The organism is uncultured Rhodococcus sp., assembly GCF_963525155.1.
In the GTDB taxonomy this organism is placed as follows: domain Bacteria; phylum Actinomycetota; class Actinomycetes; order Mycobacteriales; family Mycobacteriaceae; genus Rhodococcus_F; species Rhodococcus_F qingshengii.
On sequence record NZ_CAURKP010000030.1, the window covers coordinates 1 to 42,862 of the forward strand.

Genomic DNA, 42,862 nt, shown 5'->3' on the forward strand with positions numbered 1-42,862 from the left:
CCCCCCCCCCCCCCCCCCCCTCTGCAGCCCCCCCGGGGGGGGGGCGCGGCCGCGCCCACCCCCCCCCCCCCCCACCACCGGCGGAACCACCTAGGACTTGCCATGTCGCGCCTTGCATCTCTCACTCCCACCACCGCTGTCGGTGCATCGAAAGACCTTCTCGCCGAACTCGTGAACCGTCACGGACAGGTCGGTGACATGGTCGCGGCGATGGCTCATTCGCCCGCTGTGCTGGGCGGCTATCTGCAACTCAGCCGGGCAATGAAGCGAGCGAAACTCAGCCGCAAGATCACCGAGCGAATCTCTATTGCTGTGCAGGTCCAGCAAGGTTGCGCTGTTTGCCTCGAAGCCCACGTCGCCGCCGCGCACGCCAACGGCGTCGAGGCGGACGAGATCGAGCGTGCCCGCGCGGGCACATCGGCCGATCCCGCGATCGCGGCAATAATCGACCTCGGACTTCGCGTCTATCGGGAGCCTGCCTCGATTTCAGACGAACACATCACGGGCCTTCGAGCGCACGGCTACGGTGATCGCGAGATCGCCGACGTAGTCGGAATCGTCGCCCTCAATGTCCTGACCGGAGCTTTCAATCTTGTCGCGGGAGTGAAACCTAATGAACCGGATCGCTAAGTCCGCAACGGAACGGAACAGCTTGCGTCTGTTCTTGATTCGCGACTATCGCCTGCTCTTCAGCGCCCAGATCATCGCGCTGTTCGGCACCGGGTTGGCGACGGTTGCGCTAGGTCTACTCGCCTACGAACTCGCCGGACCGAGCGCCGGAGCCGTGCTGGCCACCGCGCTGACGATCAAGATGTCCCTGTACGTCGTGATCGCTCCACTCGCGGCGGCGTACGTAGACCGGTTGCCGAGACGGGCTTTCCTCGTTGCCCTCGACGCCATTCGCGCAGCGGTCGTGATCGCATTGCCCTTCGTCAGCGAGATCTGGCACATCTACGTGCTGGTGGGCGTTCTCCAAGCTGCGTCGGCAGCGTTCACTCCCACGTTCCAAGCGGTCATCCCTGACATCGTGACCGACGAGGCCGATTTCACCCGCGCACTGTCGGCATCGCAGGTCGCTTACACGATGGAAAGCCTGCTCAGCCCTGTTCTTGCCGCAGTCGCACTGTCCTTCATGACATTCAACCTGTTGTTCGTCGCCACCTCCGTGGGCTTTGCGGTCTCGGCACTGCTCGTGCTGGCCACCCGAATCCCCAACGCTCGCCGAAGTACTCACCGCAAGGCGTGGGATCGGATCGCGTCGGGGGTGCGGATCTTCGTGACCACGCCGCGACTGCGCGGCATCATGGCACTCAATCTCGTGGTGGCAGCAGCCGGATCGATCGTGGTGGTCAACACCGTCAACTACGTCCGCGACGAGCTCGGTGGAACCCAATCCGACGTGGCGTGGATGCTTGCCGCGTCAGGCACCGGCACGTTGGTGACCGCGCTTCTTCTTCCACGCGTTCTCGACAGAACCGCTGAACGTACTGTGATGACAGCAGGTTCCGTTGTCCTGGTCGTCAGCGCCGGCGCGGCAGCAGCCCTCGCCGTGGCCGGTGTATTCACGTGGATGCTCACTGCCGCAGTGTGGGCGCTCGTCGGCGCCGGGATGGCCATGATCGTCACTCCGACCGGAAAAGTACTTCGGCGCTCCGTCGACCCCGCAGGTATACCGGAGGTATTCGCAGCCCAGTTCTCCCTGTCACACCTCGCCTGGCTTGTCACCTATCCGATCGCCGGATGGGTTGGTTCGAGCGCGGGATTTGCGGTCACCTGGAGCATCCTTGCAGCGCTTGCCGCAGTGGGAACCGTTGCAGGATTTGTACTTTGGCCTCGGGAGACGGGTGCTGAATTGCCCGTACAAGCGACGTACGAAACCACGCGAGGCGAATGCACCTTGACGGCTGCCCAGTGCGCGTGCGCTCGCGCCGTCTGATGTCGACGGTCCGACTGCCCCCGACAGGGCTACAACGAAAGTGGTGGTGCAGCCATCGCCTGCACCACCACTTTTCACTCAGCTCACATCGGCATACTTCCTGGGATTTGCGTCGAACCGAGGACCACATCCCTTGCAGCAGAACCAGTACCGATTACCTTCGAAGTCACGAAACAGGCCTTCCGCTTCGGCACGCACCTTCTCGATCACGCTGCCGGGCATGACCCGACATTCGACGAGTTCACTACTGCCAGCGGTGAGTAGGTCTTTCCCACCGGTCGGCATCGCCGAACCGACAGCGCCGACATCGCCTTTGGCGTCAGACTTCGGGGTGTTGCCACAGCCACAACTGCTCATTGGGATTCCTGTTCTTTTGCGGGACGGATACGGCCCGCAAAGCGAGCCCGATACAACCGCCAATATACCCCCTATAGGTATATTCTACTGAGCCTGAGGGTGCGTTCAGTTGACACATCGCCGTATAAACCATTGCAGGAGAGGGAATATACCGTCGCGGGATGCCCGCTCGCCTGCAGCATCATGACACAGCCAACCCTAGACCTACTGGGGGTATAGGGTAGGTCTGGTATCGACCATCCATGTCCGCGAGGTCGTCGACGAAGAGGCACAATGAAGAACTGGAAAGCAATCGGCAGCAGCCGATTCGCCGTAGTTGGAGCTTTGCTGTTGGTCGGCATGCTCTGGGGAAGCTCGTTCCCCCTGGTTGCTGTGGCAGCACCAACTCTCGGCGCCGTCGGCACGACGCACGGCCGCTTCATTGTTGCAGCGTTGGTTCTCGCGCTGATAACTGCTTCCAGCAGATCGACCTGGCGCGCGGTCGGTCATCGGTTTCCTGCATTCCTACTGCTGGCTGCCCTCAACGTCGCTGGGCCCCTGACGCTTGTCGCAACTGCGATCGTCGGCCTCAACTCGTCGACGGCGTCGATCCTGAATGCCACGACTCCGATGTTCACCGTATTCGTCGCCGCTTTCTGGCTTCGACAAAAGATCACCTGGCGAAAACTCTCGGGGGTCGCGATCGGCATCGTCGGCGTCTCGGTGCTTGTCGGCGGAATTCCTTCAGCGATCGACAGTCACGCAATGCTGACCATTGGCGCATCTTTGACCGCGGCGCTGCTGTACGCAGTCGGAGGTGTCTACGCACGAAAGTCGTTCCAGGACACTCCGCCCCTGACTCTGGCCCTCGGCCAGCAACTTGCCGCGGTCGCCCTCTTGGTGCCGGTGTCCGCCGTCGCTCCCCCACCGGGGCCCATAACCGTCGGCCCACTCATCGCCGTGGCAGCCCTGGGGCTGGGGGCTACCGCCGGTGGCTACCTGGTCTACTTCTGGATAATTCGTCAGGCGGGTCCAGTCGCGGCATCGGCCGTCACTCTTCTCGTTCCGATTTCGGCATCAGCCATCGGAGTGCTGTGGTTGAACGAGCCTGTTACCTTCGCGCTCGTTGGCGGTCTTGTCATCATTCTTGCCGGAGTCGGCTTGCTCCTGGATCTTCCGCCGACGCGAGATCCATTGCGCAGGGTTGCCCCGGACCGGGCGGCTAGCGCGGACAAACGGCCGGTCAGCGGCTGATCGGAGCCGTCCAAAGTCCGACCAGCGCGTCGACGAGATCGGTCGTGAAGTCCTCCCATGACGTGACCGCGTCCGGTCCCTCTTCGGCAAGCGTGCGCTCGCGTTCGGCGAACATGTGCACGATCGCATTACGCCCGATGTCCGCGCGGGCGCGTCGAACACTCATCGGCATGTCAGTCAGACAGGCTGAAAGTCCGCGGAGCGTCTCCTGCAGAGTAGGCGAGGCCAGCACCTCGTCGTAAACGATTTTCCGCAGGACCGGGTCGGTGAGAATCTGCGCGCTGAACCGCGCATACCAGGTCGGGCCACCCATTTCGGCGTAGTGATCGGTCGACGCCCGAACCAGACACGAAATCCAGTCACGAACGTTTGTGGACCCTTCGATCTCACGCAGCAGTTCGCCACGGTTCTTCTCGACCTGCTGGGAATGCTTGTGCACGATCGCGCGGACCAGATCGGTCTTGGTCCCGAAGTGATATCCGACGGCAGCATTGTTGCCCTGACCTGCCGCCTCGCTCACCTGACGGTTCGAAACCGCGAAGACTCCATGTTCTGCGAACAGCTGCTCGGCGACGGCGAGAATGCGGTCTCGGGTTGCAGCGGAGCGCGCGGAATTTGCGGCACCGCCGACGTCGGCCGACGCGTCCTCAGTCCTCGTAGTCATGGACACCATCATCCTCGACCATCCGAAGCTGCTCGGCACCGGAGATATTCGTCACGATCGGAGACACAACCTTCCGTTAAGTCAGTCACTTGATTTAACTTTAGTTCAAGCAACTGACTTAAACCATTATTCGTTCTTCCTTCCGATGGAGTTACCGCAATGTCGTCAACCACTTCACCACCACCGACAACGCCGCCACAGACAACGAAGTCGCCAGCCACCACCGCAGTGGTGGCTGTTCTGGCGTTTTCCGGCATCGTCGTCTCGCTCATGCAGACGCTGGTGATCCCGATCATCCCGCATCTGCCCGAGTACCTGAACGCGCCGGCGTCCGATACCGCGTGGGCTGTGACCGCCACGCTGCTCGCAGCTGCCGTCGCCGTCCCGACCATGGGCCGCTTGGGCGACATGTTCGGCAAACGGCGTCTACTCCTGATCAGCATGGCGCTGCTGGTAACCGGTTCGGTGGTCGGAGCACTCAGTTCGAGCGTTATCCCCCTCGTTGCCGGCCGAATCCTGCAAGGCCTTGCTGCCGGCGTCATTCCGCTGGGTATCAGTGTGATGCGCGATGTACTTCCGCCCAAGAAGCTCGCCGGCGCTGTTGCGATGATGAGCGCTTCGCTGGGAGTCGGTGGCGCTCTGGGGCTTCCGATCGCGGCTTTGATCGCCGAGTACGCCGACTGGCACGTCCTGTTCTGGGCGTCAGCCGTGCTCGGCGCTCTTGCGGCCGTTCTTGTTGTCGTCCTGGTCCCCGAATCGACGGTTCGCACAGGTGGCACGTTCGACTTCGGCGGGGCAATCTCGCTCTCAGCCGCCCTCATCGCTCTACTACTGGCCATTTCCAAGGGTGGCGACTGGGGTTGGACGAGCACGCTCACGCTTTCCTTGTTCGGCGCCGCGATCCTGATATTCGGATTCTGGGCTTGGTGGGAACTACGCACCCCCAAGCCGCTGGTGGATCTACGCGTATCCATCCGCCGCCAGGTGCTCTTCACCAACCTCGCATCGATCGTGTTCGGATTCGCGATGTTCGCCGCCAGCATGGTCTTTCCCCAGGTAGTCCAGTTGCCTGAAGTCACTGGTTACGGCCTAGGCGGTTCGATGCTCACCGCAGGTCTGGTCATGGCTCCCTCCGGCATCATCATGATGCTGATCTCTCCGCTGTCCTCACGCATCACCAATTCGCACGGCCCCAAGGTGACGCTCATGCTCGGCGCCGTTGTCGTCGCAATCGGTTACTGCATCGGCATTTTCGCCATGCACTCGATTTGGGAACTGATCGTGATCGCAGTGATCATCGGCGCCGGTACCGGTATGGCTTACGGCGCGATGCCCGCTCTCATCATGGGGGCTGTTCCTCCGTCCGAGACCGGTGCAGCCAACAGCTTCAACACCCTGATGCGCTCCCTCGGTACATCATTCGCCAGCGCCATCGCGGGTGTCGTCATCGCCCAGATGACCATGTCCATCGGTGGGGCAACGCTGCCGTCGGAGAACGCTTTCCGCGTCGTCATGGCCCTCGCTGCGGGATCCGCCGTCGTCGCACTCGTCCTGGCCGGTTTCCTCCCTCGGTTCAACAGCTCCAACTCCCGCAAGGAGATTGGTAGCCAGCACACCGATACGTCCCCGAAGGAATCCGTTCCGACACACTGAGCCAGCGCGCAATACACACTGCGCTGTACACAGCCCGGCCCCGGCGGAGTCCAACTCCGTCGGGGCCGACGCGTTTCACACATTTTGCTGTTGATACACCTGCGGACGACAGTTTCGTGACATGCTCCGTTGAGATGGGTGCTCGTTCGATACTCGGGGAAAGGATGCCGCGATCGCCGCTCCTCGTGCTGACGTAGCCCTTGCTGTCGCCGCCGCTGCCGTCCTGGGCATAGGCGTCGGTGTCCTTCTTGCCGATGTCGTCGCCGGCCTGGCTGCAGGTGCGGGTGCTGCAGTGGTATTTCGGTTTGCTCTTCGGATGATCAATACCCGAAAGTGAGCGTTTGCCGAGGGTCCTACTTCAGGACACGGATCGCCGAGCCCGGAAGGATTCCGCTCGATGGCGGATAGATCGACGTTGCCCCGTTGAAGAACATGTGAGCGGGAGTCGTGGATACCGGCAGCAGGTCGACGTCCTTGAACAATGCCCGCTCACTTTCCTCCCAGACCTTGCAGGACTCGTCACCGGGAAGAAGCGAAGCCTGAGTAGATAATTCGATGTACTTCTTGTTGTCGAGGGAAGCGAAGTTCACTCCTTCAGGCTTCGGTGGGCCGGTGAAGTACTTCGCAAAGATACTCGGCGTATCGCTCCCCAGCGTCAAACCGATGGAAACGTCCCACGACGACAGGTCGGTGGTGCTGAATGTGTTGGCGATGACAAAACTGTAGTCGCCGCCGGTCAGTTTCACCTTCGCGCCCAGTCCTTCCCACTGTGTTGCCACGTATTCCGCGGCGGCAGAGTTCGTATCGCGTGAGTTGTTGAAAATCACGTTGAGGGCAAGCGGTCGACCGTCCTTCGTCAGGACGCCGTCGGCCCCCGCCTTCCAACCTGCGTCGGACAGCGTTTTCTTTGCTGCATCGACGTCGAAATCGGGGATCGTCCCTTCGACACTGTTGTAGTCGCAGGCAAGGGGTTCCGAAACCGCGAGGGCGCGTGCGCGGGTTCCTTTACCGCCGGTGGTGATCTCGGTGTAGTCGTCCAGGTCTACTGCCTGCACGAGGGCCTGCCGCACAGCACGGTCTGCCGTGGGTAGGGCCGCGAAATGATTGAAGATGAACTCGCCGGACAACGTGGTGTAGGTCTTCGAATCCAGACCCGCGGCCAAGACTCGTTCCTCGTCCGAACCGGTGACCGCTGCGGCATTCACTCCGCCGGTGAGAACAAGATTCGCCGTCGTACTGGGATCGGTGACAATCTTGATCGTCACTGTCTTCGGCACTCCGAGAGTGTCGGAAGTGGTCTCGCCGTTCGGACTCCAGGTGTAACCGTCGCGGCGTTCCATCGTGATGTGATCGTTCGGAACAACTTCGGTGACCTTGAACAGACCCGTTCCGTTGCTACTCGAACGGATGCTGGCCGGGTCTTCGAGCGTCGCAGCGCACGGAAGCCTCAACGCGCCGATTCGAGAGAGCAGGAAGGGCGCTGGCTCGGCGGTAGTCACCGTCAGTTCGTCACCGTCCGCTGAGGCCGAAGTCGACATCGGCACAGTGGATCCGCGTAGCGGTGAAGCGTTTTCAGGATCCATGACCCAGTTGATGTCATCGGCCGCGGTCTGTGCGGTGAAGGAAGTGCCGTCGGCACAAGTGATGCCCTTCTTGAGCACGAACTTCAGCGTGTTCCCTTCTTCACTCCAACTCTCCGCCAGATAGGGACGCACAGTGCGTGTTTGCGCGTCGATGTCGATCAACGAATCGTACGAGTACGCGTTCACGATCTGAGTCGACGTGAGGTTGGTGATCAGAGGGTGCAGATTTCCGGGATCGGCGTTGATCACAGTCGTGAAACTGCCGTCCTTTGCATACTCACCGACTGAACCTTCGGGACTGGATGCGCCGCCACACCCGGCCAGGGTGAAAACGCCAACGCTGATAACTGCTGTCGCGGAGACAGAACGGGCTTTCATACGAGCCGCCATCTACTAGGAGTTGCCATGGCGACAATCGTGCGGGACTGACGTGGTCTGTATCTCGTTGAAGTTCCCCATACAGTCGGCCGTACTCTGTTCGATTGTCACTATCGACCGGGCAAGCGCAGACGCTAAGTACGACGCTGCCGTTGACGGTGATTCGCGACGTTGATTCGGTTGCCGCACAACGCCGGCATGCAGTAGCGGCGTCGCCCTCCCCGGCTTGTATCGACGAACACCCCGTTGCACGTCGGCGAGGCGCATGGGCGGAATCGTTCGTACCCCAATGTGCGCAGAGTCCCCAGCAACGAGTAGCCGATCAACAGCGCAAGTTCGCCGGTGAGATTGATTCTGCTGTCCGGTACCGCATTCCATCGATAGTCGGACCGGGCATCAGGCACGAGTCGGACGTGATGCGGGACGGTCTGCAGGAGTCGATGAGTGCGATCAACGAGCTCATCAGAAGTCGGAGCATCGAGAATCGAACGAATCCCCTCTCTGAGTTCCTTGACCTCAGCAAGTTCACCGCTGGTAAGCCGACGTCCGTTGGTGAGCGCATCCGGCGAGAGTCCATGTTCGTCCAGTAGATCGTGAAGCGCCTGAGGGGCAGCCAACGCGTCACCTGCCTCCACCCACACGCGGGGCGAGGTATTGACCAAGTCGGTCGCAAACGACGCACCGGCGACGTAATCGTCTAAAACTACTTGCATCCCTTACCGCCCTGCCCTACCGTAATTGAATAACCTAACTTTACACCTTACGGAGGCGGCGGGATGGAACATTGCGCAGACCACAGGCTGCCCGAGATACTCCGAGACACTCACCACCGATTGCGCCGCGCCGGCACCGTGGCATCGCAGACACCCGTCGTCGCTGCCGATCTCTACTGGTCGATCGGCGCGCTCGCCCAGTGCCTGACCGCGATGGACGAGGTCATTTCACAACTTGGAATCAATGCCCGAAAGCAGTTGCGCGCTGGAAAGTTCGACGTCCAGAGCGGACCGTTCGAAGGAGAGCCCGACGCCGCCCTACTCACCGCAGTTCTTGCGCTCGCCAGAGCATCGAGTAGTTGCGAACCGGTTCAGGCGGCAATCGGCAACGCTCAGATCGCGGTGAGCGATCTCGTCGTCGCGAGGACTACCAGCGCCTGACACTCGGGCGGGCCACCCGCCCCAGTGGAGACTGTATGGTTGGTTTTCGGCATCCGCCGAGAGCGTCGAACAGCAGGGACCGGGTTTTCACTGTGAGTACAGGGACATCAACGATCTACGAGGACAGGACCGTCCGGATCGACGATCAGGGCGTCACGATCCGCCACTACTACTTTCCGTTTGTCAGCAAGTTCGTCCCGTACTCGCAGATCGAATCCGTCGACCTCGGAGTCATGTCATGGCTGAGCGGACGCCTACGAATCTGGGGAACAACAGATTTCAGCTCGTGGTACAGCCTGGATCTTTCACGCCCGTGGAAGGAGACCGCGGTGGTACTCACTCTCGCCGGCCACGGAGCGCCTTCGTTCAGCCCCAAGGACGCAGATCGCGTCGAGACCGAAATCCGCAGTCGCATCGGATCGCACGCCGCGAACTGACTAGCGGAACTCGGATTCGACGGTGACGATCTCCCTCCAATCGGTTCGATCGAACAACCGCGCCAGCGCTGTGAACAGAACTTCCGGATCGATGACACTCTCCGGTGAGTGCACACCGACCCGATCCGAAATCGTTCCGTCGGCGAGCCGGGACACCACCTGAGCAAGGCCGAGCGCCAAGGGGATTCCGGTTGCACCGGCCATGTCCGACAGCAACTCCGATACCGGCGAATCGTCGGCAATCCGTGCCACGACGCGCATCTCTCGACCTTCGAGCGCCCCTGTCGCCGAGGCGAAGAACAACGGCAAGGATCCGTGGCCGGCGCGCGTGAGCATTCGAGGCGCAGCACGGATCATCCGTCCGAGCGAAGGCTTGCCCAATTCTTCGGCGGCCGAGTCGAGATCGATTCTCCCCTTGTCGATGTCGGCGCGGAGAACGTCGAGAAACGCCACGGTTTCCGGTGTGATGACCATCAGATTTGCCGAATGCCCCGCAGGTTTGATGGTCCGATGAAACATCACCGGCTCCGGATGCCCGACCACGTAAGCGTTCCCCCGACGTCCGCCGGGCAGTTCGAGTGCGATGGAACGCAACGGTTCTTCGTTGACGATTCGCCCCGCACGAACCACCGGAACCTGGCCGCTGATCTGCTGCATCCAGTGAACGGCGGCTGCACTCAATGTGTCCACCGACTCGTCCTCGCCCTCGACATCAACCGGCCAGGCTGTATACAGATCGTCGACCACGTCCAATCGCGAGACTGCCATCGCGGCCAGGAGGTTACTCATCCCGGGACTTGCGCCCATGCCGACTACCGCACAGATTCCGGCTCCCCTCGCGGCACAGTCCAATTCCAGCATGTCGACGGCCGGCTCCCAGTCGTCGCAGATGTCGAGATAGTGAGTCCCGGTCTCGATCGCTGCCTGGAGAATGCCGACGCCGAAACGGAAGAACGGTCCGACCGTATTGACGACCACGTCTGCGCCGTCGAGCAATTCACGTAGCGTGCGACCGTCCGTGACGTCGATGCGGCGCGCCTCGACTTCCGCTGACGCCTGCGCCAGTTCAACTGAAAGACGCTTCGCAGCATCGATATCGCGATCCGCGACTACTACCTTGCCGATTCCCGGCAATGTTGCGGCCAGACGAACTGCTGCCGAGCCCATGGCGCCGGCACCGCCCAGTGCGACAACCGTGATTCCGTCAGCCATGAATTCCCTCCAAAAATGCAGTCTGATCCGCTAGATAGCCGGGAGCGAAGATCGAACGGGGAGCAAGAACGGCTACCAGAGCCGACATCAATTCCGAGTCTTCGAGGTCCTTCTCCACAATCGAGTGAGTGGCGTCGGGGTACTTCTTGACCACCAGTTGCCCTGGCGAGTCGAGTAATTCGCGGTACACCCTTTCGGTATCAGCCACGTCGACGTTGACGTCTTGTCCGCCGATGATCAAGAGCACCGGAACCTTCACGGTTTCGAGATCGGCTCGCGCATCCGAGAGGTAGTTCTTTCGGATGAAGTTCCACCGGTCTTCGGTGAGACCGTCGGCCTCGCCGGAGGCCACGAGATCGTCGAACGATGCATCACGGGCCAACTGATCCAAGTTCTTCGCACGATCGACCCGCGCTTTCTCGAACTCGTCGGCCGACGCATTTCTCTCTGAAAGCTCGGCAAGGGTATTGAATTCACCTTGTTGGAGCCAGTTGATCGCCGGACCCACGGCAATGACGAACGCTACGTCCGGGTCGAGGTTCACCACCTTGGGCATCACCCACCCTGCCTGGCTTGCACCCCACAGACCGATCCGAGACGGATCGATATCCGAACGTCCCCGCGCCCACTCGATTGCCGCTTCCGTTTCTGCCGCGCGATCGTCCATGCTCTGATCGAGCCAATTGCCCGGTGCCCCATTCACCCCCGGCTTGTCCCAGGAGAGTGACGCGTACCCCGCCTTTGCGAACGCCTCCCACACCGGTCGATAGAACGTCTCATGTGTTGCATCGACCGGGCCGTCTCCGTGGACGAAAACCACGAGCCCGAAGGGACCGTCACCGTGTTCGGGCAGTGCAAGGACTCCCTGGAGCGGCACCGGTCCCCCGGTGATCGTCACTTTTTCCTCACGGATGTCATAGGTGTTCTGGTACAGCGTCCAGCCCACCAGAGTCGCGATCAGAACAACGACCACCGCCAGGGAAGTAACCATCCACCTGCGTAAACGAGGCTTACTCTTGCCCTCGCTCATCGATTCCGCTGCCATCTTCCCGCCCTAACGTACGAATTTGAAACGATCGTATTACATTCGATAGTACAGTTGTGGGCGAAGATGTCGAGAAGCGAGGAAAGGACATGGCGATGACCGACAGGGACGTCGAGGTACCCACGAGGATCTTGATCGAGGGACTACTGCGCACGGACGGAACTGTCGACGGACGCACCCTTTATGCCACCGCCGACGCCCTCGGCAAAACTGATCAACAGGTTCGGCTGTGCATCAAGCGGTTGGTCACCGAGGGGAAGTTCACTCAGGAAGGTCGCGGGCGGCAGGCCACGCTACGAGCAACGCCGAAAGCCCTGCGCGAGATGGAACCCGACGTCGAATTCGTTCGGCTGGCCTATCGACAAGACCGCGACACTGTGACGCCGTGGGACGGGTATTGGCACCTGGCCGGATTCGCAATTCCGGAGTCGTCACGGAAAGCGCGAGATGCGCTGCGCACCAGGGTCGTTTACCTCGGTGGCGCGCTCGTCCAGGGCGGTCTGTACGTCTCGCCGCACGCCTGGGAACCGTATATTCGCGATGCGGCCGCCGAACTCGACGTCGAACAGCACCTGTCTTCTCTCACCACTCGAGATTTGAAAGTGGGCATGCTCGAAGACCCCGTGGAAATTGCCGCGCAGTTGTGGCCACTGGACCAGATCGCTGACGGATACGAACGGCTACTCGACGTAGCGACCGCACGCCTGCACAAACTGCAGAACAGTCCGGGTACCGATGCTGTCACGATGACCATCGAACTCGCGGCGGAATTCACGCGCGCCATGGAACCGGATCCGCTGTTGCCGCCGGAACTACTGCCCACCAACTGGATCGGCACGAGGGCTCGGTCGATCACTGCGCAGTGCTGGACGCTTCTGGCACAGGTGGACGGTGCCGACGAATTACCGTCGCTGTTCCACCTGTACGCAGATGCAATCGGTGACGATCAGGACGCAAGCGTGCGCTGACGGGGCGGCAGTCCGAAACGCCCGAGAACCTCGTCGACTGCGGTGGACGGTGTGACAAGTCCGCGATCCTGAAGCCACGGAATGGTGCTGTCCACCAGATGCTCGAGCGTGCGAGGCAATGCGAGAGGCAGCAATGTAACGCCGTCGGCGACCTCCGCAGCTCGGATATCGGCGATCAAACTGCCGAGACCGGAAGGCGTTCCGACGTAATGAAGCGAAACGGGAACCCGCGGCGAGGTCAACGCGCTGTCCAACTGCGCAAGCTCCTTACGAGCGGAGCGAGCCTCCGGCGCGATCAGAATCTCGAGATCGACCAGCACTGCGACGCTGTCGGGATCGCGTCCTTCTTCGGCGACGGCAGCGCGTATCCGTGCGCGTTCGAGCAGTGCCTCACGCAGATCCGCAGCGCGAATCCGAACCACATTGGTAGGGAATGAAGCCAAATCGAGAGCCTTTTCACCCTCGGTGAGGTCCACCCAGTAGTCGCCGCCGATGATGGGCAGGTTGCCGGGTGCGCCCTCAGCTGCCGGATGGTGACCGGATCCGGTCAACTCGACCGCTACGTGCAGAGAATGCGAAGCGAGTGAAGACATGTGAGACCTCCGAAAATCAGAAAAGTATGGGATGAGCGAGACGAATCGTCAGCTCGAACACATTCCTGAAGAGGTGCGGCACAGATCGACATGGCGACGGCACCACTGACCGAGAGTGATGCTCACTCGCGAAGGGGTGGCGGGAAAATCCGCTGGTGCCATGGCTGCCATGCTAGTTGTCCGTTCGAGTTTTCGGGGACCGAGCTCAGCTCAGACGCACTCGGCTGCGCCGGCATTGTCGTCTGCGGCTCCGAGGAAGGGGCGGGTCTCGGGCACAGGGTTCCACGCACCTGCCGTCTTCGCGTACTTCCAATCACGCTGATTCGAAACCAGGATGTTCACGGCGTCGACCAACCGCGTCACGTCGTCCGAGCTGCTACCGAGGCCGAGGCTGGCGCGAACTGCACCGCCGGAGAGGCCGAGGCGCGCGAGAACCGGATGTGCGCAGAAGCGACCGTCGCGAACTCCGATGCCGTGCTCGGCGGAGAGGAATGCGGCGATCTCGCCCGCTTCGAATCCGTCGACGGTGAAGGTGACGATTCCGACGGCGTCGGGAGCGTCGTTCCACAGTCGCACGAGTGAGACGCCCTCGATGGCGGACAAGCCGTCAGTGAGCTGGGCGGTGAGCGCCTTCTCATGCTCGGCGATCACGTCGAAGTCCAGGGCGTGCAGGGTTTCGCAGGCGGTCGCGATGGCAGCCGCACCGAGCACGTTGGGGGAACCTGCCTCGTGGCGTGCGGGCGCGCAAGCCCACTCGGTGGATTCGATGGTCACCTCACGCACGGCGCCGCCGCCGGCGAGGTACGGCTGAGCTTCGTCGAGCCAGTCACGGCGGCCGACGAGAACGCCGGCGCCGAAGGGCGCGTACAGCTTGTGGCCCGAGAACGCTACGTAGTCGACGCCGCATTCCTGCAGGTCGATGCGACGGTGGGGAGCCAACTGAGCAGCGTCGACGAGGATACGTGCGCCGCAACGGTGAGCGATGTCAGCCAAACGTGCAATCGGCAGGATCTCACCGGTCACGTTGGAGGCCCCGGTGATTGCGAGCAGCGCGGCAGGCTTGGTGCACAGTTCACCGATCAGACGCTCGATCGTTTCTTCGATGGTGTCTGCGGCGGTGACGATACGAGCGTCGTTCCACGGCAACAGGTTTGCGTGATGCTCGACGTCGAGGACGACGGTGCTGCCGGGAACGCACTGCGCAAGCAGGTTCAGCGAATCGGTGGTGTTCCGGGTGAAGACGACAACCTGATCGTCGGCACAGTTCACGAAACGAGCAACGGATTCACGAGCGTTCTCGTAGGTGAGCGTGGAGATCCGGGACGCATAGCCGGCACCGCGGTGGACGCTGGCGTATGTCGGCAGCAACTCGGCGATACGGTCGGTGACCTGGGCCAATGCCGGCGCACTCGCGGCGTAGTCGAAGTTGGCGTAGGAGCATTCGCCACCCTGAACCAATGGAACCTGCAGGTCGGCACCCGAAACCTTGGCAATCGCGGTGGTGCAGCAGGTGTCGGCACTCAATACAGCAGTCATCGAAGACAATCCTCACGTTCAAGGACTCGTTCGTCGGGAGATGGCCCCGGAAGAGTCCGCGCTTGCCGCATTCGTTTTCGAACGCAGCCGGGTCGTCACCCGGAGCACCCCACCGCGGAGGAGGGTTGCCGACCAGCAAGCCGGGGCTGAACACTGGTACTCGTGACCTGGCAACGAGGATGGCAGGAACCTCCCGTGCTTGTCAAGACGAAGCCGCGAAGATCTCCGTCAGGGCGCGATGGTCCGGCAAGCAAGGTGGAGCGCAAGCCTGGTTTCCGGATCGGCCAGATCGACCGAGAGAAGGCGCTGAATTCTATCGATCCGACTCGATACGGTGTTGCGGTGCAAGCTCATTCGGGTTGCGGTGTGAGCCAGAGACGATTCTTCGTCGAGGTACGTCGACAGAGTCTCGAGCAACTCTCCATTGGAATCGCGTAGCGGTGCGAGCAATGCCGCGGCCGCAGGCTGGAAGGTGTCGGTTCGCGTCCACGCCAGCAGCAACTGCGCCAGCCCGAGGCGGTCCACGTGCAGGAATCGACCTGTTTGAGATCGGGAACCGGCGAGCCGAGCGGCATCCCCGGCCTCTGACAGGGACGAACCGATTCCAGCCGGACCGTCGTGTGCGCGTCCCACACCTACCCAGGTCTCCATCGTGGGTTCCAACCTGGCCTGAGCTGCACGGATGCACTCGGCGATCCTGGTGATCGCCTCCGGTCGCGGCTCACCTGGCAGAGTCGTCCACGCCGCCCAGCCGTCAGCCTGTTCCACGACATTGGCGTCGATTCCCTCGGCGGCGAGAGCATCTGCAACCTCGCTGCGTCTTGCCACCAGGTCGACCTCACCGACCGCCAGGACTTTGATGCCGATGTGCCATCCGTCCAGCATCCAACCCGCGTCGAGTGCGCGCCGGAGCAGTCCGGGTGTGGCGTCTGCTGACGTGTCGATCAGTTCACCGAGCAACGCGCTACGCCGGCGCGCTTCACGCTCGTCGACCATGCGCGCAACGGCCAGTCGGTGCCCGGCAGCCAACGAGGCCACGTCGAGAACCACTGAGAGAGAAGCCTCTTCGACGCTTTGACGCACCGGGAGCAGCACCGCCAGCCAGGGCTCTCGGGCTGCGCCGGACATCACCGGGCACGCAATCAGGACCCCGCCGGAGTCCAATTCGACCGTGGTGGGCGCCCCGCGACCCGACAACATACCGGCGGCTGCTCGATCAGTGTCTGACAACAGGTCGGCGCCGGTCATCGGACGTCCGGACGAGTCCAGGAGAAAGAATGAACGCTGAAAGGTGTTCAGTAGCACCGACAGAAGATTCTCGACGCTTCCTCCGGCTCGTTGGCCCGCGTGTGTCGCCCGCAGTACTGCGTCGGCCATCACCGCCCGCGAATTCGAGAGAAGATCACGAAGATCCACGCTGAACTGCCACGGGTCGGATACTCCGAGCACCACCAGTCCGAGCCGATCGGCAAGCAACGAGAGATTCGCATCCTCCGCCGCAGTGCTGTGCACAGCGACCACCTGGCAGCCGGTCGCCGCTGTGCGCCGAAGGAGAGCGTCGAATCTCCACTCCCCGATGTCGATTCGATCGAGAATCACCAGAACTGATCCTGAACTCGCCGCATCCGACACGGCCTCGGCCGACTGTGCCGATTCCCCGGTGAGTGCTCCCACTGTCGTCACGACGGGATCACCCTCCCCGGCCAGTCGATACACCCCGACAAAGGCCGGGTTGTTCAGCAACGCCGAAACACTCGCGCTCATCGCGCCTCCATCAGCACTGCGTCGTGGTCGATCCCGAATGCCCGCGGGCCGACAACTTTCAATCTGCCCACTTCTTCCGCCCACCACTGTGGACCGGGAAGAACCAACACGGCCACATCGTGCCCCTGGTGCACGGATTCACACGAGACGAAGGCGCCGGTCCGCACGTCGAGCAACGTCACGATGTCCGGGCACGTTGCAATCATCTCGCCGTCCAACGCGACGGTCAGGAACTCACTCTCGAATTCGACTCGTATCACCGCAGAATCGTGTTCGAGAATCACGCTGCCCCGACGATCGCCGGTGTCCGGACGACTACGACGGACCGCACGCACCCGGCCAGTCCCCATTACCAGGGCCCCGGAGCTTTCCGCGATCTCGTGCCAACTGCCCAGTGCCCCGATGTGCTGACCCAGTTCGTATGCTCGGGAGAGAGTTCCCGGAATGCACGCCTCCTGCACCGTCCGCGCATCGATCGACGCGATCGCCAGAGCGCCCCAACCGCTGGTTCTCCCGATCAACGACCGCACTGCTACCTCGGCGCCCAGCACATCCACTCCGTCGACGACGGTGATCAGGCCGCCGGGCTGGGCGAGGGTGACCGGGCACAATTCCAACCCGGCTGCGGCGAGAGAGAAGTGATCGAGCCGCGGCATCGCTCGACCCAGCAGGTCCGCGTCGACCACGGGAATTCCCAACGCCAACGCCGCCGCAATGCCGGAGAGAGCGTTGAGTCCACCGCCTTCGAAAGTCATCACCGCGGTCGGACGCTTCCCGGTCCAGCGCGTCAAAGCTGCTGCAGTATCTGCAAACTCACGCCCGGAGGGCAATTGCTCCTCCAAAGCCAGGGCCGATCCGACGATTCCCACCGGCATCACCAATGCCTCCTCCGGCAACTGGTCCGGCGCGATGACCTCCACCGAAGTAGACGTCATCAGTGGACGCAGCATTTCCACGAACAGGCGTGGATCGCCGCCCCCGCCGCAGCCCAGGACCACCGCCCCCGCTGCGATCGCGTCGAGGTCGGCCTCCCGGACCGCGTGCAGCCTGCTCACGGCTCGCTATTCTGCCAGTACAGGTTGCTCGAGTGTCTCCACCGGCAGGAACGGGCGATCGAGTCCGAAACTTGCCGGACCGAACACCGCCAGTGCCTCCGGGGTTCTCATGATGGGTGGGGTCGCGATCCCGATGACCGCAACGCGCTGCCCGTACCGCAAGCCCTCCGTGGTGATGGGTTCGGCGGTATCGGCCTCGACGATGCAGATAAGGTCTGGCACGATCGCCACCATCACTCCGGATTGCACGGCGATCAGATTCTCGTTCTGGAACTGAACTTCCAGCTCTTCGTCTCCGACGCCGGCGATCCGCACCGAACCCCGAGCGAACCCCTCATCGGTTCGCCGGTCGACATCGATAACCTTGCCGTGAAAGAGAACTCGCCCGTATCCGTAGAGCGTGTCGGCGAGACCGTCCACCAGCGCCTGAACCGGGTCCACCCGCTGCTCACGTGAAAGTCTGATGGACCGGCCGATGGTCATGGCCAACGACAGAGTCCGTGGGATCGCCGTCCGCTTCACATCTGCACCCGTCATCGAGTACTGCGCGATGTGCGCCATCCCACCGAACCTCGACGTCACCCCGCGGGCGAGGCCCTCCAATCTGCTGTTGTCACTTCCGGTGTCGAAGATCGCTACCTCGTCGTGCTCGTTCGCCATGGCGAGCGGACTCGCCGAAATCCCGTACACCGAGAAGGTTTCCATCTCGAGCTGAGGAAAGGCTCGTCCCATCCCGTCGGCGTCGACAACCGGCAGGCCGCGCCGTGCGGCCACCAGCAACGGAATCATCGAATTGATTCCGCCGCACTCCATCGGCATCGTGGCATCTGCAGTTCGACCCGTGTGCTTCTCCAACGTGATCAGCGCCAGCTCGGGTTCGGTTCCGCGCGGCATCTTTTCGACCACGACGGTCGGGGCACCCATCTGCGCGACGGGAATCACCCACGCGTCGTCGTCAAACTCCTCCGGATCGAGAATTGTGATTTCACCGGCCTCACCGAGCGCCTGCGTGACCAACATCTTGCCGACGAACGGATCTCCCCCGCCGCCGGTGCCCAACAAGGCTGCGCCCCTGGCGAGGTCGTCGAGGTCCGCCGTTCGTAGTGTCCAACTCATCGTGAGCCCTCCTGACCGGTGGAGACCAAACCACTGTGCAGTGCCAAGTCACCGACTGCCTTCACTCGAATACGCGTTGCGTTGCCCGGCAGATACGGAATCGGGACCTCGTCGAACTCCACGATCTGCACCGACTCGGGCCGTGCGCCTGCGGCGACTGCCCGATCGATCGCCTCCTGGCGAGCATCGTCGGCAAAAACCTGCCGGTGCCCGTCCCGCACCGCTTCGACTCGATCTACCTCACCACTGACCTGCGCGATCGCAGCGCCGATCGCATTGGCAACATCGAAGCGCTCAGGACGAATCACCGTTCCCAGGCCCGGGAGTTCACGCTCCAGTAGTACCGATCCCCCGCCAACCGCCACAACGGGAAGTGGATCCGACGTGGTCCGCATCTGTTCCACGGCGTCGGCGACTCGGCGCGAGATCCGGTCGAGTGCCGTCGACACCAGGCCGCGGTCGAGGTGCGCCACCGCACTGCGATCTCCGACGTCGGCCAAGCCTGCCGCGACGGCTATGTCGGTGGCCGTCAACGTGTCACCGCCGAATACGATTGCTCGTGAACCCAATTCGTATCCCACAGATTCGGGTCCGACTGTGAGTCCGTCTGCATCCACCACCGAACCACCACCGATACCGATCGAGAAGACGTCCGGCATACGGAAATTGGTCCGTACCCCCGCGACCGTCACCTCCGTGGTGGCTTCTCTGGGGAAACCGTTGGTCAATACGCCCACGTCGGTAGTGGTGCCCCCGATGTCGATCACCGCACAGCTGGCCAGACCGGACAGAACAGCGGCGCCTAGCATGGAGTTGGTCGGCCCCGAAGCGAAAGTCGCCACCGGATAACGCCTCGCGTACTCGATGTCCATCAAGGTTCCGTCGTTCTGGCTCAGGTACAGCGGCGCGACAATGCCGTGCTCGACCAAAGATCGGGCAAGACCGTCGACGATGTGATCGGCGAGCTCGCGCAGCGCAGCATTGATGATGGTCGCGTTCTCCCGCTGGAGTAGACCCACTCGACCGATCTCGTGCGAGAGCGAAATTGCGACGTCCGGGCCGAGTTCCTCACGCACGATCTCCGCGGCGGCCGCTTCGCATTCGAGATTGACCGGAGAGAACACCGAAGATATTGCGACCGAACGAGTACCGCTGCGAGCCATATCGGCGGCATGGCGGCGAATCTCGTCGGGGTCCAGTGGCGAGATACGACGACCGTCGAACTCGTGCCCACCGTGAGCGAGGTAGTGCCTTCCTTGCACAGCGGAGACCAGGTCTCGCGGCCACCCCACCATCGGCGGAAGCGCGGCGGTCGCCGGAAGCCCCAATCGCAGAGCCGCTGTCGGTGCAAGTCCGCGTTGCTCGATGAGAGCGTTGAGAAAGTGCGTCGTGCCGATCATCACTGCTTGAACAGCGCTGGGAGAGAACGAGTACTGCTGCTGCAGCGCCGTCAGAGCTCCGCCGATTCCGCCGGTGATGTCCTTGCTGGTCGAGTGTTTGACATGCCCGATGACGGTGGTCCCGTCCATCAGGACCGCATCGGTGTTCGTACCACCGACGTCGATTCCGATTCGCATCGCGAACTCCCTTCTACAGTGTGTGCCGTGCTAGTGCGTGAGCGCAGATCTTCCCGAAGTCTCTTGCGGCGCTTCGGTTGCGGTGCGTCCGACTCCGCGAATCAGGCCGAGTCGACCCGCGACGACGTAGAGAACGAAGGCCGAGGCCACCGCGTTGATCGACGGCAGGCCGAAGGTGCTGTAATGACCGATCAGCGCCGAGACGATCCAGATCACCAGCGTGGCCGGTACCCAAGTGGGTGCCGAGTTCGGGAGGGTACCCGCAGCTCGACTCTCCTCCAGATCCTTGCGCCATGTCTTGACGATGAAGTATTCCGCCACCATGATCCCGGCGATCGGCGGGAATCCGACGCCCAACAGGATCAGGAAGTCGGTGAACGAGTTCAGGATTCCGGCAGCCGCGAGGACCGAACCGGTGATGCCGACAACTGCTGTGACAACTGCGCGATTGATCCGTCGACCGAACACGACGTCGATGAAGTTCACGACGCCGAGCCCCGAGCTGTACAGGTTCCAGTCGTTGATCTTGAAGGTGCCGAGAACGATGATCAGAACGCCGACCCAACCGACCGACGAGAGAATGATCGTGGCAATGTCGGAACTGCGAACGGCATGGGCAAGGAGAACACCGGTCAGCCCGATCACGTATTCGCCCAACGTTATTCCGACGAGCGTCTGTTTCACGACATCGCCTGCCGTGCGGTTGAAGCGCGTCATGTCGGGTGTGATCACGGCTCCGGCAATGAAACCGCCTGCGACGATGGTAGTTCCGGCGAGGAAGCTGAGCTCCGGCCCGGCCGGCGCAGATGTCATCAGATCTGACAGCGAGTGATTACGCAGTTCGGCGATGACGGCCCAACCGACCAGGATCAGGAACAGCGGAACGGTGATGTTGGCGATCAGTTGCATGGATCCGAACCCGCGAAGGACTATCGCGGTGATCAGGAGACCGAAGGCCAAAGCCCACGCCCACTGCGGCAGAAACGGCATGATTCCGTGCAAACCTGATGCAGAGACAGCAGATTGAATGCCGAACCAACCGATCAGGCTGACCCCGATCACCAAACCGATCACCGCGGAACCTGCGTGCCCGAATCCACACCAGCGTGCGACCACCGATGTGTTGAGCCCTTCACGAACCCCGATGATGCCGATGAAAATACAGACGACCTCGAGAATCACCGCCCCGACTGTCAATGCCCAGAAGGCATTCCAGAACGTCATACCGTAGCCGAGCGTCGCACCGAGCAAGAACTGTGCGAGTGCCGATACCTGACCGAATCGCTGTACTGCCACCGAGAACCACGAATATCGTGCTTCGTCGGGAACGCGGGTGAGCGCGTAGTCGTCACCGTCGGACACTTCACCGCCGGCGGCGGTCGTTGACGTGTTTTTCATGACGGACTCCTCGAATAGTTGGGAAGTGTTCTCGGAGAAGACGGTACGAATGTGGCCAGGGTCACGCCTATGGGCGAATTGGCGTTTCTTCGTGTTACGACAATGCATTTCGCACAGTCGTCATTTCACACAGTCGCCAAATGGCACGGGTCTAACGCAACGCGTATCCGCCGTCGGGGTACAGCGTGGAACCCGTTGTGTACGTGTTGGTGAAGAGATAGAACACCGCTTGTGCAATCTCGTCTTCGTTCCCGACGCGGCCGAGCACGTTGTTCTCGGCACTCCAGGTGAACGCGGCCTCCCGAACCTCCGCCGGGCGCTGAGCCCACAGATGCCCGTCGATGGTTCCGGGAGCGACAGTGTTGACGCGGATCGGCGACAGTTCGACCGCCAGCCCCCGCCCGAGCCCCTCGATTGCCGCGTTGGCTGCAACGTATGCCGCGGCAGCTGCGGGTGGCCGCACACTGGCAGCGCCGGACATGAGGACCACCGATGCGGTGGGTGTCAGCTTGTCGAGCGCAGCGTGCACGACGCGGTACTGCCCCCAGAACTTGGAGGTGAACGGCGACGCCGCTTCCTCGACGCTCTGTTCACGGAACGAGCCGACCTGGTAATCGGCAGCCGTGGTGAAGAGAGCATCGACGCTGGGGATGTTGGTGAAGAACTCTTTCACCGAGTCTTCGTCGGAGGTGTCGACGGTGAACCAGTGCGCAGCCTCACCCAGCTGCGCGGCCGCTGCTTCGAGCTTGGATGCGGTTCGGCCACCGAGAACTACCTGCGCGCCGGCGTCGACGGCAAGCTGCGCCACTCGCAGCCCGATGCCTGTTCCGCCGCCGATCAGTACGACGGTCTTTCTTGAGAGAGGAGAAGGTGTCGTTGTCATGCAGCGACTGTAGGGCTCACCGAATTGTCCCGACATGTGCAGAATGCACAGATTTCACTACGGCACAGTGCCAAGTATCGAGACTTAGCTGGTAGAGGACACCGCCCCCGGGGATCTCGCCTGACGACGTTTGCTGCGTCGAAACTGCCTTCACATGCACCCCTCCTTCGAGTTCGCTTGTAACAAAACAACTCCCACGACCGAAAATGTCGGTGAACCACAACAGCGAAGGGAAGTAACGACTATGGGATCAGCAGACGTCATGGCCTGGCTCGCCGAGGGTTACCTCGCCGGCGATCCGATTCGCTATCCGCTCTACGTCGGATCGATGTTCCTCGCGATGCCGTTCCAACTGATCGGCGTAATTCTGGGTCACCCCTTCTGAATCGTCACATCAGGCCAGGGCGGACGACGTAGAACGGCCAGAGTTGCGATCACTGCGGCCGCCAACCCGATGAACTCCCCCATCAAAGCCGCCCTGGTGTGATCGACGGCCGGTGACCACGACGGCTCACCCTCGTGGATCGAGAACACTCCCACTGGCACCGGTATCGGGTCGCGGCGCCACCGCCGGTGTAGACGCGAAACCGTGATGATCGTCGATCCGTCGCTGGTCTGGTGCGGTTCTCCGAAGATCGTCGAGGTCCCTGATTCCCCTCGAAATCGCTCCACCGCATCACGAATCTCCATGATCTCCATCGTCGCATCGAAACAGCAGCCCTGTGCGAGTATCGATCGATGGCCGAGTGGTGGGTACCGAGCAGGCGCGTCGAGCGATGGGGCCAGACGATTGGCCTCGTCCTGCTCGTCGTCGTAGTCGGTCCGAGCACCATCCATACAGTGGCCACGGAACCGACAACCGGTAATTGGGTTCGCCTGGCAATCTGGCTTTTCGCGACGGCCGGATTTGCCTACGGCACCGTCCAGGCCTGGCGAAACAGGAACAAACCTCAGTCGGTGTGGTGGGAAGGGACAACTGCCCCCACCGAAATACCCGCCGACGACGTCCGTAGCGCACTCGCGTCGACTGACGACCGTATTCCGGCAATCAAGGCACTACGCGAACTGCATCCGGGCTTGGGTCTGAAGGATGCGATGGATCTGATCGACGCTCAGCGGGGCGAACAGGGCCCGCATCACTGATAGTTGCGACCATCACAATCACAGTTAGGTATCGACACCTGACCGCCACGATCGAGCGCGCACGCCAGGAGTTAACCACCTGACAGACAGGCTGTTTCGCCGAGTTTGACAAATGTGGTCAATCGGTGAGCGTCGACTCGACCGATTCAACTCACCGCACCAATCGAATTCGCCGTTCAGCCTTCCACTCATGACCCAATGCCACTATTACCCAACGATTTACAACCGGAACTACGGCATCCAGTGAGAACTTTCGCGACAGTGCAGCATCTTTCGTCCAGTTGAGTTGACCGAAACTTGACGTTACGTTGAATTTCAAAGCAATAGCCCGGTCTTGACCTGCGATGGTGTGAGCGAAACGCCCACCTACGCGTGACATGTGGCTGCCCTGAGGGGCGCTGTGAATGCCTGAACGTTCGAGGAGTGGAATGACTGCGGTCAAAACTGCGTGGCGTGAACTACGGAAACCCGTGTTCATCCCCGCGTCGATAGTGATCTTTGCCCTGATCGCCTTTGCCGTGATCTACGCGGGAACAGCCGCGGACGCTTTCGAAACACTCAACAACGTGATCAGCGACGGCGTCGGCTGGTGGTACATCCTCTCGGCCACCGGTTTCGTCATTTTTGCGCTGTACTGCGGAATCAGCCGCATCGGCAACATCCGATTGGGACGTGACGACGAGCAGCCCGAGTTCGGGATGCTCTCGTGGTTCGCGATGCTCTTCAGCGCCGGCATGGGCATCGGGCTCGTGTTCTACGGAGTAGCCGAACCACTTTCGCACTACGTGACCCCACCCGTCGCCGGGCAGATCGCCGGATCCACGGACGCCGCAGCCAATCAAGCAATGGAACTGACGCTGTTCCACTGGGGCCTTCATGCGTGGGCGATCTACGTCGTCGTCGGCCTTGGTCTGGCGTACATGACCTACCGCAAGGGTCGTCCGCTCTCGATCCGTTGGTTGCTCGAGCCGCTCCTCGGACGGGCTCGCATCGAAGGAAAGATCGGCCACGCCATCGACGTCGTCGCCATCGTCGGCACGCTGTTCGGTGTCGCGACGTCGCTGGGCTTCGGTGTCCAGCAGATCTCGGCCGGCCTCGACTACCTCGGCTGGGTGGAGACCGACAACTGGTTGGTCATCACCATCATCGTCATCGTGACGGGCATGGCCACCTTCTCGGTCGTCTCCGGCGTCACGAAGGGCCTCAAGTGGCTCTCCAACATCAACATGATGCTTGCTGCCGCGCTGGCCCTGTTCGTCCTGATTCTAGGACCGACATTGTTCCTGATGCAGTCGTGGGTGCAGAACCTCGGCGGATACGTCCAGGCCTTGCCCGAGCTGATGCTGCGCACGTCCCCGTTCGCCGAAGACGGCTGGCAGGGTGCATGGACCATCTTCTACTGGGGTTGGTGGATGAGTTGGGCACCGTTCGTCGGCATGTTCATCGCGCGCATCTCACGCGGCCGCACCATCCGCGAATTCGTCTTCGGTGTGCTGCTGGCCCCGACGCTGGTTGGTTCGTTGTGGTTCACGATCTTCGGTAACTCCGGCATTCTGCGTCAGCGCAACGAGGGCACGATGCTCGACGCATCCGGCTCAGTGGACACCAACACGTCATTGTTCACGCTTCTCGACGGACTTCCGCTCGGAACGATTTCGAGTGTTCTCGCGATCGTCGTGATCGTCTTCTTCTTCGTCACGTCCGCGGATTCCGGCTCGATCGTCATCGACATCCTTGCGACCGGTGGCAGCTTGGAGACCTCCAAGATCACGCGTGTCTACTGGACGTTCCTCTCCGGTGCCGCGGCCGCAGTTCTCCTCATCGTGGGTGGCAGTGGATCGCTCACGGCGCTGCAAACCGTTGCCATCGCCACGGCGGTACCGTTCTCGGTCATCATGGTGCTGGCATGTCTGTCGATGCTGAAGGCGTTCCGATACGAGGTCGCTTCGGCACCGCGCTACCTGCGGGTTTCTACAAATACCTCGGCATCGACCGACGTTCCGCAACCCACCGAAAAGCGGCTCCGCGATCTGAAGATCTCGTCGACCTTCGCCGGGCTCACTCCGTCACAAAGCGGGATCATGACGGATCCCTCCGACGCCCACATGCTCGTCGCGGTCCACGAAGTCCCCGCCCATGCGGTCAACATCGACCCGGATACCGGCGCCGTCGACTTCTCCGAGGAATCGAAGGTCGTCGATCCACTGGGCGGAGAGGTGTTCGACACACCCGAGTTCGCCGACTCGGCAGAAGGCCACGCGCAAGCTGCCAGTACGGACTGACCGGCACGTTCGGCATGTTGCATTAGGCATATCTGTTCACCAACTCGCAAACTTGTCATGAGACTTTCAACTCGACAGTTCGCAGGACTCTAAGTTTCGTGAGTAGAACAGGACCAACGGGTTTGCCACTCCAGTCGCAGTCGGAGACGGAACAATCTTTCGGGATTCCGTCCGTATTCCTACGGTCGGCGCATGCACCTGCGCCGCGCACGCTCATCGACATCGTGCGGGCCTCAGCCGAGGCCAACCCGGAAGCACCTGCCATCGACGACGGCGACACCACACTGTCGTACTCGGAGTTGCTCGACGAGATCGCGCTCGGTGCGCGCTGGCTCGGTGATGCCGGCGTCGGCGCAGGTGACCGCGTCGGAATCAGGATGCCGTCAGGTTCGCGTTCGCTGTACGTGGCGATCCTGTCGATCCTCGCGGCGGGCGCCGCCTACGTTCCCGTCGACGCCGACGATCCGGAAGAGCGCGCCGATTTGGTGTTCGGCGAGGCGCAGGTAGCGGCAATCATCACCGGCGACGGAATCCAGCCGGGGACGGCGCCGAAGCGGCTCGAACATCCACCGGTTCGCGAACCCGAACCCGAGGACGACGCCTGGATCATCTTCACCTCAGGATCCACGGGCACCCCCAAGGGCGTCGCGGTCACTCACCTCAATGCCGCGGCGTTCGTCGACGCCGAGGCGCGCATGTTCCTCCAGGACGAGCCCATCGGGCCTGGTGACCGCGTCCTCGCGGGACTCTCCGTGGCATTCGACGCGTCCTGCGAGGAGATGTGGCTCGCGTGGCGCCACGGCGCCTGCCTCGTCCCGGCTCCTCGTTCGCTGGTTCGCAGCGGCATGGACCTCGGCCCGTGGCTGGTCTCGCGTGACGTCAGCATCGTCTCCACTGTGCCGACGCTTGCGTCTCTGTGGCCGGCCGAGGCCCTCGAAGCCGTTCGACTGCTGATCTTCGGCGGCGAAGCCTGCCCACCCGAACTGGCCGAACGCCTGGCCGTCGAGGGCCGCGAGGTCTGGAACACTTACGGCCCCACCGAGGCAACCGTCGTCGCCTGCGGCGCACTGATGGACGGCAAGAGCCCCGTCAGCATCGGCCTCCCCCTCGACGGCTGGGACCTTGCCGTCGTCGACGCCCAGAGCAATCCCGTCGCGGTCGGTGAGGTGGGCGAGCTGGTGATCGGCGGCGTCGGCCTCGCCCGTTACCTCGACCCCGCGAAGGACGCCGAGAAGTACGCGTCGATGCCCTCGCTCGGGTGGGAACGCGCCTACCGAAGCGGCGACCTGGTCCGGCTCGAGACCACCGGCCTGATGTTCCAGGGCCGCGCGGACGATCAGGTCAAGCTCGGCGGCAGGCGCATCGAACTCGGTGAGGTCGACAACGCCTTGCAGAACCTGCCGGGCGTGAGCGGCGCTGCCGCAGCCGTGAAGAAGACTGCAGCCGGCAATCAACTCCTCGTCGGATACATCGCCAGCACGGATCCCGACTTCGATCTCAAGGCCGCTCATGCACTGCTCAGCGAACAGCTCCCAGCAGCCCTCGTGCCGCGTCTGGCGTTGATGGACGAACTTCCGACGCGTACGTCAGGCAAGGTCGACCGCAATGCGCTGCCGTGGCCGTTGCCCGGCGCCGGCGAAGATGCGGGGGCCGCGTTGGGCCTCGACGGCACCGCTGCCTGGGTTGCCGGTCTGTGGGGTTCGATCCTGGGCGCGCAGATCACCGGACTCGACGACGACTTCTTCGAAGTGGGCGGCGGATCCCTCTCTGCGGCTCAGCTGGTAACCGCCCTGCGCGAGCGGTTCCCCGAAGTGACCGTCGCACAGCTCTACGACCACCCACGGTTGGGATCGCTCGCCGAATATCTCGACGAATTGGCACCCACCGAAACTGTGGAGCCGCGCATCGTCGCTCCGACACCCTTGAAGACTCAGCTCGCGCAGATCGCCGTCACCGTTCCGCTCACGACGCTCACCGGACTGCAGTGGGTGACGTGGCTGGCGATCGCGAACAACGTCCTCGGCTGGTTCGTCGACGTCAGCTGGGCGCCCACGGTCTCGTGGTGGTGGATCCTGTTGGCGTTCATCGTGTTCATCACGCCGATCGGCCGTATGACCATCGCCGTCGTCGGGGCGCGCCTGCTCCTACGCAAGTTGGAGCCAGGAACGTACCCGCGAGGTGGTAGTGAACACCTGCGTCTGTGGATAGCGCTCCGACTCACCGAAGCCAGTGGCGCAGCCAACCTTTCGGGCGCACCGTGGATGCTCTACTACGCCCGCGCCCTCGGCGCCGACATCGGCAGCGGCGTCGATCTCCACACACTTCCTCCCATCACCGGCATGCTCGAACTCGGTGACGGCTGCTCCGTCGAACCCGAAGTCGACCTCTCCGGCCACTGGATCGACGGCGACGTCATTCACATCGGCGAGATCAAGATCGGTGACGGCGCCTCCGTCGGTTCACGCTCGACGCTTCTGCCCGGCGCGCGTATCGGTCGCGACGCCGTCGTCGAACCCGGATCTGCGGTGTTCGGCCGAGTGAAGGCAAACCAGCAGTGGGCCGGCTCCCCCGCCACCAAGGTCGGGAAAGCGAATCATCCTTGGCCTGCCGAACATCCGAAGCGCGCGCCCGGCTGGGTGCCGGTATACGGCGTCACCTCGGCCTTCCTGGCCGGTATGCCGATCTTCGCGCTGATGGCCGGGATCGCATTGATCGGTTGGTGGATTCGCGACACCGACACGCTCGCGAGCGCAGTGCTCCAATCGCTGATCATGCTTCCCGTCGCGACCATCCTGAGTTTGCTCGTCTTCGCAGTCGTCACCCTTGTGGCCGTTCGTCTTCTCTCGATCGGGCTGACCCCCGGTTACCACCCTGTCCGCAGCCGCATCGGCTGGCAGGTGTGGGCGACCGAACGCCTGCTCGACTCGGCCAGAACCTTCCTCTTCCCGCTCTACGCGAGCTTGCTGACACCGGGATGGCTCCGCCTTCTCGGCGCCAAGATCGGCAAGAACGTCGAAGCCTCCACCGTGCTCCTCCTTCCCAAGTTCACGACGGTCGCCGACGGCGCATTCCTCGCTGACGACACCATGGTTGCGAGCTACGGCCTCGGCGGCGGCTGGATGCACATCGAACAGGCGAAGATCGGCAAGCGCGCGTTCCTCGGCAACTCCGGTATGACCGCCCCCGGTCGACGCGTCCCCAAGAACGGTCTGGTGGCGGTTCTGTCGGCTACCCCGTCCAAGGCCAAGTCCGGATCATCGTGGCTGGGTAGTCCACCGGTACGTCTGAGAAGGGCTGCCGGAGACACCGACGCCGCCCGCACGTTCAATCCGCCCATGCGCCTCAAGATCGCCCGCGGAGTGGTCGAAACCTGCCGACTGATCCCCGTCATGGTCACGTTCGGCATCGGTCTCGGTGTTCTGTTTGCACTCGAAGCACTGGTCGGCGCAGTCGGATTCTGGTTCGCGGCTCTGCTGAGCGGCGTAATTCTGCTCGTCGCCGGCGCAGTGGCGGGCGCGATCACCATCGCCGCCAAGTGGATCGTCGTCGGACGCATCGCCAAGGTCGAGCATCCGCTGTGGAGTTCGTTCGTCTGGCGAAACGAGGTAGCCGACGCCTTCGTCGAGACCGTCGCGGCGCCGTGGTTCGCTCGCGCGGCGACTGGTACGGCCGTACTGAACATCTTCTTGCGTGGACTCGGGGCCAAGATCGGTAAGGGCGTTTGGTGTGAGTCGTACTGGCTACCCGAGGCAGATCTTGTGACTTTGGGCGACGGAGCGACAGTGGAACGGGGGTGCGTCGTGCAAACTCATCTCTTCCATGATCGGATCATGTCCATGGACACCGTCACTTTGGGAGCAGGAGCAACGCTGGGACCGCACTGTGTCGCGCTACCCGCAGCCGGCATCGGCGCGGGAGCGACGGTAGGGCCTGCATCTCTGGTGATGCGAGGTGACACCGTTCCGCCCTCCACCCGCTGGCAGGGCAACCCGATTGCACCGTGGGTGGCGTCGTGAAGCCGAACCGAATGCTCGAGGAGCCGATCGATCCGTACCTGCCGCTCAACGGCAACCGCGGGTACCGCGTGTCCCGGTACGAACTGGAACTGACGTACAAGGTCTTCAGCAACCGTCTCGCCGGCAAAGCTGTCATCACCGCTGTCACCACCGAGAGCCGATCCAAGTTCAGCTTCGACCTCGCGCAGAACCTGCAGGTGTCCAAGGTGTCCGTCAACGGTGCCCGCGGCACCAAGTACGCGCACTTGAACAACAAGCTGATCCTCACGCCGTCTACCAAGATCCCCGCGGGCGGTGCCCTGTCGGTCACCATCGCGTACAGCGGCAACCCCGAGCCGATCAAGAGCCTGTGGGGCGAAGTCGGCTGGGAGGAACTCGACGAAGGAACTTTGGTCGCAAGTCAGCCCAACGGCGCGGCGTCCTGGTTCCCGTGCGACGACCATCCGATTTCCAAAGCGTCGTACCGAATCTCGATCACCACCGATTCCCCGTTCTATGCCCTCGCCAACGGCAAGCTGATCCGCAAGCAGACCCGTGCGAGTCAGACGACGTGGGTCTACGAGCAGACCGAACCGATGGCAACCTACCTGGCAACCATTCAGATCGGTCAGTACGAGCACCGACAAGTGAGCGCCGGGCCGGTACCGGTCTTCGCCGTTCACCCACCTCGGCTGCGAGCAGCGTTCGACGTCGACTTCGGGCGCCAACCCCAGATGTTGGAGGTCTTCGGAAAGCTGTTCGGACCGTATCCCTTTGCCGACTACACCGCTGTGGTCACCGACGACGAACTCGAAATCCCCATCGAAGCGCAGGGACTCTCGATCTTCGGAGCCAACCATTGCACGGGCAGGCGCGGTTCCGAACGTCTTGTCGCACACGAGCTTGCCCATCAATGGTTCGGCAACAGCCTCACTCTCGGGCAGTGGTGCGACATCTGGCTGCACGAAGGCTTTGCCTGTTACGCGGAGTGGATCTGGTCCGAGAATTCCGGTGGCCCGTCCTCGAACCAACTCGCGACAAACGCCTATCAAGGGCTCGGGCGTAAATCTCAGGACTTGATCGTCGCCAATCCCGGTCCTGCCCTGATGTTCGACGATCGAATCTACAAGCGGGGCGCATTGACTCTGCACGCCCTGCGCGGCGTTCTCGGAGACGAGAAGTTCTTCGAACTGATCCGTCAGTGGACCACGAAGCATCGGCACAGCACGGTCAGTACCGAGCAATTCACCGATCTCGCTTCACGTTTCACCGACACTCCATTGCGCCCACTGTGGGATGCATGGCTGAATCAGCGCTCTCTGCCTCGTCTCTGACGCTCTCTCACCGCGATATCACCACGCCGAAACATTCCGAATGCGCCGATTATCTTTGTCTTACCTTTACTATAGAGGTGGGCCGAGGGACGACCCCGACAACACAATTCTCAGGGCACGCTTCCTCGACAGGTAGATCGGGGGATCGATGTTCGTTGTATTCACAATATGTTTCGTGATCGGGGTCGTGGCCCTGGTCGGAGCCTTTGCCGTCGGCGAGGTTGCAGATCTGGGCGGCGGCCACGCAGACGGGCTGCCATTTCTGAGCCTGACAACCTTGGCCACAGCACTTTTCGGCTTCGGCGCCGGCGGCGTAGCTGCCACTCTCGCGGACGCTCCGACATTGGTAGCGGCGATTGCAGCACTCGCACTCGCCGCCGTTCTCGTTGTCGTCACGCGCGGCCTACTTCTCCCCTATCTCCTTGAACAACAAGATAATTCGCACATCGGACGAGCTTCGTACTCCGGGCTGTTGGGCACGGTCACTCTCACCATTGCAGCCGAAGGTTGGGGAGAAGTCTCGTTCGTCGACGCCGAAGGCAATCGCGTGCAGGCCAAGGCCGTCAGTGCACAGCCGATGGCGCTCACCACCGGCACCACCGTCTACATCGCCGATGTAGACGATCAATACCTTCACGTCGTCACGGTTGACGACGCGATCTAAGGACTCGATACATGCTGCCAATCATCATCATTGCGGTTGTAGTCGCAGTAATCATCTTCATCGTTCTCCCCGCGATCTACGTGAAGAACTACGTCAAGGTCCCGCCGAACGAAGTGGCGGTCTTCACCGGACGAGGCAAGCCGAAAGTCGTCCGCGGCGGAGCCCGGTTCAAGATTCCGGGAATCGAACGCGTCGACATCATGTCGCTCGAGCCGTTCAACGTCAGCATCAATCTCAAGAATGCGCTCTCCAACGACGGTGTTCCGGTCAACGTCGAGGCAGTCGGCCTGGTACGAATCGGTTCCGCGGACGAAGCGGTTCAGACAGCGGTGCAACGATTCCTGACCTCCGACCTGGACGAACTCCAGCAGCAGATCAACGAAATCCTCGCCGGCAGCCTGCGCGGAATCACCGCGACCATGACGGTCGAGGATCTGAACTCCAACCGCGATTCGCTCGCGCGCAGCGTGGTCGAGGAGGCAGGCGGCGACCTCGCCCGCATCGGCATGGAAGTCGATGTCATCAAGATCGCGGGAATCTCCGACTTCAACGGCTATCTCGAATCGCTCGGTCAGCGCCGCATCGCCGAGGTCAAACGTGATGCCGCGATCGGAACTGCTGAAGCAGAGCGTGATTCGCAGATCCAGTCGGCAAAGGCGCGACAGGCAGGCTCCGTCGCACAGGCCGAGGCCGACACTGCGATCGCGAGTGCAAATCAGAAGCGCGACGTCGAACTCGCTCGCCTTCGAGCACAGACCGAAGCCGAGAATGCCGAAGCCGACCAGGCCGGACCACTCGCGCAGGCAACGGCCGAGAAGGCCGTCGGAATCGCACGTGAGCAGGCCGAGGCGGCCCGCGTCGAAGCTCGCACCGAGGTCGAGCGTCGTCGCGCCCAGCAATCGGAAGCGGCATTGCAGGCAGATGTCATTGCACCGGCCGAGGCCGAACGCCAAGCCTCCATCGCACGCGCAGAGGGTGAGCGACAGGCCGCGATCCTCCGCGCCCAGGCACAGGCCGAGTCAGCAAGGCAGGCCGGCGGGGCTCAGGCCGATGCACGAAAGCTCGTCGCCGACGCTGTTCGCTCCGAGCAGCAGGCTGATGCCGACGGCCTTCGAGCACGTCTGGAAGCCGAAGCTGACGGCCGCAAGGTAGCGGCCGACGCCGTTCGCGCCGAACAGCAAGCCGAAGCGGATGGTTTGCGCGCCAAGCTCGAAGCCGAGGCTGCCGGTAAGCGTCAGATCGCCGAGGCGCTCAATTCCTACACCCCGCAGGCCGCGCAGTTGCTCACTCTGCCTGACGTTCTGGCAGCACTGGTCGACGCCACCGCAGCAGCAGCGAAGCCGGTCGGCGACATCGATCGGATCTCCATCGTCGGCGGCAGCGACGGGGCGCAGGGTTCGATCGGCTCGATCCTGGGCATCAGTCCCCAGGTGATTGCCGGTGTCATCGAAACTCTCGAAAGCTCAGGCGTCGATATCACCGGTTTGCTCAACGGCCTGAACAAGACCGCATCGGTTCCGGCTGGTTCGGTACACAATTCGGTCCACAGTTCGGAAAACGGTTCAGCAACCGTAGACGCGTGATTTCGCCCCGGTCCGCCGACTCTCGCAGGAGTCGGCGGGCCGGCTTCACGCGCTCGGAAGATGTGAACGCGACTTGAAGAGAATCAGAATCAAGCAGGCAGCGGCGGCGGCTGATCCGAACAGCAGAGTCACCGTGTAGCTCAGTGCCGGAATGCTTTCCGAGAGCATTGCCAAGAGCGCCGGCACCGCGAACCCGATGTAGGTGATCGAGTAGAACACCGCGGTCAGTCCTGCCAGATCGTCCGGCCCCGCGATTCGCTGGATCTCCAGCAACCCGGACACCAGTGCCATGCCGTACCCGCAACCGAGGATCGCTGCAGCCACGATCGCGATCGCCACGGTCAGCGTCGACGCAACCAGAGCAGCACCGGCCATACCGACCACCAGAAACACCAGAGCCACAACGGCGCCACGAGCACTGCGGTCGGTGTCGATCTTGCGCCCCAACGACTGAATCGCGAATCCGCATGTCAGCGCGACCATGCACAGCAGAGCCGAAAAGGCCACGGGCGCATCGCCACTGTGCCCGGTCATGAGCGCCGGAATAACTGCATACGCGACACTGGCGGCACCGAACACCCACGGCGCCAACGGAACGACGACGTAGAGGAATCTGCGGTGACCTGCCGAGGGGATCTTGAGGTCGTCGATCAACCTGCGACGGTCGGATTTCGCCTGTGCCGGTCGTGTTTCGGGCGCACGCCACAGTGCCATGGCGGCGAGGACGGTGATCGCGATGTGCAGCACGTACGCCAACACACTCGGCATGGGCGCCCACTGCGCCAAGATTCCCGCAGCACCCGCTCCCAAGGCGAAGCCCGCGGTCAGACTCATCGCTGCTCGCCGAGCACCTGCGCCTTCCGACGCCGTCGGGTCCCAAGGTTGCGTGGACAACTCCTTGACCCAGGAGCCGCCGACGGCCATACCGATCCCCAAGGCGATGCCACAGAGGATTCTTCCCAGGATGAGAGCAGCGGCGGAGTCCGCCCCGAAAGCGAGCAGCGTCGAACCGGCGATCGCGATGATCGGCGCGGGGAGCATGATCGGGCGTCGACCCAATCGATCGGACAGCGGGCCGCCGAGCAGCAGGGCCGGCACAATTCCGACGACGTAGGCGAAGAGGAAGAAATCGACCATCACCGGCGAATAGCCGTGGTCGAGTCGGTACATCACCAGCAGTGGGGTGAATTCGTTTCCGCCCCAGGCAGCGGCGAACATACTGGCGGCAACGGTCAGCCACAGCCACTTTCCGCCGGCGCCGCGTTCACCCTCGAGACGAGTTTCGGCCGCGGTCCCAGCGCCGATCGTTTGGGTGCTCATCACAGAGTTCCTTCGAAGCCGAGGCCGTGGACCTGGCGCATGTGTGTGAGGACGGCAGTGTTGTATCCGTCGGCATCGCCTGTGTCGACGAGGTCGGTAAGCGCGGTGTGATCGGCAAGGATGCGCGAGAGTTGGCCGGGGTCGCGTGAGATCGACCGGGCTGTCATCCGTCGTTGCCTGTCGCGCAGACTCGCGTAGAACGAGTCGAGCAAAGGGTTCCCACCGGCGGCAACGATCATCTTGTGGAAGTCGGCATCGATTGCGCTGAACGCGGCCACGTCCCCGCGATCAGCAATCTCACGTTGCTCGATCAGATTCGCGCGCAACGCTGCGACAAGCGCTTCCCGTGCGTGCGGTCGGACCGACACCACTCGAACGCTCTGAGTCTCGACGAGCTGTCTGGCACTGACTACGTGTTCCGCTTCCCCATCCGCGACCGGGACGATCAGCGCCCCCTTCTTCGGATAGAGGCGCATCCAACCTTCCGACTCGAGACGCAGAAACGCCTCACGCACCGGCGTTCGGCTCACATTGGTCCGTGCAGCGATGTCACCCTCACTGATCAGCTCCCCGCCGGCGAGCTCGCCGGAAAGGATCAGCTCCTTGACTTCGCGGAAGACGGTTTCGGAAGCGGAATACAACATAGACACAAGATGTATTTATACTCCACGCCGGCGCAACCCAGACATCCGGGTCGCCGATCCGAACATCTCGGTCCGATGCGGCATCGACCCAGTTAGCATTGCAAGGTGCCGGACAGAAGAGGAGTCAGTTCGCGATGAATGGCGCACGCTCCGGCCTTCGAAGACTGATGCACTCATGACGTCGCAGATGAAGTCGATGAGGACGCTGACCCGCGAGTGGTTGATACTTCCCGATCAATACGACCGCTTCACTCGCTATCTCCGCGACAACGGCCTCACTACTGCCACCCGGTTACTACTTGGCATCATCGTCATCGGACTCGGCGTGTGTTCACTGCTCAATCGGTTCAGCCCGTCGGGTCCGACGAGTTCGGTTGCACTGTTCTTCAACACTGTCGTCACAGTCGCATGCTTCTCGGTCGGTATCGCCTGGTGGGCACTCGGTCCGACCAAGCGGCGATCATTCGGCTTCGTCGTCTTCTGTGACGTGGCGGTCTCGATCGCCATACTCGGCGACTCGGCGCCTCTCGCACGTCTGCTCACCTGCGTCATCTACGCGCTGATCGGTATCTACATCGCCTATTTTCACAATCCGAAGTTGCAGATCGCACACCTGACCTTCTCGGTTGTGATGATCGTGGTGGCCGCGCAGCCGATACTGTTCGGTCCCGAGCGAGATCCTGCGCTCGGCGTTTCGAAAGTGCTCGTTGTCGTCACCGCGCTCGTAGTCTGCGCGTTCATCTCACAGATCGTGCTGACGATGCTCAGCATGGACGCATCCAGCTCTGACCTCGATCCCCTAACCGGTCTCCTGAACCGCCGTGGCCTCGACCGCCACGTCGAGAAGGTACTCGCGGAGTTCCAGCGTCAGGAGTCGGCGGCACTACTCGTGATTGCCATCGACATCGACCGGTTCAAGACGATCAACGACGTGCACGGCCACGACGTCGGCGACCGCATCATTCTCCGGGTATCGCAGCGGTTATCCGCCTGGGCACATGCCGATGCTGTCGTCGCGCGGGTCGGTGGCGACGAATTCATCCTCGTCCAAAGACTTCCCGTGCCAGCCATCGGACCGATGCTCAACTCGATCGGACCGGCAATGCACTCGAATACCGACGAGATACCATCGACGTCGAGCATCGGAATCGCCGTGCGTACCCACAAATTCGTCGTCGGAGAAGACCGCGCAGCAGCGTTCACGGACATGCAGAAAGTCGCCGATTCGGCGATGTACGAAAGCAAGAGACTCGGCGGCGGACGCGTTCACACGATCGTCACCACCGCCGGCAGGTAGCAGTACGCACAATTTCAGTAGTAGACCGGCCCCGGCACTCCTCCACCCGCTGCCACTGCGTCACCGGTGATCGCGATGCTTCGCGGCGATGCCAGGAAGGTCACGACGTCGGCTACTTCTTCGGCATCGATGATCCGATGTATCGAGTTCGTCGCGATACCACGCTCCACCTCTGCCTGCGAGCGGCCGGATTCTTCCGACTCGCGCGTAATCCGTGCGGTCAACCTCTCGGTCCTCGTCACGCCCGGATGGACGACGGTGACGTTGATTCCCTTGGGGCCCAGCTCGTCCGCAAGATTCTTGGTCAGTGCAGACACACTGACGTTGCGGATCGTGTGGGCGATCGAAGTGGCCTGTCTGGCACCCAAACCGCTGATGTTGATGATCCGACCCCAACCCTGATCGATCAGATACGGCGCCACAGCGCGCGCAGTTCGCAGGTACCCCAGCACTTTCACTTCGACTTCGTCTCGCACGACGTCGTCGGTGGTCGTCTCGAAATCCGTCGGCTTTCCGGCGCTGAACGGCGTCGCTGCCGAATTGACCAGAATGTCGACACCGCCGAACTCCTTTACCACTTGCCGCACCGACGCCTGAACCGCGTCGTCGTCTCGCGTATCCGTCACGACTCCGATCGCACGAATTCCGAACTCCGAAACCAAATCTCGAGCAACGCTTACGACGGTTTGCTCAGTGCGAGCGAGTATCGCGATGTCGACCCCTTCAGCGGCCAGACCTCTGGCGATTGCCAGACCGATCCCCTTGCTACCACCGGCAACGATCGCACGCTTTCCAGACAGGTGAAGATCCATACCTGCGACACTATCCAACAGGCGATCCCCGATCGCTACGAAGAAGGATCGGGGACCGTCGGGATCATTCCTGTGTCTCAGACCATCAGATCCGCGTACAGGTAGACGTTGTCGGCGTAGTTGCCCACACCGTCCTCGAATTGCAGTTCGCCGCCGCAGGTTACGACTGCCAACTTACGAGGGCCTTCCGGGCCGGCCAGCACGCTTTCCTCCACACCATCGGCCTTCGGGCGCGTCGTCACCGCAGTCACCTTCCACGACGTGCTCTTACCCGTCGCGTCGGATGTACGGATCACTTCACCCGGCTCGATCGTGCCCAGGTCGAACAGCGCGCCGTTACCCTGGCCGGTCAGATTGACGTGTCCGGCAATCAAGGTCGTGCCGGTGGCGGAATCGAGAGATGCACCGTCGAGCCAGATTCCGACGTTCTTGACGTTCTCCGGCGGAGTGAGAACTCCTTCCGGCACGGTGGCGTCCACGATCGGCGCCTGAACACCGACCGGGTCGAGAGAAAGGGTGTTGGGAGTCATCAACGCATCCGTCGGCGCTGTCGGATTCGCGGAGTGCGACATGACAACTCCCGGACTCGGCGGGATCGCAGCATCGTCATCGGAGGATCGCAGGCCGACGAAGGCCATGGAAGCACCGGCGACCAACACCGCGATGAGAGCCAGAATGAACGCGACACGACGCCCTTTGCCTGGACTCGCGGGCTGATCGTGGTTGGGATCGTCGTATGGATTGGATGGATTGGGATCCGACTCGTACATGGTCATCGAACTGTCTCCTGCGGGATGAGGCGCCCCCGGCACCTCGTGCGAATTGACGCCCCCTGCGTCTGATCAATGTCGGCACCGATCACACGAATCGTGATCGGTGCCGACGTCTACTACACGGTGCCTGGTGTCAGGATCGCTTGCGGCGGAGAGCAACTGCTCCGGCAGCAGCCATTCCGACAAGCCCGAGGCCCGTCACTGCGACGGCGACGTTACGGCCTGAATTCTGTTCAGCAGCACCACCGTCGATGGCAACCGGGCGAGGGCCAGTGGCCGGCTTCGGAGCCGACGGCGCCGGAGTTGTGGGAGTTGCAACCGGCTGCGACGGAACAGGCGCACCCGGAACTACAGGCACGACCGGCACAATCGGCACGATGGGCACGATCGGAACAATCGGCACGATCGGAATGACCGGGGTTGCAGGCGTCGTGGTGGCCGGTGTCGTTGTTGCCGGTGTGGTTGTTGCCGGCGTGCTCGTTGCCGGTGTCGTTGTGGGTGCTGCTGCATATCCGACGCTGGCCGACGCATTCATCGAAGCCGGCCGAACGGTGTCGAACGACGCGAAGACCTGGCACTGTGCGCCTGCCGTGTTCCAGTGCAGGTTCTCGACCGAATCCGGAATGACGCTTGCAGTCACCGAGTAGTCCCCGCCGGCCGCAGCGGTGAGGCAAAGATCAACAGCAGTCGGTGCGTCGCCGCGGCCGTCGACCGTCAGTTGGTTTGCAGTCAACGTCGCCTTGGCGTTGTCACCACAGACGGTCAGTTCGGTGCCCGCCGAGGACTGAACAGTGATCGGCTTCCGGTACATATTCGTGTTCAGGGTGAAAACGGCAGTCTCGCCAGCCTTCAGAGTCCCCGTCGCGGGTGTCTTACGAACGAGGTCGAGCGTCTGCGTGACGTTCATGATCTCGACGATGCGAGCTCGCTCGTCGTCGCCGATGTTCCTGTCGCACAGGCTTTTGAAATCGGCCATCAGCGGATTGTCGTAGTCCGAGACACACCACACAAGCGTCTGCCGCGCCGAACGTGCATCCTCGCTGCCATTTCCCGAAACGACACCGTCGAGTTTGGCGGGATTCTGCAGCAACCAACTGATGACAGCGAGATCGTCGGCTGACAGATCGGGATTGCCCGAAGACGGCACCGTCGCACCCATCTCGTCGTTGTGCTTGTCAACCGGCAAACCGTTCTCGTCGACACCGGCGCACGGATCGAGATCGAAGTCCGTGCAGTACATCCATTCCGACTTCGCAATTCCGTCGACGTCGCGGACACCGCAGACCGGAGCATCCACCGCGGCCGAGGTACCCCGATCGGTGGTGCCGTACATCGGCACGATGTTGCCGTCGTTGTAGTGATCCAGCCGAATGCCGGAGATTTCGAGCATCTGCTCCGAGGGCGTGTACTCGGTGCCCTCACACAACCCAGCGGTGAACGCCGGAGCGGCCGCGGTTCGCACCGGCATCGGCGCGGACACAGCTGGCGAAGCAAAAGCAACGCTACTACCGGCCACCGTTGCGGCAATAGCTGCAGTTAGCGAGAGCCGGAGAACAAGCGGCCTACGCCGTGAACCAGACACAGTCATCAAAGCTTCCCTTTCAAGACATTTCGGTAGCGGGACGGTTGCCTGGATTCCCAATACCACGCCACCCAGCGCTCACTTCCGAGAGGATCGGCCGATCACTTTTGGCAATCAACCAGTTACTAGATGGCAATGTAGTGCATGTTTCAAGAAAGTTCACCCGGCCATCGAGCCCCTCGGGCATAGCTTGGACATCCGGATGGCAAGTTAGCCATGGAGGTGACTGAACCTTTGTCCAACCGCACAACTATCGCGATCCCCCCAAAATCTGCTCATACAACCGCGACGTTTCTGACATTTCGCCGAAGCTAGCCAGTCGGTAACTTGGGCATGTCGAGGAAACTCACAGGAAGGGGCGTTTTCAGCTCGCGCGCAAAAGAAGGGGCCCGCTATGCGGACCCCTTCGCCGGAAACTTCCGACCGAGACTGCTTTGTCGGGATTCGGGCAACTTGTAGATGCCCCAGAACAATCTCCACTCACATTGTGTGATTTGCCTCACATTCAAAGAATCTGTTGGTTTTGTTCACACCCTGAACCAATCTGTTGGTCCTCTTTGTGGCGATTACCCAGATCTCCGACGGCGGAAATCTGCCCTCCCGGAGAACGGAGCACGAGCCTCGGATCAGTCTCGGACCGGAGGCGCCTTCCTCGTGGTAACCGCAATGCGATTCCACGCATTGATCGTCAAAATGACGCTGATGAGCTGAGCCAGTTCCACGTCCGAGAATTCGCCGGCAGCCTCGCTGTACACCTCGTCCGGAACGAAACCGTCGGTGAGGACTGTCACGGCCTCGGTTAAGGCGAGCGCGGCACGTTCACGATCGGAGTACATCCCTCGCGCTTCTTCCCACGCGTTCAGTAGGTAGAGCTTCTGCTCCGTGACGCCGACCTTTCGGGCGTCGCGAGTGTGCATGTCCAGGCACCATGCGCAATGATTCAGCTGCGACGCACGCGTGAGGACCAGCTCGACGAGCGTCGGCTCCAGCCCCTTGCGCGCAGCGGCATCCAACGCAATCATCGCCTTGTAGACCTCGGGCGCCAGCTTTGCGATATCCAGTCTTTGTCCTGTTGCTGTAGTCATAACTCAAACCGTAATCCCGGAAAGACCCGGAAACATGGTTCAATCCGGTGGTGAATTCATGGGCCAATCTTGGGTTCGATCTACATATCGAGCTGCCACAGGGAGTCGGGGTTCGCGCTGCACTGCTTCAGACCCTGCGCGACGCGATCGACAGTGGACTGCTGAAGCCCGGCACCAGACTCCCACCTTCCCGCACCCTCGCGCTCGACCTCGGAGTTGCCCGAAACACCGTTGCGGACTGCTATGCCGAGCTCGCCGCAGCTGGGTGGCTTGTCACACGGCCTGGTTCCGGGACCCTGGTCGCCACGCTCGCCAGCACACACACCCGCGAGGTCGAGCCATCACCGACTCGACGACGCTGGACCTACAGCCTTCTCCCTGGATCGCCCGACGCGTCGGCGTTTCCCCGTACTGCATGGATTTCGTCCGCCAGACGTGCTTTGACCACCGCGCCGACCGACGCGTTCGCGACTACTGATCCCAGGGGCCGAGTCGAACTCCGAAACGCCCTCACCACATACCTGAGCCGCACCAGAGGCGTTCGCGTCGATCCGAGCTGCATTGTGATCAGTGCCAGCTCGGGTCACGGGATTTCCCTCCTTGCCCGCGCACTCGGAGGAACGATTGCGGTCGACGCTTTCTGCCTTCACCTGCACCGGCAGTTGCTCGCCAACGAAGGGCTGCTGACAGTTCCCATATCGGTTGACGAATCAGGCACTTGCACTGACGAATTGGCGTCTACTCCTGCTGAGAGTGTTCTGCTGACGCCGACCCATCAGTTCCCTCTCGGCGGTCCCCTCACACCGGCCAGGCGCGCGACCGCTCTCGAATGGGCCACGACTACGGGCGGCGTCATCATCGAGGACGACTACGACGGCGAATTCCGTTACGACAGAAAACCTGTCGGTGCACTCCAAGGAATCGCACCGCAGCACGTTGCGTACCTGGGCACTGTCAGCAAGACACTGTCGCCGGCCATTCGCATCGGATGGATGGTGTTGCCGGACAGGCTGATCGAACCTGTCCTCGCAACAAAGGGACCCTACGAACGCTGGGTAAGTTCAACGGATCAATTGACCTTGGCGGACTTCATCGAATCCGGAAGATTCGACAGCCATATTCGAAAGATGCGCACCTCGTACCGACGACGACGCGATCAACTGGTTGCGACACTTGCGCAGCAAGTACCCCAGGTCAGGGTCGAGGGGATCTCCGCGGGACTTCACGCTGTGATCCGTCTGCCCTCCGGCACCGAACAATCTGTTCTTGCAGCGGCCCAGGCGAGCGATCTCGGGCTCGAAGGGCTGTCGGTCTTCCGACATCCCGACGTGTCGTCAGTCGGCGGTGACGGCATCGTCGTCGGCTACAGCACGCCGACGCAGTCGCAGTATTCGAGGACGCTGGACGTGCTCTGCGAGGTGCTGCAGGCAGCTCTGCGATAACGCCTGCCGGCCCTGCCCAGCCGCTCACCTGCCCTGCCCTGCCCTGCCCTGATGGAGTGAACGTACCGTTCCCCTCGTCCAAGAGGGTGAGCGTGTCGTTCACTCGATCCCGGACGGGGTGGTGAGTCGGCGGCGTGCCCGTCCCTTTGATGGTGCGAACGGTGCGTTCGGTCGATCTGAGGCGACGAAAGTGCCGTTCGCTCGAAGTCGGGGGTGCCGGCGAAGGTAATTTCGGGTGTTGGTGGTGGTGAGGTGTTTTGGGTACGAGAAAGCCCCCCAACCAGTACTGGTTGGGGGGCTTCTCAAGTTGTGTTCGGCGGTGTCCTACTCTCCCACACCCTGTCGAGTGCAGTACCATCGGCGC

Annotated in this window: 37 protein-coding genes and 1 riboswitch; of the genes, 16 read left to right on the forward strand and 21 right to left on the reverse strand. The window is 62.2% G+C overall.

The features are described 5' to 3' along the window. Window positions 1-102: 102 nt before the first annotated feature. Window positions 103-630 (forward strand): carboxymuconolactone decarboxylase family protein, encoded by a 528-nt coding sequence (locus RWT78_RS09410; protein WP_007727110.1) that lies wholly within the window; start codon window positions 103-105, stop codon window positions 628-630. Then, complete coding sequence (locus RWT78_RS09415; RefSeq protein WP_314675460.1) at window positions 614-1,936, forward strand: MFS transporter; 1,323 nt, start codon at window positions 614-616, stop codon at window positions 1,934-1,936. Before RWT78_RS09410 ends, RWT78_RS09415 begins: the two co-directional genes overlap by 17 nt. Before the next feature lie 78 nt (window positions 1,937-2,014). Here the strand turns inward: RWT78_RS09415 and RWT78_RS09420 are convergent, their stop codons facing one another. Next, window positions 2,015-2,293, reverse strand: coding sequence for a YHS domain-containing protein (locus tag RWT78_RS09420; RefSeq protein ID WP_003941173.1), 279 nt, complete (start codon window positions 2,291-2,293; stop codon window positions 2,015-2,017). A gap of 273 nt (window positions 2,294-2,566) precedes the next feature. Between RWT78_RS09420 and RWT78_RS09425 the strand changes: the two genes are divergently transcribed. Further along, window positions 2,567-3,526, forward strand: a complete 960-nt coding sequence (locus RWT78_RS09425) for a DMT family transporter (RefSeq protein ID WP_314675461.1) — start codon at window positions 2,567-2,569, stop codon at window positions 3,524-3,526. On the opposite strand, the gene RWT78_RS09430 is transcribed toward RWT78_RS09425, so the two are convergent. Beyond that, window positions 3,516-4,190 (reverse strand): helix-turn-helix domain-containing protein, encoded by a 675-nt coding sequence (locus tag RWT78_RS09430; RefSeq protein ID WP_314675462.1) that lies wholly within the window; start codon window positions 4,188-4,190, stop codon window positions 3,516-3,518. The two genes, RWT78_RS09425 and RWT78_RS09430, sit on opposite strands and share 11 nt — an antisense overlap. Window positions 4,191-4,349: 159 nt before the next feature. Here RWT78_RS09430 and RWT78_RS09435 point away from each other — a divergent pair, with 159 nt between their 5' ends. Next, window positions 4,350-5,843, forward strand: coding sequence for an MFS transporter (locus RWT78_RS09435; RefSeq protein ID WP_314675463.1), 1,494 nt, complete (start codon window positions 4,350-4,352; stop codon window positions 5,841-5,843). 353 nt (window positions 5,844-6,196) lie between these two features. On the opposite strand, the gene RWT78_RS09440 is transcribed toward RWT78_RS09435, so the two are convergent. Both RWT78_RS09440 and RWT78_RS09445 read right to left on the reverse strand, forming a co-directional pair. After that, window positions 6,197-7,804: an ABC transporter substrate-binding protein gene (locus tag RWT78_RS09440; RefSeq protein WP_003941152.1), complete on the reverse strand. Its 1,608-nt coding sequence runs from the start codon at window positions 7,802-7,804 to the stop codon at window positions 6,197-6,199. Window positions 7,805-7,938: 134 nt separating this feature from the next. Then, complete coding sequence (locus tag RWT78_RS09445; RefSeq protein ID WP_042450527.1) at window positions 7,939-8,517, reverse strand: CGNR zinc finger domain-containing protein; 579 nt, start codon at window positions 8,515-8,517, stop codon at window positions 7,939-7,941. A gap of 63 nt (window positions 8,518-8,580) precedes the next feature. Between RWT78_RS09445 and RWT78_RS09450 the strand changes: the two genes are divergently transcribed. Beyond that, the gene (locus RWT78_RS09450) at window positions 8,581-8,958 is read left to right on the forward strand and encodes a hypothetical protein (RefSeq protein ID WP_064111455.1); all 378 of its coding nucleotides are present in this window, start codon (window positions 8,581-8,583) and stop codon (window positions 8,956-8,958) included. A gap of 92 nt (window positions 8,959-9,050) precedes the next feature. Beyond that, on the forward strand, window positions 9,051-9,395 hold the full coding sequence (locus tag RWT78_RS09455; protein WP_003941188.1) for a hypothetical protein: 345 nt from the start codon (window positions 9,051-9,053) through the stop codon (window positions 9,393-9,395). On the opposite strand, the gene RWT78_RS09460 is transcribed toward RWT78_RS09455, so the two are convergent. Next, the gene (locus tag RWT78_RS09460; RefSeq protein WP_314675464.1) at window positions 9,396-10,607 is read right to left on the reverse strand and encodes a saccharopine dehydrogenase NADP-binding domain-containing protein; all 1,212 of its coding nucleotides are present in this window, start codon (window positions 10,605-10,607) and stop codon (window positions 9,396-9,398) included. It lies immediately after the preceding gene. Further along, window positions 10,600-11,598 (reverse strand): S9 family peptidase, encoded by a 999-nt coding sequence (locus RWT78_RS09465; protein WP_208690683.1) that lies wholly within the window; start codon window positions 11,596-11,598, stop codon window positions 10,600-10,602. The genes RWT78_RS09460 and RWT78_RS09465 overlap by 8 nt, the downstream gene beginning before the upstream one ends. Before the next feature lie 143 nt (window positions 11,599-11,741). On the opposite strand from RWT78_RS09465, the gene RWT78_RS09470 reads away from it, so the two are divergent. Continuing rightward, window positions 11,742-12,620, forward strand: a complete 879-nt coding sequence (locus RWT78_RS09470; protein WP_314675465.1) for a PaaX family transcriptional regulator C-terminal domain-containing protein — start codon at window positions 11,742-11,744, stop codon at window positions 12,618-12,620. Here RWT78_RS09470 and RWT78_RS09475 read toward each other — a convergent pair. The 8 genes from RWT78_RS09475 to RWT78_RS09510 all read right to left on the reverse strand — a co-directional run bounded on the left by RWT78_RS09475 (window position 12,599) and on the right by RWT78_RS09510 (window position 22,542). Continuing rightward, window positions 12,599-13,213 carry a hypothetical protein gene (locus tag RWT78_RS09475; RefSeq protein ID WP_314675466.1) on the reverse strand — a complete coding sequence of 205 codons (615 nt, stop codon included), beginning with the start codon at window positions 13,211-13,213 and terminating at the stop codon, window positions 12,599-12,601. The genes RWT78_RS09470 and RWT78_RS09475 overlap by 22 nt on opposite strands. Window positions 13,214-13,423: 210 nt before the next feature. Continuing rightward, the gene (locus RWT78_RS09480) at window positions 13,424-14,749 is read right to left on the reverse strand and encodes an aminotransferase class V-fold PLP-dependent enzyme (protein WP_003941108.1); all 1,326 of its coding nucleotides are present in this window, start codon (window positions 14,747-14,749) and stop codon (window positions 13,424-13,426) included. Between the two features lie 53 nt (window positions 14,750-14,802). Next, window positions 14,803-14,917, reverse strand: a riboswitch (SAM riboswitch). A gap of 60 nt (window positions 14,918-14,977) precedes the next feature. After that, the gene (locus RWT78_RS09485) at window positions 14,978-16,513 is read right to left on the reverse strand and encodes a helix-turn-helix domain-containing protein (RefSeq protein ID WP_314675467.1); all 1,536 of its coding nucleotides are present in this window, start codon (window positions 16,511-16,513) and stop codon (window positions 14,978-14,980) included. Beyond that, window positions 16,510-17,568 carry a DUF917 domain-containing protein gene (locus RWT78_RS09490; protein ID WP_314675468.1) on the reverse strand — a complete coding sequence of 353 codons (1,059 nt, stop codon included), beginning with the start codon at window positions 17,566-17,568 and terminating at the stop codon, window positions 16,510-16,512. Before RWT78_RS09490 ends, RWT78_RS09485 begins: the two co-directional genes overlap by 4 nt. 6 nt (window positions 17,569-17,574) lie before the next feature. Next, entirely contained in the window at window positions 17,575-18,684 is a 1,110-nt protein-coding gene (locus RWT78_RS09495; protein ID WP_314675469.1) for a DUF917 domain-containing protein, read from the reverse strand. Then, complete coding sequence (locus tag RWT78_RS09500; RefSeq protein WP_314675470.1) at window positions 18,681-20,261, reverse strand: hydantoinase/oxoprolinase family protein; 1,581 nt, start codon at window positions 20,259-20,261, stop codon at window positions 18,681-18,683. The genes RWT78_RS09495 and RWT78_RS09500 overlap by 4 nt, the downstream gene beginning before the upstream one ends. A 30-nt stretch (window positions 20,262-20,291) precedes the next feature. Next, entirely contained in the window at window positions 20,292-21,659 is a 1,368-nt protein-coding gene (locus RWT78_RS09505) for a cytosine permease (RefSeq protein ID WP_070161572.1), read from the reverse strand. A 151-nt stretch (window positions 21,660-21,810) separates the two neighbouring features. Beyond that, window positions 21,811-22,542 (reverse strand): SDR family oxidoreductase, encoded by a 732-nt coding sequence (locus RWT78_RS09510; protein ID WP_065351854.1) that lies wholly within the window; start codon window positions 22,540-22,542, stop codon window positions 21,811-21,813. Between the two features lie 244 nt (window positions 22,543-22,786). Between RWT78_RS09510 and RWT78_RS09515 the strand changes: the two genes are divergently transcribed. Then, the gene (locus RWT78_RS09515; RefSeq protein ID WP_003941170.1) at window positions 22,787-22,927 is read left to right on the forward strand and encodes a hypothetical protein; all 141 of its coding nucleotides are present in this window, start codon (window positions 22,787-22,789) and stop codon (window positions 22,925-22,927) included. On the opposite strand, the gene RWT78_RS09520 is transcribed toward RWT78_RS09515, so the two are convergent. After that, entirely contained in the window at window positions 22,915-23,379 is a 465-nt protein-coding gene (locus tag RWT78_RS09520; RefSeq protein WP_399551623.1) for a hypothetical protein, read from the reverse strand. The two genes, RWT78_RS09515 and RWT78_RS09520, sit on opposite strands and share 13 nt — an antisense overlap. A gap of 3 nt (window positions 23,380-23,382) precedes the next feature. On the opposite strand from RWT78_RS09520, the gene RWT78_RS09525 reads away from it, so the two are divergent. The 6 genes from RWT78_RS09525 to RWT78_RS09550 all read left to right on the forward strand — a co-directional run bounded on the left by RWT78_RS09525 (window position 23,383) and on the right by RWT78_RS09550 (window position 33,543). After that, on the forward strand, window positions 23,383-23,685 hold the full coding sequence (locus RWT78_RS09525; RefSeq protein WP_232319041.1) for a ribosomal protein L7/L12: 303 nt from the start codon (window positions 23,383-23,385) through the stop codon (window positions 23,683-23,685). A 428-nt stretch (window positions 23,686-24,113) separates the two neighbouring features. Beyond that, window positions 24,114-25,967, forward strand: a complete 1,854-nt coding sequence (locus tag RWT78_RS09530; protein WP_003941118.1) for a BCCT family transporter — start codon at window positions 24,114-24,116, stop codon at window positions 25,965-25,967. Between the two features lie 122 nt (window positions 25,968-26,089). Next, complete coding sequence (locus RWT78_RS09535) at window positions 26,090-29,983, forward strand: Pls/PosA family non-ribosomal peptide synthetase (RefSeq protein ID WP_314675474.1); 3,894 nt, start codon at window positions 26,090-26,092, stop codon at window positions 29,981-29,983. An 11-nt stretch (window positions 29,984-29,994) separates the two neighbouring features. Beyond that, window positions 29,995-31,296 (forward strand): M1 family metallopeptidase, encoded by a 1,302-nt coding sequence (locus tag RWT78_RS09540; protein ID WP_050655931.1) that lies wholly within the window; start codon window positions 29,995-29,997, stop codon window positions 31,294-31,296. Window positions 31,297-31,444: 148 nt separating this feature from the next. Continuing rightward, the gene (locus tag RWT78_RS09545; protein WP_037129298.1) at window positions 31,445-31,960 is read left to right on the forward strand and encodes a DUF1449 family protein; all 516 of its coding nucleotides are present in this window, start codon (window positions 31,445-31,447) and stop codon (window positions 31,958-31,960) included. 11 nt (window positions 31,961-31,971) lie between these two features. Further along, window positions 31,972-33,543 (forward strand): flotillin family protein, encoded by a 1,572-nt coding sequence (locus tag RWT78_RS09550; RefSeq protein WP_003941083.1) that lies wholly within the window; start codon window positions 31,972-31,974, stop codon window positions 33,541-33,543. 45 nt (window positions 33,544-33,588) lie between these two features. On the opposite strand, the gene RWT78_RS09555 is transcribed toward RWT78_RS09550, so the two are convergent. Next, a complete protein-coding gene (locus tag RWT78_RS09555) occupies window positions 33,589-34,863 on the reverse strand; it encodes an MFS transporter (protein ID WP_003941086.1) in 1,275 nt (424 codons plus the stop codon). Further along, window positions 34,863-35,507 (reverse strand): GntR family transcriptional regulator, encoded by a 645-nt coding sequence (locus RWT78_RS09560; RefSeq protein ID WP_007727164.1) that lies wholly within the window; start codon window positions 35,505-35,507, stop codon window positions 34,863-34,865. Before RWT78_RS09560 ends, RWT78_RS09555 begins: the two co-directional genes overlap by 1 nt. Before the next feature lie 175 nt (window positions 35,508-35,682). Here RWT78_RS09560 and RWT78_RS09565 point away from each other — a divergent pair, with 175 nt between their 5' ends. Beyond that, on the forward strand, window positions 35,683-36,804 hold the full coding sequence (locus RWT78_RS09565) for a GGDEF domain-containing protein (RefSeq protein ID WP_003941180.1): 1,122 nt from the start codon (window positions 35,683-35,685) through the stop codon (window positions 36,802-36,804). A 14-nt stretch (window positions 36,805-36,818) separates the two neighbouring features. On the opposite strand, the gene RWT78_RS09570 is transcribed toward RWT78_RS09565, so the two are convergent. From RWT78_RS09570 to RWT78_RS09585, 4 genes are all read right to left on the reverse strand, one after another. Then, window positions 36,819-37,616, reverse strand: coding sequence for an SDR family NAD(P)-dependent oxidoreductase (locus RWT78_RS09570; protein ID WP_003941122.1), 798 nt, complete (start codon window positions 37,614-37,616; stop codon window positions 36,819-36,821). Between the two features lie 77 nt (window positions 37,617-37,693). Beyond that, a complete protein-coding gene (locus tag RWT78_RS09575) occupies window positions 37,694-38,392 on the reverse strand; it encodes a class F sortase (protein WP_314675471.1) in 699 nt (232 codons plus the stop codon). A 130-nt stretch (window positions 38,393-38,522) separates the two neighbouring features. After that, the gene (locus tag RWT78_RS09580) at window positions 38,523-39,977 is read right to left on the reverse strand and encodes a hypothetical protein (protein ID WP_314675472.1); all 1,455 of its coding nucleotides are present in this window, start codon (window positions 39,975-39,977) and stop codon (window positions 38,523-38,525) included. A 620-nt stretch (window positions 39,978-40,597) separates the two neighbouring features. Next, a complete protein-coding gene (locus RWT78_RS09585; protein ID WP_007727180.1) occupies window positions 40,598-41,056 on the reverse strand; it encodes a carboxymuconolactone decarboxylase family protein in 459 nt (152 codons plus the stop codon). A gap of 47 nt (window positions 41,057-41,103) precedes the next feature. Here RWT78_RS09585 and RWT78_RS09590 point away from each other — a divergent pair, with 47 nt between their 5' ends. After that, complete coding sequence (locus RWT78_RS09590) at window positions 41,104-42,498, forward strand: PLP-dependent aminotransferase family protein (protein ID WP_314675473.1); 1,395 nt, start codon at window positions 41,104-41,106, stop codon at window positions 42,496-42,498. The last annotated feature ends 364 nt before the right edge of the window (window positions 42,499-42,862 follow it).

Bases quoted from the DNA above. Each gene is read 5' to 3' on its own strand.
- RWT78_RS09580 (WP_314675472.1), bottom strand. From the start codon at position 39,977: ATGACTGTGTCTGGTTCACGGCGTAGGCCGCTTGTTCTCCGGCTCTCG.
- RWT78_RS09530 (WP_003941118.1), top strand. From the start codon at position 24,114: ATGACTGCGGTCAAAACTGCGTGGCGTGAACTACGGAAACCCGTGTTC.
- RWT78_RS09435 (WP_314675463.1), top strand. From the start codon at position 4,350: ATGTCGTCAACCACTTCACCACCACCGACAACGCCGCCACAGACAACG.
- RWT78_RS09440 (WP_003941152.1), bottom strand. From the start codon at position 7,804: ATGAAAGCCCGTTCTGTCTCCGCGACAGCAGTTATCAGCGTTGGCGTT.
- RWT78_RS09450 (WP_064111455.1), top strand. From the start codon at position 8,581: ATGGAACATTGCGCAGACCACAGGCTGCCCGAGATACTCCGAGACACT.
- RWT78_RS09465 (WP_208690683.1), bottom strand. From the start codon at position 11,598: ATGGTTACTTCCCTGGCGGTGGTCGTTGTTCTGATCGCGACTCTGGTG.
- RWT78_RS09430 (WP_314675462.1), bottom strand. From the start codon at position 4,190: ATGACTACGAGGACTGAGGACGCGTCGGCCGACGTCGGCGGTGCCGCA.
- RWT78_RS09415 (WP_314675460.1), top strand. From the start codon at position 614: ATGAACCGGATCGCTAAGTCCGCAACGGAACGGAACAGCTTGCGTCTG.
- RWT78_RS09560 (WP_007727164.1), bottom strand. From the start codon at position 35,507: ATGTTGTATTCCGCTTCCGAAACCGTCTTCCGCGAAGTCAAGGAGCTG.
- RWT78_RS09575 (WP_314675471.1), bottom strand. From the start codon at position 38,392: ATGACCATGTACGAGTCGGATCCCAATCCATCCAATCCATACGACGAT.
- RWT78_RS09520 (WP_399551623.1), bottom strand. From the start codon at position 23,379: ATGGATGGTGCTCGGACCGACTACGACGACGAGCAGGACGAGGCCAAT.
- RWT78_RS09410 (WP_007727110.1), top strand. From the start codon at position 103: ATGTCGCGCCTTGCATCTCTCACTCCCACCACCGCTGTCGGTGCATCG.
- RWT78_RS09420 (WP_003941173.1), bottom strand. From the start codon at position 2,293: ATGAGCAGTTGTGGCTGTGGCAACACCCCGAAGTCTGACGCCAAAGGC.
- RWT78_RS09585 (WP_007727180.1), bottom strand. From the start codon at position 41,056: ATGACTACAGCAACAGGACAAAGACTGGATATCGCAAAGCTGGCGCCC.
- RWT78_RS09445 (WP_042450527.1), bottom strand. From the start codon at position 8,517: ATGCAAGTAGTTTTAGACGATTACGTCGCCGGTGCGTCGTTTGCGACC.
- RWT78_RS09510 (WP_065351854.1), bottom strand. From the start codon at position 22,542: ATGACAACGACACCTTCTCCTCTCTCAAGAAAGACCGTCGTACTGATC.
- RWT78_RS09485 (WP_314675467.1), bottom strand. From the start codon at position 16,513: ATGAGCGCGAGTGTTTCGGCGTTGCTGAACAACCCGGCCTTTGTCGGG.
- RWT78_RS09545 (WP_037129298.1), top strand. From the start codon at position 31,445: ATGTTCGTTGTATTCACAATATGTTTCGTGATCGGGGTCGTGGCCCTG.
- RWT78_RS09425 (WP_314675461.1), top strand. From the start codon at position 2,567: ATGAAGAACTGGAAAGCAATCGGCAGCAGCCGATTCGCCGTAGTTGGA.
- RWT78_RS09555 (WP_003941086.1), bottom strand. From the start codon at position 34,863: ATGAGCACCCAAACGATCGGCGCTGGGACCGCGGCCGAAACTCGTCTC.
- RWT78_RS09475 (WP_314675466.1), bottom strand. From the start codon at position 13,213: ATGTCTTCACTCGCTTCGCATTCTCTGCACGTAGCGGTCGAGTTGACC.
- RWT78_RS09565 (WP_003941180.1), top strand. From the start codon at position 35,683: ATGACGTCGCAGATGAAGTCGATGAGGACGCTGACCCGCGAGTGGTTG.
- RWT78_RS09470 (WP_314675465.1), top strand. From the start codon at position 11,742: ATGGCGATGACCGACAGGGACGTCGAGGTACCCACGAGGATCTTGATC.
- RWT78_RS09495 (WP_314675469.1), bottom strand. From the start codon at position 18,684: ATGAGTTGGACACTACGAACGGCGGACCTCGACGACCTCGCCAGGGGC.
- RWT78_RS09550 (WP_003941083.1), top strand. From the start codon at position 31,972: ATGCTGCCAATCATCATCATTGCGGTTGTAGTCGCAGTAATCATCTTC.
- RWT78_RS09505 (WP_070161572.1), bottom strand. From the start codon at position 21,659: ATGAAAAACACGTCAACGACCGCCGCCGGCGGTGAAGTGTCCGACGGT.
- RWT78_RS09540 (WP_050655931.1), top strand. From the start codon at position 29,995: ATGCTCGAGGAGCCGATCGATCCGTACCTGCCGCTCAACGGCAACCGC.
- RWT78_RS09500 (WP_314675470.1), bottom strand. From the start codon at position 20,261: ATGCGAATCGGAATCGACGTCGGTGGTACGAACACCGATGCGGTCCTG.
- RWT78_RS09460 (WP_314675464.1), bottom strand. From the start codon at position 10,607: ATGGCTGACGGAATCACGGTTGTCGCACTGGGCGGTGCCGGCGCCATG.
- RWT78_RS09480 (WP_003941108.1), bottom strand. From the start codon at position 14,749: ATGACTGCTGTATTGAGTGCCGACACCTGCTGCACCACCGCGATTGCC.
- RWT78_RS09515 (WP_003941170.1), top strand. From the start codon at position 22,787: ATGGGATCAGCAGACGTCATGGCCTGGCTCGCCGAGGGTTACCTCGCC.
- RWT78_RS09570 (WP_003941122.1), bottom strand. From the start codon at position 37,616: ATGGATCTTCACCTGTCTGGAAAGCGTGCGATCGTTGCCGGTGGTAGC.